The sequence below is a fragment of the Shewanella sp. 10N.286.52.A9 genome (assembly GCF_041468985.1).
GTDB classification, from domain to species: Bacteria; Pseudomonadota; Gammaproteobacteria; order Enterobacterales; family Shewanellaceae; genus Shewanella; species Shewanella japonica.
This window is the reverse complement of the sequence record NZ_JBFRJQ010000004.1, coordinates 290,600-348,270: the sequence shown is the minus strand read 5'-3', so window position 1 is coordinate 348,270 and position 57,671 is coordinate 290,600. Positions and strand designations below refer to the sequence as shown.

44 protein-coding genes (2 of these 44 running past the window's edge) are annotated in these 57,671 nt (G+C 39.6%); 28 read left to right on the top strand and 16 right to left on the bottom strand.

What is annotated here, in order from left to right; translation table 11 throughout:
- The 10 genes from tssG to AB4128_RS04010 all read left to right on the top strand — a co-directional run.
- Positions 1-575: the 3' portion of a type VI secretion system baseplate subunit TssG gene (gene tssG / locus AB4128_RS04055; RefSeq protein WP_282166108.1), read on the top strand. Its footprint begins 511 nt before the window's first position; the window shows 575 of its 1,086 coding nt (coding positions 512-1,086); its start codon lies off the left edge, out of view; its stop codon occupies positions 573-575.
- 19 nt (positions 576-594) lie between these two features.
- On the top strand, positions 595-3,201 hold the full coding sequence (tssH, locus tag AB4128_RS04050) for a type VI secretion system ATPase TssH (protein ID WP_372036951.1): 2,607 nt from the start codon (positions 595-597) through the stop codon (positions 3,199-3,201).
- Positions 3,202-3,579: 378 nt separating this feature from the next.
- Complete coding sequence (locus AB4128_RS04045) at positions 3,580-4,059, top strand: type VI secretion system tube protein Hcp (protein ID WP_055023372.1); 480 nt, start codon at positions 3,580-3,582, stop codon at positions 4,057-4,059.
- Between the two features lie 73 nt (positions 4,060-4,132).
- Positions 4,133-6,037: a type VI secretion system Vgr family protein gene (locus AB4128_RS04040; RefSeq protein ID WP_372036949.1), complete on the top strand. Its 1,905-nt coding sequence runs from the start codon at positions 4,133-4,135 to the stop codon at positions 6,035-6,037.
- Between the two features lie 2 nt (positions 6,038-6,039).
- Complete coding sequence (locus AB4128_RS04035; protein ID WP_192022870.1) at positions 6,040-6,393, top strand: hypothetical protein; 354 nt, start codon at positions 6,040-6,042, stop codon at positions 6,391-6,393.
- A gap of 49 nt (positions 6,394-6,442) precedes the next feature.
- Positions 6,443-6,733, top strand: a complete 291-nt coding sequence (locus tag AB4128_RS04030) for a PAAR domain-containing protein (protein ID WP_055023369.1) — start codon at positions 6,443-6,445, stop codon at positions 6,731-6,733.
- Positions 6,734-6,754: 21 nt separating this feature from the next.
- On the top strand, positions 6,755-7,858 hold the full coding sequence (locus AB4128_RS04025) for a hypothetical protein (RefSeq protein ID WP_211029033.1): 1,104 nt from the start codon (positions 6,755-6,757) through the stop codon (positions 7,856-7,858).
- Positions 7,855-8,829, top strand: coding sequence for a hypothetical protein (locus tag AB4128_RS04020; protein WP_372036946.1), 975 nt, complete (start codon positions 7,855-7,857; stop codon positions 8,827-8,829). The genes AB4128_RS04025 and AB4128_RS04020 overlap by 4 nt, the downstream gene beginning before the upstream one ends.
- Before the next feature lie 86 nt (positions 8,830-8,915).
- The gene (locus tag AB4128_RS04015) at positions 8,916-13,667 is read left to right on the top strand and encodes an RHS repeat-associated core domain-containing protein (RefSeq protein ID WP_372036944.1); all 4,752 of its coding nucleotides are present in this window, start codon (positions 8,916-8,918) and stop codon (positions 13,665-13,667) included.
- A gap of 2 nt (positions 13,668-13,669) precedes the next feature.
- Positions 13,670-14,851, top strand: a complete 1,182-nt coding sequence (locus tag AB4128_RS04010; protein WP_372036942.1) for an ADP-ribosylglycohydrolase family protein — start codon at positions 13,670-13,672, stop codon at positions 14,849-14,851.
- An 884-nt stretch (positions 14,852-15,735) separates the two neighbouring features.
- Here AB4128_RS04010 and AB4128_RS04005 read toward each other — a convergent pair.
- Positions 15,736-17,022 carry a citrate synthase gene (locus AB4128_RS04005; RefSeq protein WP_055023362.1) on the bottom strand — a complete coding sequence of 429 codons (1,287 nt, stop codon included), beginning with the start codon at positions 17,020-17,022 and terminating at the stop codon, positions 15,736-15,738.
- 416 nt (positions 17,023-17,438) lie between these two features.
- Between AB4128_RS04005 and sdhC the strand changes: the two genes are divergently transcribed.
- From sdhC to AB4128_RS03955, 10 genes are all read left to right on the top strand, one after another.
- On the top strand, positions 17,439-17,834 hold the full coding sequence (sdhC, locus tag AB4128_RS04000; RefSeq protein WP_065107843.1) for a succinate dehydrogenase, cytochrome b556 subunit: 396 nt from the start codon (positions 17,439-17,441) through the stop codon (positions 17,832-17,834).
- On the top strand, positions 17,828-18,175 hold the full coding sequence (gene sdhD / locus AB4128_RS03995) for a succinate dehydrogenase, hydrophobic membrane anchor protein (protein WP_055023360.1): 348 nt from the start codon (positions 17,828-17,830) through the stop codon (positions 18,173-18,175). The genes sdhC and sdhD overlap by 7 nt, the downstream gene beginning before the upstream one ends.
- The gene (gene sdhA / locus AB4128_RS03990) at positions 18,176-19,942 is read left to right on the top strand and encodes a succinate dehydrogenase flavoprotein subunit (RefSeq protein ID WP_055023359.1); all 1,767 of its coding nucleotides are present in this window, start codon (positions 18,176-18,178) and stop codon (positions 19,940-19,942) included. It begins immediately after the preceding gene.
- An 11-nt stretch (positions 19,943-19,953) separates the two neighbouring features.
- The gene (locus AB4128_RS03985) at positions 19,954-20,661 is read left to right on the top strand and encodes a succinate dehydrogenase iron-sulfur subunit (protein ID WP_055023358.1); all 708 of its coding nucleotides are present in this window, start codon (positions 19,954-19,956) and stop codon (positions 20,659-20,661) included.
- A gap of 210 nt (positions 20,662-20,871) precedes the next feature.
- Positions 20,872-23,694 carry a 2-oxoglutarate dehydrogenase E1 component gene (sucA, locus tag AB4128_RS03980; protein WP_055023357.1) on the top strand — a complete coding sequence of 941 codons (2,823 nt, stop codon included), beginning with the start codon at positions 20,872-20,874 and terminating at the stop codon, positions 23,692-23,694.
- 27 nt (positions 23,695-23,721) lie between these two features.
- The gene (gene odhB / locus AB4128_RS03975; RefSeq protein ID WP_372036938.1) at positions 23,722-24,909 is read left to right on the top strand and encodes a 2-oxoglutarate dehydrogenase complex dihydrolipoyllysine-residue succinyltransferase; all 1,188 of its coding nucleotides are present in this window, start codon (positions 23,722-23,724) and stop codon (positions 24,907-24,909) included.
- A 78-nt stretch (positions 24,910-24,987) separates the two neighbouring features.
- On the top strand, positions 24,988-26,154 hold the full coding sequence (sucC, locus tag AB4128_RS03970; RefSeq protein WP_065107845.1) for an ADP-forming succinate--CoA ligase subunit beta: 1,167 nt from the start codon (positions 24,988-24,990) through the stop codon (positions 26,152-26,154).
- Positions 26,154-27,026 carry a succinate--CoA ligase subunit alpha gene (gene sucD, locus AB4128_RS03965; protein WP_119968663.1) on the top strand — a complete coding sequence of 291 codons (873 nt, stop codon included), beginning with the start codon at positions 26,154-26,156 and terminating at the stop codon, positions 27,024-27,026. The genes sucC and sucD overlap by 1 nt, the downstream gene beginning before the upstream one ends.
- Before the next feature lie 219 nt (positions 27,027-27,245).
- Entirely contained in the window at positions 27,246-27,746 is a 501-nt protein-coding gene (locus tag AB4128_RS03960; RefSeq protein ID WP_055023353.1) for a GNAT family N-acetyltransferase, read from the top strand.
- 159 nt (positions 27,747-27,905) lie between these two features.
- Positions 27,906-28,826, top strand: coding sequence for a putative porin (locus AB4128_RS03955; protein WP_372036935.1), 921 nt, complete (start codon positions 27,906-27,908; stop codon positions 28,824-28,826).
- Positions 28,827-28,907: 81 nt separating this feature from the next.
- Here AB4128_RS03955 and fur read toward each other — a convergent pair whose 3' ends face one another.
- Entirely contained in the window at positions 28,908-29,339 is a 432-nt protein-coding gene (gene fur / locus AB4128_RS03950; protein WP_055023351.1) for a ferric iron uptake transcriptional regulator, read from the bottom strand.
- 324 nt (positions 29,340-29,663) lie between these two features.
- On the opposite strand from fur, the gene cobB reads away from it, so the two are divergent.
- Positions 29,664-30,422, top strand: a complete 759-nt coding sequence (gene cobB / locus AB4128_RS03945) for a Sir2 family NAD+-dependent deacetylase (RefSeq protein WP_055023350.1) — start codon at positions 29,664-29,666, stop codon at positions 30,420-30,422.
- Between the two features lie 36 nt (positions 30,423-30,458).
- A complete protein-coding gene (locus tag AB4128_RS03940; RefSeq protein ID WP_372036932.1) occupies positions 30,459-30,917 on the top strand; it encodes an AAA family ATPase in 459 nt (152 codons plus the stop codon).
- A 92-nt stretch (positions 30,918-31,009) separates the two neighbouring features.
- On the opposite strand, the gene AB4128_RS03935 is transcribed toward AB4128_RS03940, so the two are convergent.
- The 7 genes from AB4128_RS03935 to ggt form a co-directional block, all read right to left on the bottom strand.
- Complete coding sequence (locus tag AB4128_RS03935) at positions 31,010-33,079, bottom strand: bifunctional 2',3'-cyclic-nucleotide 2'-phosphodiesterase/3'-nucleotidase (RefSeq protein ID WP_372036930.1); 2,070 nt, start codon at positions 33,077-33,079, stop codon at positions 31,010-31,012.
- A 530-nt stretch (positions 33,080-33,609) separates the two neighbouring features.
- A complete protein-coding gene (locus AB4128_RS03930) occupies positions 33,610-35,664 on the bottom strand; it encodes a bifunctional 2',3'-cyclic-nucleotide 2'-phosphodiesterase/3'-nucleotidase (RefSeq protein ID WP_372036928.1) in 2,055 nt (684 codons plus the stop codon).
- Positions 35,665-35,957: 293 nt separating this feature from the next.
- Entirely contained in the window at positions 35,958-38,138 is a 2,181-nt protein-coding gene (locus tag AB4128_RS03925; RefSeq protein WP_055023346.1) for a M3 family metallopeptidase, read from the bottom strand.
- Positions 38,139-38,401: 263 nt separating this feature from the next.
- On the bottom strand, positions 38,402-38,797 hold the full coding sequence (locus AB4128_RS03920) for a phosphate ABC transporter substrate-binding protein (RefSeq protein WP_372036926.1): 396 nt from the start codon (positions 38,795-38,797) through the stop codon (positions 38,402-38,404).
- An 11-nt stretch (positions 38,798-38,808) separates the two neighbouring features.
- Positions 38,809-40,011, bottom strand: a complete 1,203-nt coding sequence (locus tag AB4128_RS03915) for a hypothetical protein (RefSeq protein ID WP_065107852.1) — start codon at positions 40,009-40,011, stop codon at positions 38,809-38,811.
- A gap of 68 nt (positions 40,012-40,079) precedes the next feature.
- A complete protein-coding gene (locus AB4128_RS03910) occupies positions 40,080-41,696 on the bottom strand; it encodes a methyl-accepting chemotaxis protein (protein ID WP_372036924.1) in 1,617 nt (538 codons plus the stop codon).
- A gap of 634 nt (positions 41,697-42,330) precedes the next feature.
- Entirely contained in the window at positions 42,331-44,085 is a 1,755-nt protein-coding gene (ggt, locus tag AB4128_RS03905; protein WP_372036922.1) for a gamma-glutamyltransferase, read from the bottom strand.
- An 89-nt stretch (positions 44,086-44,174) separates the two neighbouring features.
- On the opposite strand from ggt, the gene AB4128_RS03900 reads away from it, so the two are divergent.
- Together AB4128_RS03900 and AB4128_RS03895 are read left to right on the top strand one after the other, a co-directional pair.
- A complete protein-coding gene (locus AB4128_RS03900; RefSeq protein ID WP_372036920.1) occupies positions 44,175-45,371 on the top strand; it encodes a GNAT family N-acetyltransferase in 1,197 nt (398 codons plus the stop codon).
- Positions 45,372-45,526: 155 nt separating this feature from the next.
- Entirely contained in the window at positions 45,527-46,615 is a 1,089-nt protein-coding gene (locus AB4128_RS03895; RefSeq protein ID WP_372036918.1) for a GGDEF domain-containing protein, read from the top strand.
- A gap of 68 nt (positions 46,616-46,683) precedes the next feature.
- Here the strand turns inward: AB4128_RS03895 and AB4128_RS03890 are convergent, their stop codons facing one another.
- The 3 genes from AB4128_RS03890 to sbcB form a co-directional block, all read right to left on the bottom strand.
- Positions 46,684-47,307, bottom strand: a complete 624-nt coding sequence (locus AB4128_RS03890) for a LysE family translocator (protein WP_055023340.1) — start codon at positions 47,305-47,307, stop codon at positions 46,684-46,686.
- A gap of 197 nt (positions 47,308-47,504) precedes the next feature.
- Positions 47,505-48,395: a cytidine deaminase gene (cdd, locus tag AB4128_RS03885; protein ID WP_372036916.1), complete on the bottom strand. Its 891-nt coding sequence runs from the start codon at positions 48,393-48,395 to the stop codon at positions 47,505-47,507.
- Between the two features lie 53 nt (positions 48,396-48,448).
- On the bottom strand, positions 48,449-49,861 hold the full coding sequence (gene sbcB, locus AB4128_RS03880; RefSeq protein WP_372036914.1) for an exodeoxyribonuclease I: 1,413 nt from the start codon (positions 49,859-49,861) through the stop codon (positions 48,449-48,451).
- Between the two features lie 150 nt (positions 49,862-50,011).
- On the opposite strand from sbcB, the gene AB4128_RS03875 reads away from it, so the two are divergent.
- The 3 genes from AB4128_RS03875 (at position 50,012) to AB4128_RS03865 (ending at position 52,394) form a co-directional block, all read left to right on the top strand.
- Complete coding sequence (locus tag AB4128_RS03875) at positions 50,012-50,992, top strand: hypothetical protein (protein WP_372036912.1); 981 nt, start codon at positions 50,012-50,014, stop codon at positions 50,990-50,992.
- 98 nt (positions 50,993-51,090) lie between these two features.
- On the top strand, positions 51,091-51,909 hold the full coding sequence (gene rlmA / locus AB4128_RS03870; protein ID WP_119968651.1) for a 23S rRNA (guanine(745)-N(1))-methyltransferase: 819 nt from the start codon (positions 51,091-51,093) through the stop codon (positions 51,907-51,909).
- Between the two features lie 278 nt (positions 51,910-52,187).
- The gene (locus AB4128_RS03865) at positions 52,188-52,394 is read left to right on the top strand and encodes a cold-shock protein (RefSeq protein WP_012155714.1); all 207 of its coding nucleotides are present in this window, start codon (positions 52,188-52,190) and stop codon (positions 52,392-52,394) included.
- 566 nt (positions 52,395-52,960) lie between these two features.
- Here the strand turns inward: AB4128_RS03865 and AB4128_RS03860 are convergent.
- The 4 genes from AB4128_RS03860 to AB4128_RS03845 form a co-directional block, all read right to left on the bottom strand.
- The gene (locus tag AB4128_RS03860) at positions 52,961-53,863 is read right to left on the bottom strand and encodes an ABC transporter ATP-binding protein (protein ID WP_372036910.1); all 903 of its coding nucleotides are present in this window, start codon (positions 53,861-53,863) and stop codon (positions 52,961-52,963) included.
- Positions 53,860-54,693, bottom strand: coding sequence for an ABC transporter permease subunit (locus AB4128_RS03855; RefSeq protein WP_192022851.1), 834 nt, complete (start codon positions 54,691-54,693; stop codon positions 53,860-53,862). Before AB4128_RS03855 ends, AB4128_RS03860 begins: the two co-directional genes overlap by 4 nt.
- 113 nt (positions 54,694-54,806) lie before the next feature.
- Positions 54,807-55,466, bottom strand: coding sequence for a YceH family protein (locus tag AB4128_RS03850; RefSeq protein ID WP_055023333.1), 660 nt, complete (start codon positions 55,464-55,466; stop codon positions 54,807-54,809).
- Between the two features lie 78 nt (positions 55,467-55,544).
- Complete coding sequence (locus AB4128_RS03845) at positions 55,545-56,378, bottom strand: S1 RNA-binding domain-containing protein (RefSeq protein ID WP_065107864.1); 834 nt, start codon at positions 56,376-56,378, stop codon at positions 55,545-55,547.
- A 489-nt stretch (positions 56,379-56,867) separates the two neighbouring features.
- Here AB4128_RS03845 and speE point away from each other — a divergent pair, with 489 nt between their 5' ends.
- On the top strand, positions 56,868-57,671 hold the 5' portion of the coding sequence (gene speE, locus AB4128_RS03840) for a polyamine aminopropyltransferase (RefSeq protein WP_372036907.1). 75 nt of this gene lie beyond the right edge of the window; the window shows 804 of its 879 coding nt (coding positions 1-804); its start codon is at positions 56,868-56,870; its stop codon lies off the right edge, out of view.

Genomic DNA, 57,671 nt, shown 5'->3' with positions numbered 1-57,671 from the left:
CGCCAGATAGTGTGTCAGCTTTCAATAATCAAAAAGACAGTTTTACGCATGTGCTGAGTCTGCTTAGCGGTAAAAAGTCGTTGAACTGTTACTACGGTGGTTTTTTGAATAGAAAAACGCCGAGTGCTGAATCACTTAGAATCATGCTGAAAGACTTTACTGGTTGTGAAGTTGAGATAGCGTCATTTCAAGGTCGTTGGCAGCAGCTTTCAGCCAATGAACAAACCAAGTTATCTTCCAGAGCAATGCCAGAAGGTCAGTACGCGCGTTTAGGTGTAGATGCGAGTATTGGCAGTCGAGTTTGGGATATTAATTCCAGTATTAGTATTCAACTCACACCTAAAGACGGTCAAACCGTTAGTGCATTCATGCCTGGTGAGAAGTGTTATCAGCCGTTAAAAGATCTCGTATCAAGCTATTTAGGCCAAACGGCGAAATTTAAAATTTATCTCGATGTAAAACAACAAGATGCTCCAAAAGCTCAGCTTTCAAAAGCGGCCGTGCCGTTAGGGTTAGGTTGTGGTTTATTAAGCCGAACCGAACATGGGCAACAAACAAAACGCTTAATGATTTAATTAATAAAGGATTATCAATATGTCAGCGATGACTTTAAGTAAGTTAGTAGGGAAACTTAATCCAACGTGTCGCCAGTCTTTAGAGTCTGCGGCCAGTGTGTGTCACAGCCGAAGTCAATTTACGGTAGAAATTGAACATTGGTTACTTGCGCTGTTAGAGGCTGAGTCAGGTGATTTAGATATCATTATGGCCAGTTTTTCAATCCAAAAAGACCAATTAATTCATGAAGTAAGGCAAGGCCTTGAGAAATTTAAAACAGGTAATAGCGCAGCGCCAAGTTTATCGCCGCATATTGTTAGTCTACTGAGACAAACTTGGTTAAATACCAGTATTGAATTTAATGATAATGAAATCAGAACCGCTTATTTGATTTTCACATTATTGACCGATGACTCGTTAAACTCGTTAGTTTCTCGTTCAGCGAAACAGCTGTTCAAAATCGATTCAGCGCAATTAAAGCACGCATGGCCACAACTTGAGAGACAATCTACTGAGCATAAAGTATCAAGTAGTGATATTGAAGAGACTCAGGCAATGGAAAATGCACCCAGTAAAACGCCGAGTTTAGATCAGTTTACCCAAAATTTAACGCAGCAAGCTGAAGCAGGAAAAATTGATCCTATTCTAGGTAGAGATAACGAAATTCGTCAGATGATCGATATTTTAACCCGTCGTCGCCAAAATAACCCTATTTTAACTGGTGAAGCAGGTGTGGGTAAGACAGCGGTAGTTGAAGGGTTAGCGTTAAAAATAGCCCAAAAAGAAGTGCCATTAGCGTTACAAAATGTCCGTATTCATACTTTGGATTTAGCCCTGCTACAGGCTGGAGCGGGTGTTAAAGGTGAATTTGAAAATCGCTTAAAAGCACTGATTAACGAGGTTAAAAACTCGGTTAAACCCATCATTCTATTTATCGATGAAGCGCATACCATGATTGGTAGTGGAGGGCAGGCAGGCCAAAATGATGCTGCAAATCTTTTAAAACCAGCATTAGCTCGTGGTGAACTTCGTACAATTGCTGCTACAACATGGGCTGAATATAAGAAGTTTTTTGAAAAAGATGCAGCGTTAACTCGACGTTTTCAGGTGGTTAAAATTGAAGAGCCTGAACCAGAACAGGCTATTGCAATGATGCGAGGTTTGCTACCTGTTATGGAAAGTCACCATAAGATCTTGGTGTCAGATCAGGCGCTTTGTGCAGCTGTTAATTTATCACATCGTTACATTACCGGCAGGCAGTTACCCGATAAGGCGGTAAGTTTGTTAGACACGGCATGTGCGCGCGTTGCAATGAGTCAGGCTTCAACACCAGGCAGTGTTGAATCATTACAAAGACAAATTCAGCAACTTGAGACGCAAATTGATATTTTAACCCGTGAGCAGAAAACGGGTACCGATCATAAGAAAGTCATTAGCGAGTTAAATAAAGAGCAAAAAACGTTAGAGAAAGCACTTAAGCCTTTAATGAAGCAATGGGAAACCGAACTTAAAACCGTGGAAGCTATTGCAGAATTAGTGACCAAAATCCAAGAGGGAGAGGAAGATTCTGATCAGTTAGTTGCCGAACTCACGACGCTAAAACAACAATTAGCAAGCAACAAACAACCTATGGTGCATTGGCAAGTTGATGAGCAACTGGTTGCAGAAGTGATTTCTGACTGGACCGGGATCCCTGCTGGTAAAATGCAGGATGATGAAATTACCAATGTGCTCAATCTAAAGGACATTATGGCTAAACGAGTTATTGGTCAGGATCATGCCTTGGACTTGATTGCTAAGACAGTGCAAACGTCGCGAGCGCAGTTAGGTGATGAGAAACGCCCAATAGGGGTGTTCTTATTGACGGGCCCAAGTGGTGTAGGTAAAACAGAAACGGCATTAACTTTGGCAGAGCATGTTTATGGTAGTGAAGATAACGTGACTGTGATCAACATGTCTGAATTTAAAGAAGAACATAAAGTTTCTTTACTATTAGGTTCACCTCCTGGTTATGTGGGTTATGGCGAAGGTGGCGTGCTAACAGAGGCTGTTCGTCGTAAGCCTTATAGCGTTATTTTATTAGATGAAATGGAAAAAGCGCACCCTGGTGTACAGGATATTTTCTATCAAGTATTCGATAAAGGCATGATTAAAGATGGTGAAGGGCGAGATATTGATTTTAAAAATACAATTATCATCATGACTTCTAATGCTGGGACAGATACAACTATGTCTTTATTTGAAGATGAGCAAACGGCGCCTTCAATCAATGGTTTAAGAAAGGCTTTACAAGATGACTTGCTGACTTACTTTAAACCCGCATTTTTAGGACGAACCAATGTGGTTCCATATATTCCATTAACTCAAGACATGTTGAGTGAAATTACTAAATTACAGTTAGCGAGAGTTGGTCATCGCCTTGCGGGTCATTATCAGGCGAAATTTAGTTTTACCGATGACGTTGTAAGTAAGATCGTTTCGATGTGCCAAGATGCAGGTTCTGGAGCCAGAAATGTTCACAATATTTTACAAAACTCAATGTTACCTGAACTCTCAGTACAAATATTACAGAATATGGCGACCAATAAAAAAATAAATAATGTCAAAGTTAATGTAAGCAAGGAAGAATTTACCTATAAAGTATAAATTTAATTTTTTTAAAGTAAGAGATGACTTACAAAATATAATTATTAGGTATTAGTTAGCCAGTGTTAATAATAACAAATGATAAGGGTTTATATAAATCTTTATTGTGGTAGGTTCTTATAAGTGTCTGAATTAATATCTTTTAATTATTTTTGTAAATTATTAACTCTTGTTTTGTAAGGTCGATTGATTTAAAGAAAACCTTTGTTATAATCTTTTGGCTTTAAAAATATATATCTACTTTTATCAATGAATAATACTTTTGGGTGTTATTTGTTAGTAAGTGCATTTTTAATAAATTGAAATATTAAGTTTGTTATTAAACTTATATAAAACTGTCCATTAATGGATGACAATCACGCAAAAGGAGCATTAATAATGCAAGCGAACACGTATTTAGATTATGAAGGTATTAAAGGCGAAACTACTGCTGAAGAATTCAAAGACATGATTACTGTGTTATCAGTAGACTGGAATGTTAGCCGTGAAATTACTTCTTTTACTGGTACTGCAAAAGACCGTGAAGCGAGCTCTACACGTTTAGGTGATGTAACTATCACTAAATTACAAGATAATGCTTCTACTGATCTTTTCAAAGAAGCAACTATCGGTAAAGGTAAAAAAGCTATTTTCCATGTGACCAAGCAAGGTGACAAAATTGAAGAAATCATGCAAATCGAATTAACTGATGCAATGATCTCTAGCTACAGTGTTTCAGTTCATGGCGATCGTCCAGTAGAAACTATCACTATCAGTTACACTGAAATGATGATGGCAGTAACGCCTACTGATGATAAAAACAACATTACTGCAGCGCTACGTTACGGCTACAGCGGTGTTAAAGGTCAACAAATGTAATCCATTTGCGATCTTAATCTTGAGGGAACGTCAGTTTCCTCAAGATCTTAATTCTTAATGACTGAGGCAAGGAATGCTAAAGGCGACTCAAAAAAATAATATAATCAGTATCAGCACCCCATTAGGTAAAGACACGCTATACCTAACGCATCTTACTGCCACAGAAGCCATTTCTCAGTTATTTTCTATCAATGTGTCCATGTTTACCGTTGGGACACAAATTAGTTTAGATAGCCTTGTGGGCAAAAATGTTTGCATCACTTTACGCAACGCAGAAAGTGATGGAGCTGCTCGATATTTTCATGGTGTAGTCAGTCACTTAGAATCAGCAGGCATGCGAACTGCTGCTTCCGATATATCCCAAGATTATATTGATTATCAAGCTGTTATCGTGCCTAGAATGGCATTGATGAAAAAGCGCAGTAACTGCAGAATTTTTCAAAACATGTCAGTAATCGATATTATTAGTGACTTGTTTGGTCAACATAACGTTGCCTTCCAAAATAAAACCACGCGCACATACCCTAAATACGAATATTGTGTTCAGTACCTTGAATCTGATTTAGATTTTGTATGCCGTTTATTACAGCAAGAAGGTATTTTCTTCTTTTTTGAACACAGCGTGAGTGCACATACCTTAGTACTTGCCGATGATATTACAGCTTATAAACCTTGTGCAGAAGAGAAAGTACGTTGTTTTTCTGGTCATTTAGCAGAGTCACACGTTGCTCACTGGCAAGGCGGTATGAGTATGGTGAGTGGCGGCTTTATGCAAAAGGGTTATGATTACGAACAACCCAAATTATATCCGTCAGGCAGCCATGCCAATGCCAGTTTACCTGATCAAAGTACACTTGAAGTTTACGACTACCTTGGCGAGTCAGAGTTAAATAAACGTGCTCAACCATTTGCTAATAATCAATTAGAAGCATTACAAAAAGACATGAATAAATGCAGTGGTCAAGGCGACTGCCGCAGCTTTAGTGTAGGTAAATTTTTTAGTTTTAAGGATCACGAAAACAGCAGTTATAAAGGTAAGAGTTTTCTTATTACAGCCCTAAGGACATCTGCAACACAGCCTAACCAATCTGGCGCTGGTCAATCGGCTTCAATTGGTGTTTATCAAAATGATTTTGAATGTGTGCCTAAATCAACTCCGTATCGGCCAACACTTCAAATCAATAAACCGCTTATCAATGGAGTGCAAACTGCAGTCGTTACTGGAGAATCTGGTGATGAACAGCATATTGATAAATTTGGCCGAGTTAAGGTGCAATTTCATTGGGATAGAGATGGTGAATTTAATAGTAAAAGTTCATGCTGGATCCGTGTTGCCCAAAGTTGGGCTGGTAATAAATGGGGCGCTTTCTTCTTCCCAAGAGTAGGTCAAGAAGTCTTAGTTGAGTTTATTAATGGCGATCCTGATCAACCAATAATCAGTGGCGCAGTTTACAACGCGGATCTAATGCCACCCTATGCTTTACCGGCTAAAAAAACGCAGTCAGGGATTAAATCGCATAGCACTAAAGAGGGCGGCGCAGATAATTTTAATGAATTACGCTTTGATGATGAAAAAGGTAAAGAGCTGCTATTTTTACAAGCAGAAAAAGACCATCAATTAAATGTTAAGAACGATCAGAAAGATACTATAGGCAATGATAGATTTTTAGATATTGTTAATAATGACAGCGGCAAAATTGGTAATGATAGAACTACTGAAGTCGTCAATAACGATACACTTAAAGTCGGTAAAGACCGTAGCGATGATATTGGCAGTAACGACACGCTTAAAGTGGGCAAAGCGCTTAATATCGAAGCAGGGAAAGAAGTCGTGATTAAAACGGGTAGTGCCTCGATTAAAATGAGCAGTGATGGCTCGATTTCAATAGAAGGTACCAACATTCAAATTAAAGGTACTAATGTGAAAGTAAACGGTACCAGTATTGCGTTGAAAGCAGCGCAAATTAAGTTGAATTAACAATGCAAATTTCAAGTTACCCTGGCGTTGGATTAACGGGTGCGTTTTGTCGTGGCCACGAGTTGATTTGCCAATTTGGTTATCGGTATTTGATTTGCAAACCCGTTGATAAACCTCAAGACCCACTATTGGATATACCTGATAAGACCTATGTAACTAGTACAACCTATGGTGAACAATTCTTAACTAATCGTCATATGTGGCGTAATCATCAGGATGTAATTAGCCATATTTACAACTATTTGATGAATGACGAGTATGCATCAGGAAGGGCTGAGCAAATAAAATTAATCAAAGAAATAGCGGTAGCCTTAATGCAACAAGACTTGCTCGTTATACCGTTAGAAAGTGATTAATACCCTGCCGATAGCGCCAATGTAAGACTAACAATTCAAGGAAGATTTTATGGGAATGCCCGCAGCTACACTGACATCTATGCATGTATGCCCAAAAACTAACCCAGGCCCTGTCCCACATGTAGGCGGACCTGTCATTATGGGCTCAGGAAACGTGCTTATTGGTTCTATGCCTGCTGCTCGTAAAGGTGACAAGTTAATTTGTGTTGGCCCACCAGATACAATCAACGCAGGTTCAAGTTCGGTACTGATTAATGGAAAACCCGCAGCGAGACTCGGAGACAGTACTGCCCATGGAGGTAAGATTGTAGTAGGAAACCCTACTGTAATGATTGGATAGTATGAGCAAGGATTGCGTTGAATGAACTTGATTGAGAATTTTGAACTTCTCTTAGCACAACGACAAATATTAATGTCGTCGTTTCAGTGTGCCCCTAAAAATGTTGAAGATAACACCCGATCTTTATTAGTCACACTCAATATGATCCAGCAGCAAGCTCACGAAGAACATAATAGCGAAGCATTTCTCTGTGCTAATAGCGTCGTTGAAATAGTGACAGCGTTTGAAAATGATGTGTATTTCAGTACGGAAAATCAGTTGGTTGTTTTGCAACTACTGTTGCAAATTCATCTCAAACAAAGAACCCACGACCAAGCAAAAGTATTTGAATTATTATTAAATAACAATCAAATAGATTTAAATAAATACATCCCTAGTTTAGCACTAGTGGCTTGCCAGTTTGGTGTTGAAGGTTTGCAGTTCTCGATGGTTGGTAAAACGCCTGAACAAATTAACCAATATATTTTGTTTTGTATCTACCGAGGTAAACGACTAAAAAGTATTGCAGGTATTGCCTCACTAAATCTTACGCCGCTGAATGCACTATATGCAGAAATGTTGTTAGAAGAAATTTCTGAGCCATTAGCGCTATATAGCCGTTTTGTTGAAAATGAATATTGCCATAGCCCTTTGTTTGAAATATTTGTAACCTCTCTTGATGAGCAGGTTTTAACTCAAATTTTCAATTTAATGAGTCGTGATGAAAACCTCAGTGACAGAGTGATTCAGCTTATGGGTTTTTCAGGTTTTGGTAAATTTGTGCCATTTTTAGCAAAAGCAATGCAGCACCCCGCTAAGACATTAATTGCTTTTGATGCTTTAAGAACGCTTTTAGGCCCTGGACTTGACTCGTCAATTCCTTACCAAAGACAGTTTGAAGAAAACACACAAAGACGTGCTGAGTTTCTGCAATTTTATAGCGCTAAGTTACTTAATCGCTGGCAATTATATGCGCCAGATACACCTGGAGTTCGGCTACTCAATGGCGTGGAAGTTAGCCTAGAAACAGTCGATAAAATACTGCTTAAATCGAGCCCTGTTCATCAAAGGGTGGCTAAATTACATCAGCTTAGATTAACCGGTGAAGTGCGAACTTCGTCAATGACTATAAAGTTGGCCTCATGATTATTAATGTACTCGAATCAGAGTTAATCGTAGGTCAATGCGATAATCAAATGCAGTTGATTAATTTACCTTATACAGAAGGACTCAATTTCAATCTGCAATTACCAAACGGAACTCAATTAGTCTCAGGTATGCGCAGTGATCTAAGTGCGAAATGTAAATTAACACGCATTATCGAACTGCTAAGCAAGCTACCTATAACTGATGCCAGCGCATGGGCGCCGTATCAACACAATCCTGTTTTTTGGTTGTTACCGAATTTAGCACCTGAAATGTTAACTCAGTGGGTAAACGCATTACATCAAGCTTTTCCTCATTGTTTTGAACACCCAAATGGGCGCATTTTTCCTATGGGAAGTGCATCTTTACCTATTGCGTTTGAGGCGGCTAAGACGATGGGAAGCCGTGTTGACTCGATTGTCTTTATCGCAGTGGATAGTTTGTATTTTTATATGCCTGAACTTTATCGAACTGGACAATTGATTAATGCAGATATTGATGAAGGCATTAGGCCTTCTGAGGCCGCGATAATGACTAAGGTTCAAGTCTCCACTGCAGAAAAAACACCACTAGGGCTACATGTGACTGATGTATTTCAAGACGCTGCTACCCAGGTTCAATTAACACAGTCAATTAAGCGTTTATTTACTCAGCTTACAGAGCAAGATGAATCAAGTTTACTAAAACAATTATATTTCCCCGGTGATAATCAAATCACCCAAGATAGCTGGCTTAATGCCTATGAGCAGCTCGCGGGAAAAATAGATCAAGATACCCAAATTACTCAAACTAATTATTACACTGGGAATATTGGCGCCGCAGCGGGATTATATAATTTATTACACGTATTTAATCGCTATAAAGAACAAGGTTTGTCAGGAGTAAGCGTTCAGTTAGAGGTTTCTGAGGAACGTTACCTTGGCCTGTTAAGGTATGAGTGGCTAGGTTGCAGCGGTGAAGCAAATGGCTAATCAGAATCAAATGCAGCCTGTATGGCTGACAACGCATTTAGCTGTTTTTAACATTAGTCTCATGGATAGAGAAGGCGTTAGTACCAATGACGGTCAGTAATTTTTATTTTAATGGTTTCAATCGGCATATCGTTGTTGTTCCCAGCAGTGCATCAACACCTTCTGGTTTCCAGTTACAAACCTTTAGCCAAGCTAATGAGATTGAGCAGTTGGTCAATGAAATAAGTCCTCATTTGGTACGTGATAGAAATGCCTTAATGCAAGGGCGCGCATTAGTATTGCAAGCGGGCTTGAATACTTCGTTAAATCGAAAACAAATCGTCACCAAATTAAATGAAGCAATTTCACGTAACCTATTACGTGTTTATGTTGAAACGCCTAAAGCAAATATTCAAACTTCTACCGAAACGGCCTCACTCGGAAACAGCTCAAGTAAATCTAAAGCGCCTGTTTCAAGTAAAGGTAAGCAGACTGCTCAATCAACTGAGTCTGGCACCATTGCTAATACGACTCCAACTGAAGTACCAATTGATCAACAAGAATGCCGCAGTGATCCTGTGTCTATGTTATCTGGCGAGGAAATTTTACCGTTAACTGATTTTGAAATTAATGGCCTAATGCCGTTAACTTGGCGACGTTTATATCGCTCTAGTAAAGTTGATCGAAATGTTGGGCTTGGTTTTGGTTGGCGACATAACTTTAGCTTACAACTCAATCGCCAATATCAAGCTCCTCCCAAAGTGGGGCCGAAAAAGCCTGGTAAATACTGGTTTGAGCTCACTGATGAAGAAGGACGAGTACATGTTTTTGATGAAGTTAAACGCGGCCAAACCAGTATTCAAAGTACGACAGGTTGGTCGTTAGTTCATCAAGCTGATGGTCGACAGGTATTATTAAAACCAGATGACAGTCATTGGGCGTTTAAAAAGCGTCAAATAGACAATCAAGATGTGTGGTTACTAGAAACGATTAGTAATCACCAGGGCCAATATTTTCAGCTGTACTATGATAAGCAAGGCAAGCTTAATCAAATAACCACAGGGCCTAAACGCGGTGTTCTCCTTAGTTATAACGCCCAAGGTAACTTACTAAAAGTTGCTTCTTATATACTTAACGAGAAAGGTAATAAGCAGCAACACCCTGAACTCCTTGCAAGCTATCAATATGATGACCACCAAGCCTTAATTGCAGCTACTGACATGAATGGCCTAGTTGAACGGTACAGCTATCATAAACCTAGCCAAACTCAGGGGGCTGAAGCTTCAACCCGAAGTAATCACAAAACAACCTATTTATTAAAAGCCAGAACTCGAGCTTCAGGGTTTAGCCACCACTTTTTATGGGATGCTGAGGACGTAAACGCTAAATGCATAGAGCAGTGGGGTGATAATGAGATCTATCACTACCATTTTTCTTATGAGTCACATCCAAATGGCATGCGAAGTCGTTGTGTTGATTCTCTCGGAAATAAAGAAACATTCGTTCATAATTCTCAAGGTTTACTGATTGAACATCATAATGCTAATGGTGCGGTGACACGGCATCAATATGACAGTGTTGGGCGCAAAATAGCGACCATTGATGCAAACAATAATCAAACCCAAATCATATACAATACCTCAGGACAAATTGAAGCCATTATTCATGCTGATGGTGGTGTCACACAATTTGAATACAACCGTTTAGGTCAGTGTATTCTGACGCAAGATCCCATTGGCCGAACGTTTACAAAGCAGTTTGATGCAACAGGGCGCATTTTATCTGAAAGTCATTTTGATGGTCGTCAGCGGTATTTTCAATACAATGATTTTGGACAAGTAACTCAAAAAACAGAGCTTGATGGTGTTATACATCGATATCATTGGGATAGAGATGGCGAATTATTAGCAACACAAATTGGCGATGCTTTAACTCGCTATAGTCATGATCGCTTAGGACGAGTAAATGCAACAATTAACCCGCAAGGTTTAGTTACTGAGTACATTCGCGACCCCAATGGGCAAATAATTGAAGAAAAAGCATACCCTCAAGATAAGCCTGAACAGGCAATTATCACCCAATATCAGTTTGATCAAGCAGGTAGAAAAGTTAGTCAAAAATTATTGGTTGATGAAGCAGTTGTTGATGAAAACGTATCTGATTTAAATAATGCAAATCAGAGCGATATTGAAACGCTGCTTAGCTATGATGGATTAGCTCAACCGTGTCAACAAACTTTTGCAGATGGTAGCTGGCTTAAATTCTTCTATGATAAAGAGCGTAATTTAAACAAAATTGAGCGAAGTGATGGTGCTCAATATCGAATTGAATACACCCCGACAGAACAGCCAAAAAAATTAATCGGGTTTGATGGTCGCGAGCAAGTTTACCAATATGATGCCAATGATAAGTTAGTGGCAGTAAACGACAGTGACATTCGTTTTATTGAATTAAAGCGTGATGCACTAGGTCGTATTATTCAGCAAAGCAGTCATGTAAAACTTGATGCTAATGTTCATTCTGCTACGTTAAACACTCAAAATTTTTACCAATATGATGTCATTGGCAATATCACTCGCGCGCACAATCAGCATCGCACGCTAGAGCAAAAATATGACACTAAGGGTAGAGTCACTCAGGTCAATCAAGGTGCATGGCACTTATCTTATCAGTACGATGCTAAAGGTAATCGAAGTGGCTTAACCTTACCTGATGGAAGCCAAGTAAATTATCAATATAATCGTAATGGCCTGTTAGCGGATATTGGGGTTGTACTAACCGATAATCAGCAAACTATCGATATTGCTCAATATCAATATACAGATGCTGGCTTATTAGAGCACACAAGGTTAGGTAATCAACTCGAATCAACCCACACATATGATGCTTATTCAAGGCTTATTGAACAGCAGTGGCAACACGCTAAGTTTGCAGAAAGTGAAAGTGAAAGTGAAAGTGAAAGCGAGAGCGAAGCAACAACTTTGTTAAGTTCACCGCTATTTGAACATCGACACTATCATTATGATAATCAGCACCAGCTTAAAGCATCTGAAAGTCAATTAAATTGCAATGGCGTGCAGGATGAGAATGACTTAAATGTCGATTTAACCCAATTTGAATACAATAAAATTAGCCAGTTGGTTAGCCATTCGCGAGAGAGTGAAGCAAAAGCATTAAGCGCGAATGGTAAAAGCAGTATTGCCTCTAACGCCATTGCTGTAAAACATCATCACAAAGAACAGTATCATTGGGATGCATTTGGCAACCCGACTCAACATATTCGTCAACATGACGCTCAGGTATTAACCACTGAACAAAATCGTCCTGATAAATCCATTCAAGATGTGGTTGTTAACAATGACCGACTAATGAGTATGGCAGGAGTGGATTATCGTTATGATGCCAGTGGTAATCAAATCTCTCAAATTGGAACGGGCAATAAACAACAGCGCAGTTTTAATGGCTTAAACCAGTTAATCCAAATTAATGATAATGGCAAACTGACGCAATATGAATATGATGCATTAGGTAGACGCAGCGCAAAAGTGACCGAGCAAGGCCGTACTGATTTTATTTGGGATAATAACCAGTTAATTGGTGAATGCACGTTAGGTCAATATACCTGGTATATCTATCAACCCGATACCTTTACGCCGGTTGCTCTCATTAAAGCTGGGCAGGTTTATTATTACCATTTAGACCAACTGGACACGCCTATTGGTCTGACTGATGCTAATGCCCAAACAGTATGGCGTAATAAGTTAGATGTGTTTGGAAAAGCCTTTGATACTGTTGTTGAAAGCAATGTTGCAAGAGATGATGAGTTTGAAAATACGATAGTAAACCCTATCCGCTTTCAAGGTCAGTATTTCGATGACGAATCAGGCCTACATTACAACCGCTTTAGGTATTATAGCCCTGAGCAAGCAAGGTTTATTCATCAAGACCCAATCGGATTAGTAGGGGGATTAAACCACTACCAATATGCGCCGAATCATGTGAATTGGGTAGATCCGTTTGGGTTGATGTGTACTGAAGGTGAAGCTTCACTAAATCTTGTGTTAAACAATGCTGTCGATACAGGCTCTATAAATGAACAGCTTAAATTAGATCTTCTAGAAGCTGCTCAAATTGGCTTTTTGACACCAAAAGAAATCAAAGAAAGCTTAGCTAGTGGAAATGTAAAGTCATTATTTAACTTGTCTCCTAACAAGGTAGAGAATGAAGATACAAGTGCACAAATTGTAACTCAGAATCATGGACATAAAGTCCCAACAGTAGATGAATTGATTGATACTGAGCTTGATAGGGTAACCAGCTTAATAAATAAAGAAGGTGATGAGTTTAAAAATCATGTTTTAATGAATTACTATCTAGATCCAGATATGCAAGTATTGACCAGAGAGGAATTTTTAGCTATTTCGGTGTATAGCACTAATCTGTACGAGCCAATCAATAGTGGTTTGAGAGGTTTTTCTCCTGAAGATAAAGTGAAGTGGGCTAATTTAGTTGATAATGCAAATAGAGGTTTAGAAAAGCTAGCTGATAATCCAAAACTTAGGTTTGAAGGGCAAGTTATTCGTGGTGATGATTTCAGTGATGCACTTATTGAAGAATTGTTTCCAATTGGTGGTATTCACCATGAAAAAGGATTCAAAAGCTCATCCAGTAATTTGGAGAAACCTTTTGACGGTAATACGATTATCGCTATTAGATCTAAGACTGGTATTAAAATCGCAGAAAATGCAGCAGTAAAGCCTAACGAAGAAGAAGTTCTATTTAAATCGGGCACTAAGTTTAAAGTACAAAGTAGATCTTACGTTAATGGTAAATATCGAATTGAATTAGAAGAAGTATAGTTATGAAAAATAAAAAATATTACGATGACTCAGGCAAGTTAATAACATCTCAAATAATAATTGAAATGTTAGAAAGAGAAAAGAAAATACCCAACGATCTTCGCTTTCCATTTATGACAAATAAATTAAGTGGTTCAAGAGAGCCACATAAAACTCAGTGGATGTCGAATTATCACGTATATCGAATCGCGAAACCTAAACCTACGGATTTAGAATGTAAGAATTACTACCAAAGGATCGGCGTTGATAGTGATGATGATATTAATCGTTTTCGTGGGGCGTTAATTGGTTGTGCGATTGGTGATGCTCTGGGTACAACTGTTGAATTTAAAGCATCAGGAACATTTCAACCAATGACAGATATTGTTGGCGGCGGTCCTTTTAATTTGAAGGCGGGTGAGTGGACTGATGATACTAGTATGATGTATTGCTTAGCGCATAGTTTGGTTCGTACTAAAACTTGTGACTTCAAAGACCAAATGGATTTATATACTCGCTGGTGGCAAGACGGCGTTTTTAGTGTTAACGGCAAGTGCTTTGATATAGGTTTAACAGTTGTGTCGGCATTACAAAGATATGAAAAAACAGGAGAACCATTTTCTGGGGATACAGATCCAATGTCGGCGGGGAATGGCTCGTTAATGCGCTTAGCTCCTATACCAATCCGCTATTATGATAGTTTTATTGATGCTATTGAATATGGTGGATTAAGTTCTAAAACAACTCATGGTGCAACTGAAGCCGTGGATGCTTGTAGGTATTTTAGTGGCTTGATATGGGGGGCATTGCATGGAGTAAGCAAAAGCCAACTTTTAGATGGTATTTATAGTCCTATAGATGACTTTTGGGAGGCAAATCCTTTATGCCCATCAATGGTAGAATTATTAACGTCAGAAAATTATAAAATAAAGAAAGCTTCTGAGATAAGGGCTAGCGGTTATGTAATGCATACCCTTGAAGCTGTTTTATGGGCATTTTTTAATTCCGATTCATTCGAGTCTGGGGCTTTACTTGCAGTAAACCTAGGTGAAGATGCTGATACGACAGGTGCTGTTTTTGGTCAGCTAGCAGGAGCTTTTTACGGTGAACGTGTCATTGATTATAACTGGGTTAGTAAAATAAAAGAGCATCATGTTTTTTATTTAAAAGCTCAAGAGTTAAAAGAGTTGATAAATGCTGAATGAAATAATCTCGTTTAATAACTATATAGTTATTTACTTATCTAAGTTAGGCTGATTCAATTAGTTTGTGCTACTCATAGTTGAATGTTTAATCTGTAACTCTGACACCTATATATCAATACTAATCGTACTTAGATGCACAATGTTATTAAACAATGAATTAAATTCATCTAAATTATTTTCGCACTATAGCTGAGCAAGCATGTTTTACTATGGTGCGAAATTTACAATCTGGTTTATTCTTCTTTTTACAAATAGCTGTTATTGACCTTTAAAAGCACAAATACTTCGACGTTTTTCCTTAGCTATAGTGTCTCGTTATAATTTACTTTGTACACTTATAACTTTTTTGCATAAAAATGTGGCTTTGCAAGCATATTAAATTACTTTTCACCGTTTTAGTGCATGGTTTGATTGTGTGGGAATGGAGTGAAAGTCATAATCTATGACCTAATTGACTCTCTTTTATAACCTTTCGATGTCTACTTTCTCTTAATCGGCCAAATACCTCAATGAATATTTATGTGTTTTTGTATGGTTATCTTAGTTCATTTTTACGTATCGGGTTGTTATTGCTAGTGGCTTAAACTGAATAAAATCGGAAAAGAGCGATAACTTTAGTCAATGCACAAATGCTCATGATGAGTTAATGAGAAGGTAACTTGTTTATCGCTAACGCAGGCAAGGGCAATTAATTCACACGCTAATATCGAACTTATTTCAGTTAGTGATAGGTGTTTATTTGAATGTTTGTGAGCTATCGAGAGTACACGATGGCATCAAGTCTAATCAATATTTACTTGTTAAATCTTCTCATTCAGGTTTGCATGAATTTCAGGCAATAAAAAAGCGCCTTATAGGCGCTTTAGAAGTTAATTTAATACGAATTAACGCTTATCTAAACTAACAAAATCACGGTCTTCTGAGCCAGTGTATAACTGACGTGGACGACTGATCTTATGACCTGGTTGGTCAAGCATTTCTTTCCAATGAGCAATCCAACCAACTGTACGAGATAGTGCGAATAGCACTGTAAACATACTTGTTGGGATACCAATTGCTTTCATGATGATGCCTGAGTAGAAATCAACATTTGGATAAAGCTTCTTAGAAACGAAATACTCGTCTTCAAGTGCGATACGCTCAAGTTCCATTGCTACGTCAAGTAGTGGATCTTTAACGTTTAATTCAGCTAAAACTTCATGACAAGTTTCACGCATCACTTTCGCACGAGGGTCGAAGTTTTTATATACACGATGACCAAAGCCCATAAGACGGAAAGGATCCGCTTTGTCTTTTGCTCGTGCAATAAATTCAGGAATGCGGTCTACACTGCCAATTTCTTCAAGCATGTTTAAACAAGCTTCGTTAGCACCACCATGAGCTGGACCCCATAATGAAGCGATACCTGCCGCGATACATGCAAATGGGTTAGCACCTGATGAACCTGCTAAACGTACTGTAGACGTAGAGGCGTTTTGCTCGTGATCCGCATGTAAAACAAAGATTCTGTCCATTGCTTTTTCAACAACTGGATTGACTTTGTATTCTTCACATGGGACAGCGAACATCATCGATAAGAAGTTACCTGCGTAACTTAAATCGTTGCGTGGATAGACGAAAGGTTGGCCAATTGAATACTTGTAGCACATTGCTGCAATCGTTGGCATTTTAGAAACTAGGCGGAAAGCCGCAATTTCACGATGTTTTTCATCATTTACATCAAGAGAATCTTGGTAGAACGCAGATAATGCACCAGTAACGCCACAAAGCATTGCCATTGGATGTGCATCACGACGGAAGCCTCTAAAGAAAGAAGCTAATTGTTCATTAACCATTGTGTGGTTTTTTACCATTGCAACAAACTCTTCGTATTGAGTTTTGCTTGGTAATTCACCGTAAAGCAGTAAGTAACAAACGTCTAAATAGTTAGATTCAGTCGCTAGCTCATAAATTGGATAGCCACGGTGTGTTAGTACACCTTTTTCGCCATCAATGTATGTAATTGCAGACTCGCAAGAGGCTGTTGCTAGAAAACCAGGATCGAAGGTGAAATGACCTGTCTTTCCTAATTTACTGATATCGATTACATCAAAACCAGCAGTTCCCTGCTTAATTGGTAAATCGATTGAATCATTCCCCGGTAACTCTAATTTGGCTATATTGTCAGCCATACCCCGTTCTCCTTACTTCATTCTTTTCTGTGAGTGCGGCATGTTAAGCGGACATTACTTTACAGTGAATCGTGATCACATTTCAATTTAAATAAGCGTTTAAATTTATTAGACCATGGTATAAACCTTGCTAGACGCCTTGCCAGCTGTGGTTTGTTTGCAAAAAAAATGCAAAAAAACAAATTTTGCATAGTGTGACGTTTGTATTTGACAATGGGCTTGAGTATACTTGCCTGCGTCCACAAAGGGCGACAGACATCACATTTTTGAAAACATTTTTTACCTAGCTAAATTAGTGGTTTCTCAAATAGTTAAGTGTTTGATAGTAGTCTGTTATGTTTCAACATTTTGTTTACATATGTATGTTGGTGTTGCAAATAGAAGCAAAGCAAGATGAATAATAAAAATAATGCTCAATGGAGCTGAGTGAGCAGAACGTGAAAAAGCAAAGACCTGTCCATATAGACCTACAGACCATTCGCTTTCCTGCAACAGCGATTGCGTCAATTCTTCACCGTATTTCCGGTGTTATCATGCTGTTTGCTGTCGGTATTCTTATTTGGATGCTAAATGAATCTTTAGCATCTCCTGAGAGTTTCGCTGGCCTACAATCTCTTTTTGATAACTTGCTCGTTAAGTTTGTTATCTGGGGAATTCTTACTGCGTTGGGTTACCACTTAATCGTTGGCTTACGTCATCTGATTATGGATACCGGTCGTTGGGAAGAATTAGCCTCAGGCTTAGCTTCAGCAAAAATCGCCTTTGTACTTTCAGCGGCGTTTTCAATCATTGTGGGGATTTGGGTATGGTAACTAATGCAGCAAGCCTTGGACGCAGTGGTGTTCATGACTTTATTTTAATTCGTGCTAGTGCCGTAATTTTAACCTGTTATACCATTTTTATGGTGGGTTTCATTGCGTGTAGCGCCCCATTAACTTACGAAATCTGGCATGGCTTATTTAGCACTTTGCCGATGAAAGTATTCACTCTGCTAGCGTTAGTCGCTGTGCTTATTCATTCGTGGATTGGTATTTGGCAAGTGCTAACTGATTACGTTAAAAATGTATCAGTACGTGGATTACTTCAATTCGTATTTGTCGTAGCGGCTTTTTGTTATCTAGCTGCAGGCATCATTATAGTGTGGGGTGTTTAAGTGGCTATTCCAGTTCGCGAATTTGACGCAGTAGTGATCGGCGCTGGTGGCGCTGGCATGCGAGCGGCTTTACAAATTTCTAAAGAAGGTAAGAGCTGTGCGCTTTTATCTAAAGTATTCCCAACACGTTCTCATACGGTTTCTGCGCAAGGTGGTATCACAGTTGCGTTAGGTAACGCCCATGAAGATCACTGGGAACAGCACATGTACGATACCGTGAAAGGTTCTGATTTTATCGGTGACCAAGAAGCGATTGAGTTTATGTGTAAGACAGGTCCTGAGGCGGTTATCGAGCTTGAGCAAATGGGCCTTCCATTCTCACGTTTCGAAAACGGCACTATTTACCAGCGTCCATTTGGTGGCCAATCAAAGAACTTTGGTGGCGAACAAGCGGCACGTACTGCAGCGGCAGCTGACCGAACAGGTCATGCTTTGCTTCATTGTTTATACCAACAAAACGTGAAACACAAAACTGAAGTGTTTTCTGAATGGTATGCATTAGATTTAGTTAAAAACGATGACGGCGCAATTGTAGGTTGTACTGCAATTGAAATCGAAACTGGCGAAATTGTTTACTTCAAATCGAAGGCAACAATTTTAGCAACGGGTGGTGCAGGGCGTATTTACGCTTCTACTACTAATGCTCACATTAACACTGGTGACGGTGTTGGTATGGCAATGCGTGCTGGTGTTCAGATGCAAGACATGGAAATGTGGCAATTCCACCCAACGGGTATTGCTGGCGCAGGTGTGCTTGTAACTGAAGGTTGTCGTGGTGAAGGTGGTTATCTTTTAAATAAAGATGGCGAACGCTTCATGGAGCGTTATGCTCCTAACGCTAAAGATTTAGCATCTCGTGACGTCGTTGCTCGCTCAATGATGACTGAGATCCGTGAAGGTCGTGGATTAGATGGACCATTAGGCCCGCACTGTTTACTTAAACTTGATCACTTAGGTAAAGAAACATTAGAAGCGCGTCTTCCTGGTGTTTGTGAACTTTCTCGTACGTTTGCGCATATTGATCCAGCAGATGGCCCAATCCCTGTATTGCCAACATGTCACTACATGATGGGTGGTCTACCCGCTAAAGTTAGTGGCCAAGTTGTTCGCCAAAACGAAGATGGTTCAGAGCAAGATATCGTAGGCTTATTTGCAGTTGGTGAGATTGCTTGTGTATCAGTACATGGTGCAAACCGCTTAGGTGGTAACTCACTGCTTGATTTAGTGGTATTTGGTCGTGCTGCAGGTCAGCATTTAGGTAAAGCGTTAGATGAGACTGCTGATCCTAAAGCACCTTCAGAAGAGCAAATTGCTGCTTCTCTTGATCGTCTTAATCGCTGGGAAAGCAATAAAGAAGGTGAAGATCCTGCAGTAATCCGTAAAGACTTACAGTTATGTATGCAGCTTAACTTCTCTGTATTTAGAAGTGGCGATGCAATGGCTGAAGGCCTTAAAGAGCTTAAGAAGATCCGTGAACGTTTAGCTAACGCCAAGTTATCTGATAATTCTTCAGAATTTAATACTCAACGTATCGAGTGTTTAGAGTTAGATAACTTAATGGCTACAGCGATTGCAACTGCTTATGCTGCTAACTTCCGTACAGAAAGCCGTGGTGCGCATTCTCGTGAAGATTTCTTAGACCGTGATGACGATAATTGGTTATGTCACAGTGTCTTTGATCCTGTCACTGAACAAATGACTAAGCGTGAAGTCAACATGGAGCCTAAGCTTCGTGATGCATTCCCGCCTATCAAGCGTACTTACTAGGAGAAGCCACGATGAAATTGGAATTTGCAGTTTATCGCTACAATCCTGATGTAGATACTAAGCCTTATATGAAAGATTACAGCTTAGAAGTGGAAGAAGGTACCGATATGATGGTACTGGATGCACTGATGAAGCTGAAAGAGTCAGACCCTGAGTTATCATTTAGACGCTCATGCCGTGAAGGTGTTTGTGGTAGTGATGGCGTGAACATGAATGGTAAAAATGGTTTAGCGTGTATTACGCCTGTTTCTACATTTAAGGGTAAGAAAATTGAAATCCGTCCTTTACCAGGCATGCCTGTAGTGCGTGATTTAATTGTTGACCTGACTCAGTTCTACACTCAGTACGAAAAAATTAAGCCGTTTCTTATCAATGATGAGAAAACGCCGGCTCGTGAACATTTACAATCACCTGAAGAGCGCGCTCATTTAGATGGTTTGTACGAATGTATCATGTGTGCTTGTTGTTCTACTGCTTGTCCATCGTTCTGGTGGAACCCGGATAAATTTATCGGTCCAAGTGGTTTATTGCATGCTTACCGCTTCTTGATTGATAGTCGTGATACGGCAACTGAAGAACGTCTAGCTGGTTTAGATGATGCTTACAGTGTGTTCCGTTGTCATGGCATCATGAACTGTGTTGATGTTTGTCCTAAAGGATTAAACCCAACTAAAGCAATTGGGCATATTAAGTCAATGCTATTGAAGCGAGCAGTATAAATGCACAGTTTAGAGCTAGGTTTACAGTTTAATTAGCTCTCATTGAGAGTCATCTTCATCTTTGGAGATGACTCTATTGTGTGTATTAGGAAGTCCTTTGTATTTAACTGATTAAAATTATATAGTTAGATACGATTCGATTGCGGTGCAATAGGTATCGTAATTATGATTATGTCGAAGCACGTGTATCAAGTTTTGTAAGGAAAAGTAATGCACCAAGGCATCATGAAAGCTTGGCTCGAATCGTCACATTTAAGTGGCTCTAATTCGACCTACGTAGAAGAGATGTATGAAGCCTATCAAGAAGATCCAAGTTCAGTTTCTGAAGACTGGCAAGTTGTTTTTGATAATCTCCCTGCGGTAAATGGTACTTCTCAAGATATACCTGAAACTGCACACTCTAAAGTACGTGATTATTTCCGCAGTTTAGCATTAGAAGGTCGAGCCAAAGGCGCCAGCCGTGTAACCGACCCTGAATTAGATGCTAAACAAGTTAAAGTTCTCCAGTTAATCAATGCTCACCGTTTTCGTGGTCACCAAAATGCCAATCTCGATCCATTAGGGTTATGGCAGCGTGAGTCAGTATCTGAATTAGATCCAGCGTTTCATGGTCTAGATGCTGAAGATATGCAACGTGAATTCAATACAGGTTCATTTGCATACGGTAGCGACACATTAAAATTAGCCGACATCGTGAAAGCACTTAAGAGCACTTACTGTGGCTCGATTGGTGCTGAGTACATGCATATTACTGATACGGATGAAAAGCGTTGGATTCAACAACGTCTTGAACCATCTTTAGGTAAAGCTAATTACGACATCAGCACCAAAAAACGTATCTTAGAAGGCCTAAATGCTGCTGAAGGTATGGAAAAATACCTTGGCGCAAAATTTCCAGGCGCAAAACGTTTTTCTCTTGAAGGTGGTGATGCATTAGTACCAATGATGCGCGAAATTTTATACCGCGCAGGTGAAGCTGGAACGAAAGAAATCGTAGTTGGTATGGCTCACCGTGGTCGTTTAAACGTACTTGTAAATGTACTAGGCAAACGTCCTGCAGAACTATTTGATGAATTCGCTGGTAAACACGATGAAGTTCAAGGCTCTGGTGACGTTAAGTATCACCAAGGTTTCTCATCAGATTTTGAAACACCAGGTGGTAATGTTCATTTAGCCTTAGCGTTTAACCCATCTCACCTTGAGATTGTTAATCCTGTTGTTATTGGCTCTGTTCGTGCTCGTCAGGACAGACGTGGTTGTAAAGATGGCTTACAAGTTATGCCAATTACTATTCATGGTGATTCAGCAATAACAGGCCAAGGTATTGTTCAAGAGACATTCAATATGTCTCAAGCTCGTGGCTTTAAGGTTGGCGGTTCGATTCGTATCGTTATTAACAACCAAGTTGGCTTTACCACTTCTAACCATGAAGATGTGCGTTCTACAGAGTACTGTACTGATATCGCTAAAATGGTGCAGGCACCCATTTTCCACGTCAATGCTGACGATCCAGAGGCTGTTGCCTTTATTTCTCAGTTAGCAGTGGATTACCGTAACGAATTCAAACGTGACGTTGTCATTGACTTAGTTTGTTACCGTCGACATGGTCACAACGAAGCTGATGAGCCAAGTGCAACGCAGCCGTTGATGTATGCAAAAATCAAAAAACATCCTACGCCACGTAAGATTTATGCCGATCGATTAATCGAAGAAAGCAGTATTTCAGCGGATGACGTAACAGGTTTAGTTAATACGTATCGTGATTCACTGGATGCCGGTGATTGTGTTGTTAAAGAATGGCGACCTATGACATTACATACTGTTGACTGGACGCCATACCTTAACCGTGAGTGGGACGAAAGCTACCAAGCGTCAATGGAACTTGAGCGTTTAAATAATTTAGCGCAAAAGATCGTTGATATCCCAGAAAGCCACAAATTACAGTCTCGTGTCGCTAAGATTTACAAAGACCGCGTATCTATGGCCGATGGTGAAAAACCAGTTGATTGGGGTTTTGCTGAGACGTTGGCTTATGCGTCTATTTTGGAAGATAAAAAACGAGTTCGTATTACAGGTCAAGATTCTGGCCGTGGTACTTTCTTCCATCGTCATGCGGTTCTTCATAATCAAAATGACGGTACCACTTATTTGCCATTACGTAATGTGGCTGATGAGCAAGGTGAAATTGATATTACTGACTCAGTATTATCAGAAGCATCAGTACTGGCATTTGAATACGGTTACGCAACAGCTGAGCCAGGTGGTCTGACTATTTGGGAAGCACAGTTTGGTGACTTTGTTAACTGTGCCCAAGTGGTCATCGATCAGTTCTTATCATCTGGTGAGCAGAAGTGGGGCCGTTTATGTGGTCTAACTATGTTGCTACCTCATGGTTATGAAGGCCAAGGTCCTGAGCATTCATCTGCACGTCTAGAACGTTTCTTACAACTTTGTGCAAACCATAATATGCAAGTGTGTGTTCCTTCTACGCCTGCACAGGTTTATCACATGTTGCGTCGTCAAGTTGTACGTCCTATGCGTCGTCCACTTGTTGTTATGTCGCCTAAATCATTATTGCGTCACCCATTAGCTGTTTCAACATTAGATGAATTAGCTAACGGAAGTTTCCAAAGTGTCATTGGTGAACTTGATGCATTAGATGCAAGCAAAGTAGAACGCGTTGTCTTCTGTAGCGGTAAAGTGTATTTCGAGTTACTCGACAAGCGTCGTAAGCAAGAAATTACCAATATTGCTATTTTACGTGTGGAACAACTGTACCCGTTCCCACAAGAAGAAATGCAAGCAGCACTTGCTGATTATCAGCATGTTAAAGATTTTGTATGGTGTCAGGAAGAACCTCAGAACCAAGGTGCTTGGTATTGTAGCCAACATCATTTCTGGGCAGCGATTCCAGCTGGAGCTCAATTAACTTATGCGGGCCGTGAAGCATCTGCTGCGCCAGCTTGTGGTTATCCTGCGCTTCATGCTCGCCAGCAAGAAGAATTAATCAATAGCGCATTAAAACTGTCGTAATAAAATTTATAAAAAGGAAAGCTTTCCATGAGTATCGAAATTAAGGTACCCGTTTTGCCAGAATCAGTTGCTGATGCAACTATCGCGACATGGCATGTGCAGCCTGGAGAACAGGTTTCTCGTGACCAAAATCTAGTTGATATTGAAACTGATAAAGTCGTACTTGAAGTTGTTGCGCCAGAAGATGGTTCTATTAGCGAATTATTATTCCAAGAGGGCGATACTGTCCTTGGTGAACAAGTTATTGCTAACTTTGTTGCTGGTGCAGTTTCTGGTCAAGAAGTGACTAAAGCTGAAGCGGAAGCAGCATCTCCTGCTGTTGAATCTGATGAATCAAACGATGCACTAAGCCCGTCAGTGCGCCGTCTAATTGCTGAGCACAATGTTGATGCTAGCCAATTGAAAGGTTCTGGCGTTGGCGGACGTATTACTAAAGAAGACGTTGAATCATTTGTTAAGTCTGCTCCAGCAGCGAAACCAGCAGCTGCATCAGCACCTGTTGCGCCGCTTGAAGGTCGCAGCCAAAAACGTGTACCTATGACACGTTTACGTAAAACAATTGCTAACCGTCTGCTTGAAGCGAAAAATTCAACGGCAATGCTAACAACGTTTAACGAAGTTAACATGCAGCCAATTATGGACATTCGTAAGCAATATCAAGAAATCTTTGAAAAGCGCCATGGAATCCGTTTAGGTTTTATGTCTTTCTACGTTAAGGCTGTAACTGAAGCCCTTAAGCGTTTCCCAGAAGTCAATGCTTCTATCGATGGTGACGAAATTGTTTACCACAACTACTTTGATGTGAGCATTGCAGTATCAACTCCACGTGGTTTGGTTACACCAGTATTACGTGACACTGACACAATGAGCCTTGCTGAAATTGAGAAGAACGTCCGCGAATTAGCGATTAAAGGCCGTGATGGTAAATTATCAGTAGATGATATGACCGGCGGTAACTTTACTGTAACTAATGGCGGTGTATTTGGCTCATTAATGTCAACACCTATTCTAAACCTTCCACAAAGTGCAATCTTAGGCATGCATGCTATTAAAGATCGCCCAATGGCAGTGAACGGTGAGGTTGTTATTCAACCTATGATGTACCTAGCACTATCTTACGACCATCGTATTGTTGATGGGCGTGAGTCAGTTGGATTCTTGGTTGCTATTAAAGATTTCCTTGAAGACCCAACTCGTCTATTGCTTGACCTTTAAGAGTCAACTAGACAATACCCTCGTAGCTGGCTCATACGAGCCAGTAGGATTTTTTAAGAAGTATATGGATAGATCATCATGAATTTGCATGAGTATCAGGCAAAATCCTTATTTGCCGAATATGGTTTACCAGTTTCTGAAGGCTTCGCTTGCGATACAGCCCAAGAAGCGGTAGAAGCTGCTGGTCACATTGGCGGTGATATGTGGGTTGTTAAGTGTCAAGTACACGCTGGCGGCCGTGGTAAAGCAGGTGGCGTTAAAGTTACCGGCGATAAAGAAGAAATCAGAGCATTTGCTGAAAACTGGTTAGGTAAGAACTTAGTCACTTACCAAACTGACGAAAAAGGTCAGCCAGTTGCTAAAATCTTAGTAGAAAGCTGTACTGATATTGCAAACGAATTATACCTTGGTGCTGTAGTTGACCGTGCAACACGTCGTGTTGTTTTCATGGCATCAACTGAAGGTGGTGTTGAGATTGAAACTGTTGCTGAAGAAACGCCTGAGTTAATTCACAAAGCAATCATCGATCCACTAGCGGGCCCACAACCATACCAAGCACGTGATCTTGGCTTCAAGTTAGGTTTAAACCCAACTCAAATGAAGCAGTTCACTAAAGTGTTCATGGGCTTAGCTAAAATGTTCGAAGACCATGATTTCGCTTTACTTGAAATCAACCCACTTGTTATCACTGACGAAGGCAACATTCACTGTCTTGATGGCAAAATTGGTATCGATGGTAATGCATTGTTCCGTCAACCTAAAATCCGTGAAATGCACGATCCATCACAAGATGATGCTCGTGAAGCACACGCAGCTAAGTTTGAACTTAACTACGTTGCACTAGACGGTAATGTTGGTTGTATGGTTAATGGTGCAGGCCTAGCAATGGGTACTATGGACATCGTAAACCTACACGGCGGCAAGCCAGCTAACTTCTTAGACGTGGGCGGTGGAGCAACCAAAGAACGTGTTGCTGAAGCATTTAAAATCATTCTTTCTGATTCAAATGTTAAAGCCGTTCTAGTGAACATCTTTGGTGGTATCGTTCGTTGTGACATGATCGCAGAAGGTATTATCGGCGCTGTTAAAGAAGTGGGTGTTGAAGTACCAGTTGTTGTTCGTCTTGAAGGTACTAACGCTGAATTAGGTCGTGAAGTTTTAGCTAACTCAGATCTTGATATCATTGCAGCTACCAGTTTAACTGACGCAGCTGAGCAAGTTGTTAAAGCTGCGGAGGGCAAATAATGTCTGTATTAATTAACAAAGATACTAAAGTTATCTGTCAAGGTTTCACTGGCGGTCAAGGTACTTTCCATTCTGAGCAAGCAATTGCTTACGGTACTAAAATGGTTGGCGGCGTTTCTCCAGGAAAAGGGGGTCAAGTTCATTTAGATCTGCCAGTCTTTAACACTGTTAAAGATGCTGTAGCTGAAACAGGCGCAACTGCTACTGTAATTTATGTACCAGCTCCTTTCTGTAAAGATGCTATCTTTGAAGCAATTGACGGTGGCATCGAGCTAATCGTTTGTATCACTGAAGGTATCCCTACGTTAGATATGCTTCAAGTTAAAGTTAAACTTGAAGAAACTGGCGTTCGCATGATCGGTCCTAACTGTCCAGGTGTTATCACTCCTGGTGAATGTAAGATTGGTATCATGCCAGGTCACATCCACAAGCCTGGTAAAGTCGGTATTGTTTCACGCTCTGGTACCTTGACGTACGAAGCGGTTAAGCAAACTACAGACGAAGGTTTCGGCCAATCAACTTGTGTTGGTATTGGTGGTGACCCAATTCCTGGTACTAACTTCATCGACGTATTGGAAATGTTCCAAAACGATCCACAAACTGAAGCAATCGTAATGATTGGTGAAATTGGTGGTACTGCTGAAGAAGAAGCGGCTGAATACATCAAAGCTAACGTTACTAAACCTGTTGTTTCTTACATTGCTGGTGTGACTGCACCAGAAGGTAAGCGTATGGGTCATGCTGGCGCAATTATCGCTGGTGGTAAAGGTACTGCAGAAGATAAATTTGCTGCACTAGAAGCTGCTGGCGTAAGCACAGTTCGCTCTTTAGCTGATATCGGTAAAGCGTTACGTACTAAAACTGGCTGGTAAATACTAGCAAGTGATATAAAAGGCGCTTCGGCGCCTTTTTTGTTGGGCAACAAACGGTTGATGATGAAATATTATTCATTTTATCATGTGGTTATTGATAAATCGTCAAATCTTGATAAGGTTATTTTACTAAAGTTAAACATGTAGTTAGCCCACAACAATTCAGAATAATAAAGGTTAAGGATAATCGTGTCTCATATAACGCCCGTGATCCCCGCAGTGATTGCAGAAACAGATCGTCTACTCATTCGTCCATTTAATCAGCACGATATAGAAGCTATTTTATTAATGAATAGTAACCCTGATGTGCTGACTTACATCCCACAATCGCCCTTAAAAAGCCTATTAGAGGCTGAACAAGTTTTCAAAGAAGTAATACAAGCAGACTATAACGATAAAGGTTTTGGACGCTGGGCGGTGTATCATAAAGAAGATAAAAAAGTGATTGGTTTTTGTGGGCCTAAATACATTCCCGAATACGATAAAGTGGAACTGGGTTATCGCTTTCTTCCAGAATATTGGGGGCAGGGAATTGGTACAGAAGCAGCAAAAGCGGTAATGGATACCCTTAAGCCAATGTTTGATATTGATGAAGTTATTGCGCTCATCTTACATGGAAATGTAGGCTCTGAAAAAGTAGCAGTAAACAATGGCATGTCGTTGTATGAACAAAACATATACAAAGGCCATAAGGTACAGGTATATCAAAGAATGTTATAAATTATTAACCTATCCGATTGAAATTTAATTTATATTTCGTTAGTTTAGAGTCTTCTAAGTAAAGGTAGATATTATTATTTCTATCTTTGCCTTAGAAGTATCCCCAAAAAAACTCTATGGAAAGAGTCGATCGCAACATTGCGATGTAGGAATAAAGATATGGATATTATCTTCTATGGCTCTTTCTTGTTATTTAAACAAGGAACAAATATGATTCAAAAAGGTTTATATTTAGCCATTCTCACCGCATTTTCTTCTTTATCTACATTAGTGATGGCAGATGATGATTACCAACATGACGGCACTGTGACATATTTTGATCAAACAGAATCAAGTTCAGACGGAACCTTTAAACTCGATTACCGCTATTATTTCTCGTCGATAAATGACAATAAAACCCCTTACTTGCTATCAGGCTATCTTGGTCAGGTGTCAAATATAGGCGGGTTTTACTCAGGAGTAGGAAATGATTTTGACCAATACAATATTTCTGGTGAATATGTGTTTGATTCAAAATGGTTTATCAAAGCACAATATTCTAATTTTGAAGCCGACTCTAGTTTCGAAAATGATAATTATGGTGTAACGCTTGGGTACTATTTCAATCCATCTAGTTCTTTTTATATTGAGTATATTCGTAGTACAGGGGGCTATGATATCAGTGAATCATCATCTTTTAGAAAGTCTGATACTGAGCAAGATAGTATTACTTTAGGTGCTGATACTTACGTTCAATTTGATTGGACTGAAGGTTTGTATTTAAGTGGTCGATATACTTACAGTGATTACACCGTAGATTCAGTGTTTAACGATCCTGACATTAGTGATAGTGGTGGTTCCTATAGCGATAGTAATTCAACCGCTTTAGTGGAAGCGGATTGGTATGTCACTAATTCTTGGTCTGTAGGCGCTTCATATTTTTATGATTTTGATGAAAGTGAGTATGACAGCTGGTTATTAAGCACCGATTATTATTTACCTATAACTGACACAATTGCTGCGGTGTTTACTGCAGCTAAAGAGCTGGATTCTGATATTGATGGTTTCTCTTATAGTATTGGAGTGAATGGGCGATTTTAGTCTAGCCATTTTAGCGATAAAAAAAGCCAGCTTAATGCTGGCTTTTTATTTGTTAAAGTCAATTAACTAAAACAATAAATGCTATTCGTCTGCGTGGTCACAGGTATCATTTGTGCAGTGACCATAGAGATATAAGCTATGGTGAGTCAGTTTGATATTGTGGCGCATAGCGATTTCGTCCTGACGACGCTCAATAACTTCATCAGAGAACTCAATAACTTTGTCACATGTTAAGCAAACAAGGTGATCATGATGCTTTTGAGTCGACATTTCAAAAACTGCTTTGCCGCTTTCAAAATGATGACGGTTTAAAATACCTGCATCGTCAAATTGGTTTAATACACGGTAGACAGTCGCTAAGCCAATTTCTTCACCAACATCGAGCAATTTTTTGTATAAATCTTCAGCACTGATATGTTGATTTTCAGGGGCTTGCATTAATTCTAGGATTTTAACTCGTGGCAGTGTAATTTTTAAACCTGCTTTTTTGAGTGCTTGATTTCCATCTGTCATTGCTAATCTCTTGATTGCAGAACCTAAAGGTTCATCCGTGGATAGTTAAGTTTATTATATGTGTTGAAATCAGAAACTGGAACCTTTGTTGAAGGTTAATCGACAATATAACTAGATTTTTCTGTTATCTACTAAATAAGCTGCTCATTTTAGTTAAAAAATACACAATACTCTTACTTATACTAAGGGATTATTGTGAGTTTGCAGCATTTATATCACTATAGGGTTAGTATTTTACTCATGATTAGCAATATAAAATTTACAGTGATCTTTTGCTAAGCTAGTGATTGAGTTGCTTCATATTATAACAATAAGGAAATCAATATGTATCGGCAGATTGTAGTCTTAACTGGCGCAGGTATTTCAGCTGAGTCGGGGATAAAAACCTTCCGAGATCAAGATGGGTTGTGGGAGCAACATCATATTGAAGATGTCGCCACACCGGAAGGCTATGCTCGAGATATTGATTTAGTGGAACGCTTTTATAATAGCCGTTGGGATAACCTTAACAGTGATGAAATTACGGTCAATCCAGCCCATGTTGCTTTAGCAAAACTTGAAGCGGAGTTTTCTGGCAAGCTACTTGTTATTACACAAAATGTGGATGATTTGCATGAGCGTGCTGGCTCTAAACGTTTATTACATATGCATGGAGAATTAAACAAAGGCCGTTGCCCTCAATCACAGCAAACGTTCGTGTTACGCGAACCATTTAGTGAAGATAATTGTTGCACTTGTTGTATTCCAGCTAAACGTTTACGTCCTCATATCGTATGGTTTGGTGAAATGCCATTTGGCATGGACAGAATCCATGATGCACTGGACAACTGTGACTTATTCATTGCAATAGGTACTTCTGGTACTGTTTATCCTGCAGCAGGTTTTGTCGATAGTGCTAATCATCATGGCGCACAAACCGTTGAGGTTAATCTGGCGAAGCCAGATCGACACAGTCAGTTTCAATATCATTTGACTGGAAAAGCAGGGGATATTGTGCCGCAATTAGTAGAAACTATTTTAGCAGGCGAAGTTGTGGGTAACCCATCATTCAATGAACAATTAGCCAATGCTTTATCGGCTTAAGTATTTATACGTATGTCACTTTCGAAATAAGAATTAATGAATCAAACCAATATAAAGTTAGCCATTATCATGCGAGGTTTACCTGGTAGTGGTAAGTCATACTGGGTGAATGAATTTTTAACAAAGCAGGGTATTGATACCGCATTACATGTTAAACAATATGGATATTTTTCAACGGATAAATACTTTGAGCAAGAAGGTCAGTATCGATTTAATCCTAAGTTTTTAAGCCAATATCATCAGGCTAATTTAACGGCATTTATCAATGCGTTGGCAAGCAATGAACCATTAGTTATATGTGATAATACCAATGTGGCAAAATGGGAATATATGGCTTACGAGGCTGCTGCTAAAGCCCTAGGATATCAAGTTCGTGTTGTAGTTATCGGTGATCCTAAAGATAGTCAGCATCAAGCTTTGTGTGCTCAAAGAAATACACATAAAGTGCCACTGAACCATATCAAAACAATGGCGAGGTTGTTTGAACTTGATTAAGTTCTAATGAGAAAAAAGGCGCATTATGCGCCTTTTTATTTAGCAGAAGTAATTAACTTTACAGAGAATTACGTTAATAAACTGATTCTTATTTAGTTAGATACAGGCGTTTGCAAATCAATATTGTAAATTGCAAACCCAAACTCATCAGTTAAGTCAGTTCGTTTTGTCATTGGGCGCACTTGATAGTCTTCGACAAACTTATCGGCGGTTGCACTGTCTTGAGTTTCAAAGCGAATATCAAGTGTAGTAGCTGAGTCGATAGTAACAAAGTCCCAATTATTATCCGCACTTGGGTCAACTTCGCCATGAGTCTCTGATTCTTCAGAAATATATTGAGCTAACGCCTCGCGGTTAGTATCTGGTAGCTCCATTACAACAAATTCAGCACCCGTACCTGCAAATTTACCACCAAATGCTCGGTAGTTATTCGAAGCAATAATAAATTCTTTACTTGCTAGTTCATCCCCTGTAAATGTCGTGCCATCAGCGTCTGTATAGCTTAAATCAACAATACGACTTGCATCAGCATTAACTACTGCGCAATCACCGTCAAATTTATTAGGCTGAGTCACATCTATCTTATAGTTAACGCCGTCGATAACATCATAGTTATATGTTCTATGAGTATCCCAATTAATTAAGTTTTGAGCTGCAGTTGAAGTAGGATCAATTTGATTAAATTGATTCGCACTGCACTCAAGCCAATCTTTAACTTCAGCGCCTGTTACTTTAACTGCGACCATGGTATTTGGATAAAGATAAAGATCTGCAGCATTCTTATAAGTTAAATCCCCAGCTGGGACTTGCACATAACTGTCAGCATCTGAAGTTGTACTGTGACGCCCACCGGCTTTAAACGGTGCAGATGCTGATAAAACTGGAATGCCTTTTAGAGCATCAACCTTTGAGGCGGCTTCAGCTACAGCGTCAATTTGGGCATTTGATACGATTTGAACGGTTGGATCATCTTGAACAAGCGAGAGGAAGCTGTACATGTCGGTAGATGATTTACCGATTGGCGCATTCACATAATCAAGGGTGGCGTTATGTTCAATTTCTACCATAGCGTGTATATCTGCATCAGGCTCAACAGCGAATTCTTCTGTGGTATCAGTCGCTTTTATAAAAATTGGCCGAGCATCAGATTGGCTGTTGACTACAGTCCAAGCACCATCTTCTTGGGTTAGCGTTAAATCGACTACACCTAAATTATCTCCCCAGCGGCCAGGCATGACCGCTGCAACTCCATTAATGGTACCTTTGTCTAAATCAACATTTTGAACGTCAGCAAACTGAGAGCTTGGAAATACAGAGTGACTGTGGCCAAACATGATGGCATCAATACCCTCAACAGTGGTTAATGCCCACGTTGCATTTTCTGCATTCATGTCACTTGGGTTTTCTGATGAGCCAATACCTGAATGTGGAATCGCGATAATAACGTCTGCTCCAGCGGCCTTCATTTGAGGTACGTAACGCTCTGCTGATTCAACGATGCCGCGTGCAATTACTTTGCCGTCAAGGTTTTGTTTGTCCCAAATTTTGATTTGTGGCGGAACGAATCCAATGTAACCAATTTGAATCGTATGTTCGTCACCATTTTTATCAACGACAAGTTGATCTTTAATGATGAAGGGTTCAAACAATGGTTCACCTGCTTTAACGTCTCTGAAGCAATCATCAACTTCACAATAGACGTTGGCACTGATATAAGGAAAGTTTGATTCTGCTGTGGCTTGATCTAAAAAATCTAAACCGTAGTTAAATTCATGATTACCAATGTTACCCACTTCATAATTTAAAGTATTCATTGCTTTATAAGCTGGGTGAGTATCGGCTAATTGGTTAGTCGATTTAAATTCATGAGCAATATAATCGCCCATAGGGCTGCCTTGAAGTAAATCACCATTATCTACTAACACACTATTACTGACTTCAGCACGTGCTTCATGAATTAGTGCTGCAGTGCGGGCTAAACCAATAGTTTTATCGGTTTGACCACTATAGTAATTATAATCCATGATATTGGCATGGATATCGCTGGTTTCCATGATACGCAAATCAACTTCAATGGTTTTAACATCGTCATCTGATGAGCTACAACCAGTAATACCTAATACACCCGCAATAACAACTGCTAAAAGCTTTTTGTTCAACATAATAGTCTCTCTTTTAAACGCTTTTTTCTGACCCCGGAGCTTATTATTCTTTTGCTCCATATTGTTGTGAGCAATTTACAGAGATGAAATGTAAATTAATCAATAAAGATTGTATTCAAAATAAATCACTGTGTTGTGATCTAGGAACGATAATGTAAAGATAAGTTATTTAAGCTGCAGTTGTGTTAAAGGTTGAAGTTTATGGTAGTTATTTAGCGTTTTCTCAGTGTTTTAAACTTGAGTGTTCACTTAATTACCTTGCTAATCGCAATTGGTGTTAAATAAGAGGGCGTGTTTGAGTGATGAAGTAATGGAAAAGGGTTGATGACAATGCTCCTGATGTATAGGAGCATGTCGTCAGCTTGTGGGTTTATCTTGGAAATTTTATTATCGCGCCTTGCTTAAATACTACATAGGCACTCAAAAATCGTTTGTATGGACATTTAGTTTAAATTATTGATGATTAAACAGGTTTTTATAGTTTTTTTTGCCAGCATGTCATCAAGTATTATTGACATATTACTGACGCATTAATTTAAGTCGATACTATAAATCGCGAAACCAGAAACTATACTATCAGCTTCAAGTTTGGTCATAGGTCGCTGCTGGTTCTGTTTTATAAATGTATCTGCTAAAGGGGAGTCTTGCGTTTCAAAGCGAATATCAAGCTTAGTGCTTGATTCAATTGTTTTGAATTGCCAGTTGTTATTAGCGCTAGGATCCACTTCACCATTGAGCTCTGATAATTGTGTAATGTATTGAGTTAAGGCTTCTCTGTTGGTATCTGGTAGTTCCATCGCGATATAATCAGTGCCAGTACCGGCAAATTTATTACCAAATGCTCGAAAGTTATTGGTCGCAATAAGAAAGCTCTTATTTGCAAACTCTTTGCCTTTAAACATAGTGCCAGAATCATCTGTGTAACTTAACTCAACAATTCGATTTGCATCAGCATTGACCATAGCGCAATCACCATCAAATTTATTAGGCTGAGTCACATCAATTTTGTAGTTAACGCCATCAATGACATCAAAGTTATATGTTCGATGAGTTTCCCAATTAATTAAACTTTGGCTTGCTGCGGAATTTGGATCAATTTGATTGAACTGATTTGCACTGCACTCTAACCAATCTTTAACTTGTTTACCTGTTACTTTTACCGCAACTAAGGTATTGGGGTAAAGGTATAAGTCGGCAGCATTTTTGTACGACAATTCACCCGCTGCCACTTGTACATAACTGTCAGCATCTGAACTTGTACGATGACGACCGCCGGCTTTAAATGGCGCAGCTGCGGATAAAACAGGAAGGTGTTTTAATGTATCAATTTTTGCTGCGGCTCTAGTGACTGCATCTATTTGAGCATTCGACACAATTTGCACAGTAGGATCGTCTTGCACTAAGGATAGGAAGCTATACATATCCGCAGATGATTTGCCTATTGGGGCATTAACATAGTCGAGTGTGGCTTGATGGTCTGAAGCAACCTTTGTATGGATCTCTTTGTCTGGATTGACAGAGAACCCTGCTACTTTATCGGTCTCTTTTATAAAAATAGGGCGAGCCTGTGACAAGCTGTTGGATACTCGCCATTTACCTTCCTCTTGGCGTAATGTTAAATCGATAATACCTAAATTATCTCCCCAACGGCCTGGCATCACAGCGGCGACACCATTAATCGTGCCTGTTTCAATATTGACTTTAGCGACATCAGAAAACTGTGCACTTGGGAAAACAGAGTGGCTGTGGCCAAACATGATGGCATCAATGCCAGGAACGGTGGTTAATGCCCAAGTGGCGTTTTCAGCATTCATGTCACCTGGGTTTTCTGATGAGCCAATGCCTGAGTGTGGAATCGCGATAATGACGTCTGCGCCTTGAGCTTTCATTTTAGGTACGTAACGCTCTGCTGATTCGACAATGCCTTTAGCAATAACTTTGCCGTCTAAATTTTGTTTATCCCATACTTTAATTTGTGGTGGCACAAAACCTATGTAGCCTATTTTGATGGTGTGCTTAGCGCCCTGATTATCAATAACTTCTTGTTCTGTAATGATATAAGGCTTAAATAAAGGTTCACCAGCTTTGACGTCTCTAAAGCAATTATCAATCTCACAATAAACATTGGCGCTTATGTATGGAAAGTTGGCTGCTGCTGTTGCTTGATCTAAAAAGTCTAAACCATAGTTAAACTCATGATTACCTATATTACCCACAGCATAGTCGAGAGTATTCATGGCTTTATAAGCTGGGTGAGTATCGATTAGTTGATTATTTGCTTGGAAAGTATGTGCAATATAATCCCCCATAGGGCTGCCTTGGAGTAAGTCACCGTTATCGACTAACACACTGTTTTTAACTTCAAGGCGTGCTTGTTTTATCAGGGAAGCGGTTCTTGCTAAGCCAATGGTGTTATCGACTCGGCTTGTATAATAATTGTAATCCATGATATTGGCATGGAGATCACTGGTTTCCATGATGCGCAATTCGACTTCTACAGCTGATTTAATTTCATCAGATGAGTTGCATCCACCCAGCGTTAGTGAACTGGCGATAACAATGGCTAAACAGGTTTTATTTAACATAGTTCTTCTCTTACTTGACCCCAGAGCATGCTTTTAGTGCTCTTATTATGTTGATTAATCACATTTTTGTACTCTTTTTAATCGCTAGGAATTATATACAAAGTTAATTACAGAATGATAATTTAGCCAAAATAAAATTAACTATGTCGATTGAACGAACAAACCTCTATTTCATTAGGTTATCACTCTTATTTTTAAAGCATTTCAGGATTTAATGTTGCTGGCAGGGTTAAAAGGAAAATAATTAAGACAATAAAAAAGGCGCCGAAGCGCCTTTTAAAGGTTGAGATAAATTACTTATCTTCTAATAAGCCACGGCTTCTTAACAATGGCTCAATACCCGCATCTTTACCACGGAATTGACGGTAAAGTTGCATAGGATCGGCGCTACCACCTTTAGACAGAATATTATCTCTGAAGGCTTGTGCCGTTGCTGGGTCGAAAATACCATTTTCTTTAAACGCTTCAAATGCATCTGCGCCTAAGATATCTGACCAAAGGTAACTGTAGTAACCCGCTGAGTAGCCGCCCGCGAAAATGTGCGAGAAATACGTACTACGGTAACGTGGAGCAATTTCTTTAATCAGCCCCATATTGGCTAATGATTCAGCTTCAAATTTTGCTGCATCACGTACAGTGTTATCAGTTAATGTGTGCCAATCTAAATCCAGTTTTGTTGCTGCCATATATTCAACTGTCGCAAAACCTTGGTTAAATTTACTTGCTGCTTGGATTTTTTTGACTAATTCTTGCGGGATAACTTCGCCTGTTTGATAGTGTTTAGCAAATTGCGCTAATACTTCAGGTTGGGTCATCCAGTTTTCCATGACTTGTGATGGAAATTCAACATAGTCACGTGGTACTGATGTACCAGCTTGTGAGCGATATTCTACGTCAGACAAAATCCCGTGTAGTGCATGGCCGAACTCGTGGAATAAGGTGCTTGCTTCGTCAAACGTCAGCAGTGCTGGCTCATCACCCGTTGGGCGAGGGTAGTTCAGTACGTTTACAATGATAGGCTTTGATTCAACGCCATTCATGTTGTATTGCTGGCGGTATGAGTTCATCCAAGCGCCACCACGTTTACTGTCACGTACGTAGTAATCACCCATAAATACAGCTAAGAATGAACCATCTTTATCATAGACTTCCCATGTTCTAACATCTGGGTGATATTTTGGTAAATCGGTACGTTCTTTCACTGTGATGCCGAATAGACGGTTGGCTGTATAAAATACGCCATCTAAGGTTGCTTCAAGTGAGAAATATGGACGCGTTTGTTGTTCATTGAAACTGTATTTAGCTACACGGATTTGATCTGAGTAATACCACCAATCCCACGCTTCTAATTTGAAGTCGCCACCTTGTGAGTCAATTAGCTTTTGCATTTCGACAACTTCAGCATTTGCTTGAGCAAGCGCTGCAGGCCAAACTTTGTCTAATAATCCATATACATTTTCAGGTGTTTTAGCTGTGCGCTCTTCTAGTACAAAATCAGCGTGGGTTTTGTAACCCATTAATTCAGCTTTTTCTGCACGTAATGAAGCAATTTTCGCTAAGGTTTTTTTGTTGTCATTCGCGTTGTCGTTATTAGCGCGTTCGATATAACCTTTAAATATTGTTTCACGCAGCTCACGGTTTTCTGCATAGGTTAAAAATGGCGTGATAGAAGGGCGTTGCGTTGTGAAAACCCATTTACCATCATGGCCACGTTTAGTGGCTGTCGCAGCAGCACTATCAATAATATCTTGTGGTAAACCTGCTAAATCAGCCTTGTTATCAATAACTAGCTCAAAAGCATTGGTTTCAGCTAATAAGTTATCGCCAAACTCAAGATTAAGCTTACCAATTTGCTCGTTTAGTGAACGTAATGTGGCTTTGTCTTCAGCTGATAAGTTAGCACCGCCACGGGTAAAACGTTTGTAGGTGTCTTCAAGCAATTTAGCTTTAGCTGTATTGAGGTTTAAGCTGTCTTTTTGTAAATAAACGGCTTTAACACGCTTAAACAACTCATCATTTAATAAAATGTCATCGCTTGCTGCTGATAGCATTGGTGACACTTCTTTTGAAATTTCTTGAATCGCTGGGTTTGTATGCGCACCAGTAAGGTTATAGAAAACACTAGCAACTTTTGTTACTAATTCACCTGAGAACTCCATTGCTTCGATGGTATTTTCAAATGTTGGTTTTTCTGGATTCGCAACAATAGCGGCTATTTCAGCTTTTTGAGCGGCGATACCTGCCTTAAAGCCCGGTAAGTAATGTTCATCTTTTATTTTATCGAAATCAGGGATTTCCATAAAAGTACCGTATGGTTTAAAGAATGGGTTGTTAGCATTTTGCTCGATGATGTTGCTAGCCACGACATTTGGTGCTTGTGTCGTGTTGGTTTGTACATTGTCATTGGCACAAGCACTTAACATGACTGTGAGTGCCATAGCTGAAACAAGCGGTTTGAGGGTTAGTCCCTTCATAGTTATTTCCCTGTTTGCATAAGAATGGTTAAAAATGAGCTTTTAATCGAAAGGTCGGTTTAAGCTTCTGTTTATCATTATTACATTATGATTTGTGACTAGTTTATCAAGTTTTGGTCGCAATCTTGTTTTAGTTTGTAACAAAAAATAAAGGGACCTGATGTTTATCAGATCCCTCTAGCATTTCAATTGAAGGGGGGAGTATGAAATGCTTAAAACACAATCACTAAAACTTAATTTAAGACTATGCTGTTAAGTCGTTTTTATGGCTTTAAAATCACTTTCACACTGCCATCGACATCAGCTTCATCAATGTAGCCAATCGCATTAGGGTTTGAAGCTACTGCTGATTTCATCCCCGCGGCATCATTTACTGTTGCTGGTGGGTTTCCTTTACCAGTAAATACCTGCTTTGACCAGAATGCTTTCAGTTGTGAATCAGATTTGCCTGTGACAGCACCATGAAACTCTGAACGTGTTGCATTACCTTCAGCAAGTTCATAAACCACTGCAGATTTTGAGCCTTTACCTAAAAATAATTTTTTAGCATCTGATGCGCTAATATCTGCCGCACCAGGTGCACCAATGACGACAACCGCTGCTTGAGCTGACATAACTGAACACACGCTAAGCGCTAAAATAGATAGGATTTTTTTCATTTTATCGCTCCTTAAAATACAACGTCGAACTGAACTGTGTACACTGTAGTGTCATCAAACTCTTGGGCTATGTTGGTATCAAAACCGCCAGAGGTGTCACCGAAGTCAGTGGCATGGGTTACGTCAAACTTAAGGGCTAAGTTATCCATTGCATCCCAACGAACACCTGCACTGTATGCTGTGCGCTCGCCGTTAAAAATTGCAGCGTGAACAGGATTAGTTCGAACGTCATTATCTTTAGTTTCGTAATAAGATGCAGTCACATAAGGTGTAAATGCATTGATACGGTAACCTAAAGTGACATAACCTGCGTCAGAATCTGGGTACTCTTCATCAGTTTCGATACGAGTCCATTCAGCAATGGCTAAGAAAGAGCCATTGTCATAGCTTCCGCCTAGACCAACGAATGTACCAGTAGCATCATTAATGTCTAGAATATCAACTGTAACGTCAATAGAAATTGGTAAACCTGTTGAAGGGTCTGTTCCACCGTCTACTGACATTTGTCGTGTAACTGTTCCATCAAGGGTTGCTTGACCGTAGACCGCCCGCAAAGTCCATGTTAAATCAGTCCAGTTAACATTGGCACCGAAAATATTTCCGATATCAATACCTGAGTCTTCAGACTGACCACCAAAAGCTTGAATTGTTAATGTCGAGTCATCAAACTCAATATCATAACTTGCATCACCGCCGGTGTATGATGTGAAAGGAACCGCATCATAAACTTCTGAAGGTGGACGTACGAATGGCTGTGCGTAACCCACGTCTAAGTAATCAGAGTACATAAATAAAGGTACACGAAGTTTACCAGCACGAGCCTGAAGGCCATTTTCAAAACGGTGTGAGATATAAGCCCACTCAGCTTCTACTTCCCAATCGTTGCTGCCTTTCATCATAAGCTGCATTACGGCTTGAGTTTGATCTGTAATGGCAAAGGTACCTTGAAGACCAAATTTACTGCCGTCATCGAAGTTAGCAGAGGTAGTCGCACCTGCATAACCAGTGTTATTGTCAGAGCTGATATATGCACCAGTCATGAAGCCATTGAAGCTAAAACGTTCTGTTAAGCTTGCATTTTGGCTTGCTTGAAGTGATTGCACTTGTTGTTCAAGCTTGGCAATTTTCTCTTCACTTGTTTCTTCAGCTGCGACATAGGCAGGAAGCATTGCAACAGAAATAGCTAAGGGTAGCGCTTTCAAGTTGAATTTCATGGTGTAACTCCTGTTCATCTTTATCATTACTCAAGATAAATCTCGTTTATCTTAAAATATTGTTATTGTTAGACTTTAAATTGACCTGTTATGTTTTGAAGCTGTTTACTAACACCTTCAATGTCATAACTGATCCCGCCCATTTCATCCGTGGTCATTTTTACTTTAGCGGCATTGGTTTCAATATCAGCGACATACTGCTGGATAAGCTCTGAAGTGTTATGTTGTTCTTCAGTGGCGGCAGCAATCTGTTCGTTAACGACGGTAATCGCACTCACTTTATTGGTGATACTGATTAATGCATCTCCGGCTAATGAAGTGGTTTTGACACCTTCTTCAGCGGTTTCAATTCCACGTTGCATTGCATCAACTGCTTGAGTTGAAGTAGAGCGAAGCTCTTGCAATACTTGTTGAATTTCTTGCGTTGACGCTTGTGTTCGAGAGGCAAGGGTTCTTACTTCATCGGCCACTACGGCAAAGCCTCTTCCTTGTTCACCTGCTCGAGCTGCTTCAATTGCTGCATTCAAGGCAAGTAAATTGGTTTGATCTGCAATACCACGAATGGTATCGAGAATATCGTTGACGTTACTGGTGAACGCCTCAAGTTGATTTACTACAACAGCAGTCGTTTGTACTTCTTCTGCTAATTTATTAATGGTAGTGATGGCTTGAGACACAACCTCTTGACCTTGTTTAGCTTCATCATTTGCGTTGTCAGCTTCAGATGCAGCATTAGCGGCATACTCAGCAATATGCGCAACACTGATGAACATTTCACGCATGGCATTAGAGATTTGTTCAACGGACTCATTTTGCTCGATAACGGTGTTTTCACTGTTTTTACAGCTTTCTAATAACGTATGAGATACTGCACTTAAACTGTCTGTAGTTTGTTTAGTGTCAGCAATTGAGACTTGTAATTTCGATACAAACTGGTTGAACCAATGTACGAGCGTCGCGATTTCATCTTTACCGTTATATTCAATCCGAGAACGAAGATCGCCTTCACCTTCTGATATATTCTGTAATGAGTGGGTGACGTCCTGAATGGTGACAATGATTGAGCGATTCACTAGTACGCCAACGACCACCAAAAATAGAGAAGCGATAATACCGATAATCAACATCAATGATGCCGCATTATCTGAACTTGCTAAGGTCGTGCTAATACTCGTTGTGAAAGCATCTGAGTAATCTTGCTGTTTTTTAGCAAAAACCGCTGTTAGGGATTCAAATCGCTTGGCATTTTCTGAAGCCTGGTTTGTGATCTTGTTAAAGTCGACATCATCTTTTAAAAATTCAGCAACTAAGGTTTTGGCATTGTCATGATAAGTGGCCAAATCGCGTTGCATATTATTGGCATCATTAGCTTCAAGAGGTAATAAACCCTTAATAGTATTTAGGTTACTATTAATTTGTTTAACCATATTTTCAGCAGTGATTAATGATTCTTCTTCACCAGTTGTTACTGCGGATTGAATATTCTGATTTAATTGCAATAACAAGCCATCGTTAATAGTGGCTAAATTTAATACTGGGTAAAGTTGTGATTGAAGTCCATTTAAACGTTCAGCATTTTGTTGCACGCTTTGATTGTTAATTACAAGTGAAATAACAAACGAAGAAATTGCAACGACTGTTAATAAAGCGATCCGGTGCTTTATTTTTAAGCTGTTTAACTTCATCAAGTTGAATCCTGCTGTTTTTTAATATTATTGAGTTATTTTTAGCGCATCATAATATGAATTTTATGCTAAAAAAATAGTCTATTTCAGTTAATTGATGTAACCATATGAGCATAAATAGTTATATCTATCAATATCAGTCAGTTAAGCTTGCTACCTGTATGAAATAAATTTTATTTGATAAAAGTTTTAACATTTCAGGCATTAATTAAATTCTTTCTATCTTGTTTGGGTTGTCAATATTTTGCCTTTGTCAAAATATTGACGGGTTAAATATCGCTTACAACCTGCGTTGTTAATTAAACGCATCAACAGTTGGGTGCTTGTTAATTTTAATTAATAACCGCATAACAGGTCTGTTCCTGCAATAACAATATCGGCATAAAGATAAAAAACTTTAATTGAAATAAATTTGAAATAACAAAAATCTAATCTTGATGTTGCTGTTTTGTTATTCATGCGGGTTGTAATGATAGCTATTCTTATTTAGGGAAGGGGATCTAAACAATAAAAATGAGCAAGGGAGCAGGTTTATTTTGGAAAGGGAGTGAGTGTTTATTTTATCTTGTTTAAATTTAAGCTGTATCTACTCATCGCTTTTCGATACAGCACATTGTTATTATTTACGTTATTACTAATAACCTAGGGTTTCAGAACCGGCACGTCTAGGATCTGATGCTCCATAAACGCCTTTTTCAGTTACCACTATTGATTGGGTACTGCCCATGGCACTGCTGGGCTTGATCGTATGGCCTTTAGCTTCAAGCAGTGAAATTGTATCTTTGTTTAAACTGGTTTCTACACCAATATAATCAGGAAGCCATTGATGATGGATTCTTGGGGCAGCAGTCGCTTCTGCGACATTAAGCTTATGATCAATCACGTTCATAATGAGTTGTAATGTCGTCGTGATGATTCTTGAGCCGCCTGGGCTACCTGTCACTAAGAAAGGCTTGCCTTCTTTCATCACAATGGTTGGGCTCATTGAACTCAATGGTCGCTTGTTTCCTTGAACCGAATTAGCTTCGCCGCCAATTAAACCAAAGGCGTTTGGCGTACCTGGCTTTGCAGAAAAATCGTCCATTTCATTATTGAGTAAAATCCCAGTGCCGTCTGCAACTAGTCCAGAACCATAACTAAAGTTCAACGTGTAGGTATTCGACACTGCATTTCCCCATTTATCCACAACAGAGTAATGAGTGGTTTGGTTACTCTCATAGGGAGCTATATTACCTGGCTTTATCTCAGCACTTGGAGTGGCTTTGTTGTAAGCTATTTTTTTAACCAATGAGTCAGCGTATTTTTGATCCGTCAACGCCTTCAAAGGGACAGGGTTAAAATCAGGATCACCTAAATACTCACTTCTATCGGCATATGCATGTTTCATACTTTCTACCATCAGGTGCAATGTTTGAGCCGTATTGTGGCCTAATTCATTGATAGGGTAGTTCTCAAGCATGTTCAGCATTTGAATGATATGAATTCCGCCAGAGGAAGGAGGTGGCATGGAGACAATCTCGTATCCACGATATTCTCCGCGAATTGGCTCACGTTCAACAACTTGATAGTTTTTTAAATCTTCCAAGGTCATAATACCGTTGGCTTGCTTAATTGAGGCAACGATTTTTTCTGCAGTTTCACCTTCATAAAACCCTTTACTGCCGTGAGTTGCGATTAAAGACAGTGAATGTGCGAGATCGGTTTGTACTAAGGTATCGTTTACTGCAAAGCTGTCGCCGTTCTTTTTATAGAAGATTTTGGCTGAACTGGGCCATTGAGAAATTCGGCGCTTAAGTCCATCAAGGGAATTAGCAAGATCTGGATTAACACTAATACCTTCTTTTGCTAACTTTATAGCTGGCGCAATCACCTCACTTAACTTCATAGTGCCATACTTTTCGAGCGCTAACTCAAAACCCATGACCGTTCCTGGGACACCGACAGCAAGACCATGTTCACGGCTTAATTTAGGGTTTGGCTTACCTTTTTCATCTAGAAATATATCTTTGTGCGCTTTTGAAGGCGCGGTTTCTCGATAATCGATAGCAATTGTTTTATTCGTTTCAGCGAGGTGGACTAACATAAAGCCGCCTCCGCCAATATTGCCAGCACGAGGAAGGGTGACTGCAAGAGCAAAACCCACAGCAACTGCGGCATCTACAGCATTACCACCTTGTTTCAAAATATCTACGCCAATTCGTGTGGCTAATGATTCTTGGCTGGCGACCATGCCGTGTTCGGCCCAAATCGGCTGTGCTGTCGCAGCGCGACTGTAAATTGACTGTTCGTTGGCAGCTTGTACAGTACTTGCGGATAGTGAAGTAAAACCAAGTAGTAACGCAATAGAAGTAGAAACAACGATAGGCTTTATCTGAGAAAAAACGCTCATTTTCAGTCCTTTGTAAGTATAATCATATGTTGCAATGTGCCATAAGTATGATCTAATACACAATATCTAAAACGGTATTCTGAGGAAATATGTCTGAAACTGGCTTAATTAGTGATTCATTAGCAGAGGACTCAGCACTGACAGCTCTTGATGATATTCACATTAGCTTTTACGATTCAGTTGAAGCTATTGGTAGGCAAGATTGGCTGCTGATGTTTCGTGATGATAACCCTTTTACTCAGTTTGATTACTTATTGGCTCTTGAACAAAGTCAATGTGTTTGCCCACTTACTGGTTGGACACCAAAACATATTTTGGTTCAGACAGGCGATAAGGTAGTGGCTATTTTACCTTGCTATGAGAAGACCCATTCTTGGGGAGAGTATGTGTTTGATTGGGCTTGGGCTGAAGCATATGAGAGAAACGGATTACAATACTATCCCAAATTAGTCGCGGCTATACCGTTTACTCCTGTAACAGGTCAGCGTTTCGGGATAATGGAAGGGGCCAGTAAATCAGTTAGACATTATCTTATAAGCTGTATTCTCAACTTCCTTAATCGCAGTATAGAACAGGATTTTTCGTCTTGGCACTGTTTGTTCTTACCTAAAGATGATTTTAACTTTGCCAGTCAACAGTCTATTGCAAGGCTTGCTACACAGTTTCATTGGGGTAACCGAGGTTATCAGAATTTCGATGATTATCTTAGACAGTTAGTCTCACGTAAGCGTAAAACCATTGTTAAAGAACGTCGTATGGTTTCTGAGTATCATTTTGAATTTATTACAGGCGAACAAGCATCTTCAGCTCAGTGGGAACACTTTATTGAGTGTTATCAGCAAACCTATTTAAAACGATCTGGTCATACAGGTTATTTATCCAGCGATTTTTTTGAGCAGCTAGCAGACACTATGGGTAATCAAATTCGCTTACTTATCATTTCTGATCCGCTGCAAACAATGGTGGCTTCGGCGTTATATTTTGTTTCTAAAACTCATTTATACGGGCGTTATTGGGGCTGCTTACAGGAGGTTGACGGTCTGCATTTTGAAGCCTGTTATTATCAAGGGATAGAGTATGCCATCAAACATGGATTAACGACGTTTGATGCTGGGGCACAAGGGGAGCATAAGGTTGCTAGAGGTTTTGAGCCTATAGAAACCTATTCGAATCACAATGTCGCACATGCCGAGTTTAGTCATGCTATTAATCACTATTGCCAGCAAGAGCAACTTCACATTAAGCAGTACATGGCGCAAATGAGCGCAAAACTCCCATATAAATAAAATTCAGAAAGCATTACAACGACTTAGAGGAGTTAAGTGATCTTCATTTAACAATCGACAATTGAATTAGGTACTCTGTTAACTGATATTCTGGATAGAACTAAAAATATAAATTGTGCTAAAGTTTACATGTCGTTAACTTATTTGTTACCCCCATGAATTTAAAATCAATTATTAATCTGGGCACGAATCAACAGTCATTTTCATCAGCTAACCGAATAAGAACTATGAATATCATAGGGTTAATTACGGTTGCTATCTCATTTTTATATTCGCTTAACTATATTTTGTTTCTTGATAATCCTTCTGTTGGTTTTATCAACCTTGGATTTACGTTTGCGTACTTCGTCACTAATGTACTTACCGCCAAACAGCACCCTAAAATCGCTAAAATTTGGTTTTTTAGCGTATTGATGCTGCATCTACTTGTGTGTACCAATGTTTATGTAACTAATGCGAGTGGTTTTCACCTGTATTACTTCCTTGTGCCAACTGGGGCTTTTTTGTTGTTTGAATTAAGAGAGCGACTTGAGCAGGTGACATTAAGTGCACTGGCAATGGTGTTATTTTTCTATTGTGAAAATACCGTAAACGAAGCGCCATTAATTGAACTGTCTGCTCAAGTTAACCATATGCTTTATCAATCCGTGGTATTTTTTACGATGCTGGAAGTGATTGTTGTCTTATATATTTTTGCTAAACAGATTGATAAAAACGAAAAGCAACTGACATTGCAAGCAAGTACTGACTCTTTGACACGATTGGCAAATCGACACTCCTTTTTTACCGAGGGTAAAACATTGCTCGATCAAGCTGTGGCGCATCAACTCCCATTCACTTTGGTGCTAATCGACTTAGACTTGTTTAAGACGATTAACGATAAACACGGTCATCTCGTTGGTGATAAGTGTTTAATTGAAGTGACTAAAACGATTAAAGCCTTGTGCCGTGAACAAGATTTATGTGCGCGGATTGGCGGGGAAGAATTTGTTATTGCTATGCCAAATACCCATTTGCATGATGCTAACAAAGTGGCCGAGCGAATGCGTGAACACATTGCTGAGTGTAAAATTCCGTTAACCGATTCCCAAAACCTTCAGTGCACAGCGAGCTTTGGTATCGCAGAAAAAACAGCATCTGCGAAAGAACTTAAAGACTTACTGATGAGAGCCGATAAAGCGCTGTATATGGCGAAAGAAAACGGCAGAAACTGTGTTAAACCCTATTACGACAAAGCGGCGTAATCAATTACATTATCGGTTTATTTTTATCTATACTTCTTTCGTTTAGCGATATTCAGTGTATTTAACCTTTAGCCAAGTGCTAGCCAAAAACCGACGCCAATCATTAAACTGCCGGCAATACGGTTCATCAGTTTAATGTTATCGCCCCGAGATAAAAACATTCTTAAACTCTTACCGCCACTGGCATAAGCGAGCATTGATACGCTTTCTGTCAGCATAATAATCGCAAGTAGCCAAAACAACTGAGGTGCGACAGCTTTATCAACACTGATGAAGGGAGGTAAAAGTGAAATCATAAATGCCCAACCTTTGGGATTGGCTATTGCTGTGACAAACCCTTGGGAAATTAGCGCAATATTACTAATCGATTTGTCTGTTTGCTGCCCCTCAATGATGGCCATTTTGCCTTTCGAACGCCACATATTAACGCCAATATACGCAAGATAAGCGCCGCCAAGCCATTTTAAAATGGCAAAGGCATCTGGGTAATTAAGCATGACGCTGGCAACGCCCATAACCGCAGCAATAGCAACTAAAGCAACACCCACTAATTCACCTGCCATCATCCACAGGGTTCTTCTAACACCAATACTCATGCCAAGTGTCATTGCTAATGTCATACACATTCCTGGCGTAATAGAAACAAAAAAGAATGTTGGAATAAATACAGCAAGTATTGCTAAATCAGGCATGGGCTAGAGTTCTTAAATCAATTCTTATATGAGAAGAGCAAGAGTGTAAGGCTTTACAGCTTTTGTGCAAACAAAAAAGTGAATACGTGCCTTCGAGGTGCTAAATAATGATTGGTAACAAAAAGCCTTTCTTAATATCGAAACTAAGAAAGGCTAATTCAGTGTAATTTCAATTAACGTGCAGCAAAATGATCTGGCTAGCTTGGGTCTACAACGATATGCTCAAGCTCAATTGCGGCAACAGCTTGCAGTGTATCCATAGTGGCATTAGCTAAACTGATTTTACCGGCAGATGATTCTATCAATACCACTCGATTAATATCGCTGTAGTCTCTGTTGTGGCGAATTAAGTTTGATAACGCCATTTGCATTGGCATCATTGACGGATTAAATGCCGCGTTTTCTGCGTACCGGCCGCAGTATGTTTTACCGTCTTTTGTTTCAATAACCACCGCTGCGTAGTTTTGCGTATAGGGGGCATAACTTAAACCTGCTTGGTCGACAGCTTCGATGATCATTGGGTCATCTGACTGTAAACTAAATTCGATATGACTTTTTGATAACAGTGGCTTAGTGACTTGTAGGTCTTTTGGCCCAAATGCATATGGTAGATAGTGTGCTAATTGCTGTGGCTGCTGACCAGGTAAGTGGATGTTAATATCGATACCGCTGACTAATTCATTGATGAACTGACGACAATGGCCACAAGGACTGAAGTTGACGACGATATCAACAATTTTTTGTTCGCCGTTTAGCCAGGCGTGGCTGATTGCACTTTGTTCGGCATGTACCGTGTGAAATAGCGCTTCAGAAGATAATTCAAAATTAGCCCCCATGTATATGTCGCCGCTTTCAGCTTTAGCGATTGCACCAACATAAAACTCGCTGATGCTTGGTTTGGCAAGTGCTGCAGCGATTGGCAGTAAACTTAATAGAAGTTCTTCCTCTGCCATTTGACTGATATTGACAAGTTCCGTCAGTTGATTCGCATCGATGTGCCCACAAAAATCATCATTAAGTAATGGGATAAGCGCTGTTGCCAGTGGTTTGGGCAGTTGGGTGATGCTATCAATGAAACGATTTTGCATGACCAATTCCTTTTATTAATACAATAAGTACAAAGTAAGTTAATGATAAAAGCTTAAAGAGATTGCAGATATAAACATAGGGCTTTTAATAACTTTTGTTTGTGTTCATTCTCGCTGGTTTCTTCTAATAAGTTTTCGAGGTTTATCACATAATCAGCATCAGAAAGGCGTTGCTGACAGAACTCTCGCCATTGCATTGATTCATCATGGCTCAATGTTTCAGGGTAATTACGGGCTCGATAACGAAACAACATTTGACTGAGCCTAGGATCGTCAAAGTCGAGATTAAGAGCGGCGAGGTTTTCGGCTTTGGTATTGCGGATCATTTCCATTTTGGCTTTATCAGCGTGACTAAAAAAGCCTCCGCTATAGAGCATTAAATCAGGATCGGTAACAGCAGGGTGAGCATTTACATCAAACACAGCTTGCATTTTATCGCGAAGCTCAGGGTGTTGTTTGAATAATTTATATTGGCTGCGGGCAAAGTCCATATCAAATTGATGCCTTTGTGCTACGGCTTCTGATAGTAGTTTAGGAGTTCCAATAAACGGACACTTGTTTAAATGTATTTGCTTTAGTGGAATTGGCAGCTCATCTGGGGCTAATTCACTTCGAGGTGTATACATACGTTCGACGATTTCTGCCACAGTTAAGTCAATGAGCGGGCTTAAATCCATTGCCAAATTAATGCAAATCATCGCGTTCTTGTTCGTTGGATGAGGTGCTACAGGCGCAATTAAAGTGATGCAACCATTGGCAGCGCTAATCTTTGAACTCACATGAACAAGCGGCTGCATGAAGTCGCCTTGGATTAATTCTGCGACTTTTTTCTTATTTCGAAGCTCAAAATAGTAATCGTATAATTTAGGCTGCTTTTCTTTGATGAGTTTCGCAATTGCAATCGTTGCATAGACATCGCTCATAGCATCATGAGCTTGTTCATGGCTCAATCCATTAGCTTGGGTTAAATGCTCCAATTTAAAACTAGGTGAACCATCTTCTTTAAGCGGCCAATTAATACCTTCTGGACGGAATGCATAACAGGCTCTAACTAAATCGATAATGTCCCAGCGCGAGTTACCGTTTTGCCACTCACGTGCATAAGGGTCAATAAAGTTACGATAAAAACCATAACGGCTGACTTCATCATCAAATCGTAATGAGTTATACCCAACAACACAGGTATTTGGTTGAGTGAAAATGGCATTAATGCGCCCCATAAACTCAGTTTCAACCATGCCTTTTTGATTCGCAAGTTGTGGCGTTATCCCTGTCACTAAAATGGCTTCAGGTGAGGGCAGGTAATCAGTTGATTGCTTGCAATAAAAGTTTTCTGGCTCGCCAATGATATTAAGATCTAAATCAGTTCGAATACCGGCAAATTGCGAAGGACGGTCTTTTGCTGGACTCACCCCAAATGTTTCATAATCGTGCCAAAAAAGGGTAGGTTGAAAAGCGCTTGCCATAATATAGAGTTATCCTATTTTTCGATTGCAAATATCTTAACACTGTTAATTACTAATGTTTACAGGGGGCGTTAGTGATTGAACGCTTTTTAAGTAGGTGACGTAAGTCCGTTTGATGGTTACAATTTATATAACGTCATCGGAGTCTCTATGTACAACCATCTATTCAGCCAACCAATACAATATGAAATAAAGCCAAATCAATCTCTTTTGGTCTCTTTGGCTGATGATGTCAGTGATTTTGTGTTGCTTCCTGCGCTGAGTCAGCCTTTGGCAGAAATTATTATTAGTGAGTTACCCTCTCATACAAATGAGCAGGGGGCTAGCATCATTCTCACTTGCCAGCCTTTTTTTACAGTCAGTCGTGTTGAAAGCTTGAATGACAAAGATACTCATGGCCAAGACAGACTTGATAAAGAGCAACTTGATCAAGGGAAAGTTAATAAAGCGAGTGAGGCAACAGCGTCAGCAGGTTATTCGCTAAATTCTGTTCCTGACACAAGCCCCAGCTCTGACACTATTTCTCATCAATGTGATGTCAGTAAACATCTCGGTAAAGTTACAAGATCATTAGGTCAAGGTTGCCGCTTGTATGCCAGAGTCGGTATAGCGCCACGAATATCTGCCGCCATGCTAAGAAAAGGCGTTACATTAACGTTTTCTTTTATTCATTCTGATGAAGGAGTCGTCATTGAATATGAACAATCGGTGTGTGAAGCGATTACACTAGAGAAAGATTTACGCCTTAATCAAGAACCCAAAGAATTGATCATGGCTAAAGCGATTTTAGCGAGAAACTTTGATTATGAAGAACCTCCAGCAACTATCGCTTTGAATATTAGTGAAATTGAACAAGTACGTGCTGATATTAGCCACTATTTATCTGAAGAAAGAAATAAAGTTCACGCCATTATCGCAGCGCAATTGTTAAAGCTTGATAATCTACTTAATCATAAACAACAATGGCTATTACGGACGTATAGTCAATCACAGCAGCGAACTAATTACGCATCAGCAGCAAATGAATTGTCCAAAGATGTTGAAGATTTACAACGTAAATTAGAGTGTTTTGCGTTACTTGCTCCTGCGGATGTGAGTTTGATGGTTGATAAGTTAACCGAAGATAACTGACTTTTGGGTGCTCATTGCGTACCATTGTCATTTTTAGTGTCATGTTAAACGTTGCTCTTGTTGAGTAACCGTTATTTCAATTCCTTGTTGAGTAAAAAATGCAATATATTTGTCCTTTGTGCCGCACGGTGCTTACCCTAAATGCCAAATCATGGTCTTGTGAAAACCGTCATCAATTTGATTGTGCAAAAGAAGGTTATGTTAATTTATTGCCTGTACAGAAAAAGAACTCAAAAGACCCTGGCGACAATAAAACGATGATGTTTGCCCGTCGTGAGTTTTTAAATAAAGGCTACTACCAAAAACTAAGTGATAGGGTAAATGAGCTTGCGATTGAATACGCAGCTAATGCTGAAAATATATTAGATATAGGTTGTGGAGAAGGGTACTACAGTCATCGGCTATTTGAAGCCATGGCGCACACAAGGGAAGTAGATTGTGTACTGCAAGGGCTGGATATTTCTAAGTCTGCAATTAAGTATGCCGCCAAACGCTACCCTGATTTACATTTTTGTGTAGCCAGTGCCTATGAAATGCCTTTTGAAGACGGGTTATTTGATTTAGCTATGAGAATTTATGCGCCTTCTAAACTGGATGAGTTACAAAGAGTGATCAAAAAAGGCGGCATTTTAATTACGGTTTCGCCTGGTCCTATGCACCATTTCGCGATGAAAAAAATCATCTACAGTGAACCTAAACCCCATGATGAGCCAAAAGCTGAGCTTGAAGGTTTTACTTGTCTGCATAACGAAAGGCTTTGCTATCAATTGGATTTATCAGACCCTGTTGATATTGAACATTTTTTAAACATGACCCCTTATGCTTGGAAGTTGACGCAAGAACAAAAGACCCAAATTGCAGATCAAGGACTTAGCTGTGAGTTAGACTTTAGTATTGAAATTCATCAACGTAATTGATTTGTCATTTAAATTTGCTATTTTACTTTTTGAATCTGATATTTAGTTGGAAACAGCTATCGAATTCATGAATTTTGGGCATGGTAATAACTAATTGAATTAAAATGCTGATGTTAGTTGACATACCCGCAAAAAGGTTCATAATCTATCGGGCTTGAAGGTTGGGCTTAGTTTATGTGTTTCAATACGACCAGTTTCGTCCTGTGAACATAAGTAAAACCGGCATTTTCAGCTCTACCGCCGTTAAGGCTTTAATTTATATATACAGGATTTATATCATGTCTCAAGTTACTGGTGTTGTTAAGTGGTTCAACTCTGACAAAGGTTTCGGATTTATCGAGCAAGAGTCTGGCCCAGACGTATTCGTTCACTTCCGTGCTATCAACTCAGACGGTTTCAAAACTCTTGACGAAGGTCAAAAAGTTCAGTTCACTGTTACTCAAGGTCAAAAAGGCCCACAAGCTGAGAACGTAACTGTAGTTTAATTATTCCTAGCTTCGGCTAGTATAATTAAATAAAACTGTAGTCTATGACTGCAGTTTTTTTTTGCCTGAAAAAAATATAACGGGTCATCTTCATCAGGCTTTTTGTCGCTAGACCTTTTATTAATTTATCGATGGCTTTATCGATGACTTTAAAAGCATTGTTATAAACTCCTTAATACTCTTCCTATCCGTCTTTAGCAGCATTGATATAACACAGGCTATCGCATTCTATAATACGCCGTTCATCATTGTTTATGAGTCTATGTGGCCTTGTATGGCCAGTATTTAAGTTAGCTAACGCCTTTGGTCATGTTACTTGGCTAACACCGCCAAAAGCTGAGCTTATGATGCAAGTTTTGTTGCTGATTGTTGTACTGTAATCATTGTCAGTTCAGTTATTAGTCGCGTTTCAGAATTAGCGTTTCGGCCGTTATTAGTGTTTACCCAGTGTTGCCGTGTAGGTGACACAAAAAAGCCCAGTAGTGATTACCAGGCTTTTTAAATATGAATGGTCATAAACAGTCATTGTGCTTATTGGCTCTAAAACAACAAGCTGACTAGTTAATTTAACTTGAGAATAAGGTTTCCTCTAAGCTTCTTCCTTTCATCATGGCCTTATATTGCCAGTTGTTGTCAACAAATAGAGCCAAAAGTGACATTTCAAGGCCTAAACTCGTATCAATATGATGCTCAATGATAAGTTGCTCATCATTATTCATTTTGACATTAAGAATATTGGGTAACGCTCTGACCTTATCAGCCAATTGCTCAATGTCAGCGTTTAGCATCGTAAGGGTTAAGAAGGCGGTTTCTGCATCCGCTTTCATAGAAACCGATTGTTGAAGCTCTCCTTGTTCGAGGTACAACACTTGATCACATAATTTTTCAAGTTCTTCAAGGTTATGAGAACTGATGACAAAGGTCGTTTTAGGTGCTAAATCCTTAACGATTTGGCGGATTTTTTTGGCATTAGCGGGATCTAAGCCAGCAGTAGGCTCATCCAGTAAAACTAACTTCGGGGAGCCAATTAATGCTTGGGCGATTGACACACGTTTACTCATACCATGGCTTAAGCTTTTTGGTAGCATTAAAGCGGCAGATGACAAATCAACAAGCTCTAAGACTCTCAACGCTTCTTGCTTGGCGTCTTGACGAGTAAATCCCTGTAACTTCGCGAAAAAGGTGAGCTGCGATACGACGGTAAAATTCGGGTCTAATGCGGCATCTTGTGGCAAGGCCGATACCAGGTTTTGTAACTGCGGGCTACCCGGTTTTTCACCTAAAATCGTTATCTTGCCTTCAGATGGGTGAAGGTAACCACAAAGTAAGCTAAATAGCGTTGTTTTACCTGCTCCATTCGGGCCGACTAGCGCAATTGGTGCTCCGGTGTCTAAGGACAAGTTAATCTTGTTTAGTGCCGTTTTTGTGCCGTATTGTTTGCTGACACCTTCACATGTAATTAGCTTCATAATGCACTCCGTTGCATGTAAATACGCCCAGCAATAAGAATTGCGACAGCTTGAATAAGAGGTATTGGTGCGTACATTAATGATTGCAATCCTTGAGTATCAATCATGAGAGATAGCTGAGAGCCTGGAAGTGCCCAGCTTAAGAAAGACAAGGCTGGTAATTGGCTATTAATAATTGCGATCAGAATAAAGCTGACAAGGCCTAAAATAATAGCGTAGATACTAGCTTGTCTTGCGCTACTGGCATACCAAGACAAAACGGCCATAACGGCTGTATAGGGTAGCAGAGCAATAAAGACATTGATAAATACTGACACTGCGCTGACTAAAGCGTCCATAAATAAGCCTGTATCACGGCTTAGAATCAATACTATCGTCGCTAGGATGGTAAGTAATAGCAAACAGCTTTGGATTAGCATTTGTCCAAGAAATCGGCCAAAGAAGATACTGTCACGACTGACACGTAAACTTAAAAAACGGAATGAGCCTCGTTGCTTATCTGAGCTGAATTGATCGGCACTAATGAAAATACTGAACATTGGAAAGACATATAAGGCAATACACCAAAACACAGCAAACTCAGCGACTTTCCAACTAAATAATTGATTAAGTGCATCTGGGCCATAAATATGTTGCACCAGTTCTTTAAAACCAGGCTCTAGCATATAAACTGAGGCGCTTTGAACTGGATATAATAATATTATCGTCCAAAGTAATGAAAAAGCGATAAGCGCTGCAATACCTTTGGTATTGGTAAATCGTTTGCTAACTTCATAACTGGCAATTAGCCAGGTTTGACGCAAAGACGATGAACTGGGTGTTGAGTCCATTTACACATTTCCTTGAGAAAGAGATAAAAGAAAAGCCATCATACGCTATGGCTCATGCTTTAGAGATTAATTATTGTTAAGCCAATGTTACTTTGTACTTTTTACTCATTAGCTTAATCAAGTAGTTGTTCAAGTTCGGATAAACGCTTTGTCAAATCGGCGACCTGTTCTTCTAAAGTGGTTACTCGCTCTTGCAGTATTTGGTTCGTAGACGTTTTTGCTGCTGGCGCTGTGTTGACTTCAAATTGCGTTGTCCCTTGCTCTAGATAATGCTTATCAGAGAAGAGTTGAGCATAGCGGCTATCTCGGCGATTGGCTTCACGAGGAAGTTGCACAACTAAAGGTTCATCTCGTGAGGCTAAAGAGTGAAGGGCGCTTTCAACTTGTTGTGGGCTCTCAAAATCAAATAGTCGATTACAACGAGTTTTGAGCTCCCCTGGCGTTTGTGGGCCACGTAGCAATAACACGATGATGACGGCTAATTGTTCTGCAGAAAACTGTAAGTCACTAAATTCAGTATTACAAAAGCGATGCTTATATTTAACGACTCTACTGCCAAAGCCTGTTTGTTCACTGATAAGACGTTTTTTAGTGAGGCTATCGATGATGTCTTGAGTTTCTTGCTCTGACAAGCTCATTACAGGTTCACGGCTACTTTTTTGATTGCATGCCATGGTCAAACTATTGATTGAAAGCGGGTACTGTTCTGGGGTAGTAATTTCTTTTTCTAATAAACAGCCGATGACTCGGGCTTCTTGATTGCTAAGTTCCATAAATTACTCCAAATAAAAAAGCATGGTTTGTTATAACAGAACCATGCTTTTTATCAAATAATTCAGCAGTGTTGCAGACTATTTGAGCAATCTGATGCCATCATCCTCGATACTGATTTGGCCCGCTTTGAATAAACCGCCGATACTGCGCTTGAATGCTTTTTTACTCATTGCCATCTGATCATAAATTATCGCTGAATCGGTTTTGTCATTGAGCGGTAAAAAGCCACCTGCGCGATGCAATTTATTAATAATCGTTTCAGCATTTCTATCAAGGTTTTGCTTATCAGCTTTCTGTAAAATTAAATCAACTTTGCCATCAGCACGTACTTGTTTGATATAACCTTTGATAGATTGACCAAAACTTAGACGTTGGAATACTTCATTTTGAAATAACACGCCCCAATGAGCGTTATTAATGATGGCTTTGAAACCTAAATCGGTGGTGCCACCAATAATAAGGTCGACTTGTTGACCAACGGTGTATTCAGCCGGGGTTTTATCTAAAAACTTATCCACTTTAGACGACGCCATAATACGTTCATCAACATGATTGGCATGGACATACACTAAATAAGATTTACCTTCTTCTATGCTACGGTGCTGTTCACCAAAAGGCAGAAGTAAATCTTTTTCTAGTCCCCAATCCAAAAAGGCACCATAAGGTCCTGTTGCAATTGCTTCTAGGTAAGCAAATTCGCCTACTTGAGCATAAGGTTTCTGGGTTGTTGCAATAACAATGTCTTCAGAATCTAGATACAGAAAGACATCTACCATGTCGCCGACTTGACAGTCTTTAGGCACAAATTTGTTTGGTAGTAGTACTTGTCCTAACTCTTGGGCATTTACATATACACCAAAACTAACTTGTTTAACGACTTCTAAAGAATAACGCTTTCCGATTTGTATCATTGTTGACTCTATTTGACTTAAAGATAATGTAAAAACACGCTAATTATATACTCAATATGCAAGGCATGTAACTTGGGTTAGCCAACTAAACAAATATAATCAGTAACAGGCGTGCAATTCGTTAAATAAATGCAGTTGTTCATAAAGAAAAAAGATTGCGAAATGACTGGTTTTTAACAAAAAAAACATATGTCAAAGCGATGATAGAAATATTGAATTAAATTTATACTAAAATAGGTTTTTCTTACTTGCATTATACTGGTTTGCAGGGTTTAATTGCGCCGCTTTTTTGTTTGAGCTCAATGAGTGTTTTAGAGTTTGAAAAAGTCGGGTTTAGCTTGACGGATTAACTGTTATGGCTACCAAAGAATCGAACCTCATGGATAGAGACTCAATCAGCACCGTGGCTGAATTGAGTCGACATTGTTATTTTTACTTAAATCTACGTTGTTAATGTCTGGATATTAGCGACAACGTTGGACAATATACATGCTAAACAAATCAAATATTTATTACGAAACATTACATCCGACTTATGGCCAATACTTTGAAGTTGAACACGTTCTTTTTGAACAGAAAACGGAACAGTGGCATTTAAGTATTTTTGAAAATAAACACTTTGGCCGTGTAATGGCGTTAAACGGTGCAATTCAGACTACCGAAAAAGACGAATTTGTTTACCATGAAATGATGACTCATGTGCCTATTATTGCTCATGGTGATGCTAAAAAGGTGCTGATTATTGGTGGCGGCGATGGTGGTATGCTGCGCCAAGTGCTGAAGCATAAACACGTTGAGCAGGTTACTATGGTAGAAATCGATGCTAACGTAGTCGAAATGTGTAAAACCTATTTCCCACAACATTCTCAGGGCGCATTTGATGACGATCGAGTATCGTTAGTGATTGATGATGGAATGCATTTTATCGAGCAATGTCAGCAGCAATTTGATGTAATTATTTCAGATTGCACCGATCCTATTGGCCCTGGCGAAGTATTATTTAGCTCTGCATTTTATGAAAACTGTAAAAGATGCCTCACTGAAAAAGGGATTTTTGTTGCTCAAAATGGGGTTGCATTTATGCAACCAGAAGAATTACAAGACACAGTAAGGCGGTTAAGTCCTTATGTAAAAGATTGCTGGTTTTACAATGCTGCCGTACCTACTTATATTGGTGGCACAATGGCGTTTGCTTGGGCAACTGATGATGTATCGGCCAGAGAACTTGACTTGACTAGCCTCAAGCAACGTTTTGAAAAGGCGAACATTAGCACTCAGTATTATACGCCAGCT

What these genes read in the sequence shown, in the direction of transcription:
- tssH (WP_372036951.1), top strand. Translation starts at nt 595, where the DNA reads ATGTCAGCGATGACTTTAAGTAAGTTAGTAGGGAAACTTAATCCAACG.
- AB4128_RS04045 (WP_055023372.1), top strand. Translation starts at nt 3,580, where the DNA reads ATGCAAGCGAACACGTATTTAGATTATGAAGGTATTAAAGGCGAAACT.
- AB4128_RS04040 (WP_372036949.1), top strand. Translation starts at nt 4,133, where the DNA reads ATGCTAAAGGCGACTCAAAAAAATAATATAATCAGTATCAGCACCCCA.
- AB4128_RS04035 (WP_192022870.1), top strand. Translation starts at nt 6,040, where the DNA reads ATGCAAATTTCAAGTTACCCTGGCGTTGGATTAACGGGTGCGTTTTGT.
- AB4128_RS04030 (WP_055023369.1), top strand. Translation starts at nt 6,443, where the DNA reads ATGGGAATGCCCGCAGCTACACTGACATCTATGCATGTATGCCCAAAA.
- AB4128_RS04025 (WP_211029033.1), top strand. Translation starts at nt 6,755, where the DNA reads ATGAACTTGATTGAGAATTTTGAACTTCTCTTAGCACAACGACAAATA.
- AB4128_RS04020 (WP_372036946.1), top strand. Translation starts at nt 7,855, where the DNA reads ATGATTATTAATGTACTCGAATCAGAGTTAATCGTAGGTCAATGCGAT.
- AB4128_RS04015 (WP_372036944.1), top strand. Translation starts at nt 8,916, where the DNA reads ATGACGGTCAGTAATTTTTATTTTAATGGTTTCAATCGGCATATCGTT.
- AB4128_RS04010 (WP_372036942.1), top strand. Translation starts at nt 13,670, where the DNA reads ATGAAAAATAAAAAATATTACGATGACTCAGGCAAGTTAATAACATCT.
- AB4128_RS04005 (WP_055023362.1), bottom strand. Translation starts at nt 17,022, where the DNA reads ATGGCTGACAATATAGCCAAATTAGAGTTACCGGGGAATGATTCAATC.
- sdhC (WP_065107843.1), top strand. Translation starts at nt 17,439, where the DNA reads ATGGAGCTGAGTGAGCAGAACGTGAAAAAGCAAAGACCTGTCCATATA.
- sdhD (WP_055023360.1), top strand. Translation starts at nt 17,828, where the DNA reads ATGGTAACTAATGCAGCAAGCCTTGGACGCAGTGGTGTTCATGACTTT.
- AB4128_RS03985 (WP_055023358.1), top strand. Translation starts at nt 19,954, where the DNA reads ATGAAATTGGAATTTGCAGTTTATCGCTACAATCCTGATGTAGATACT.
- sucA (WP_055023357.1), top strand. Translation starts at nt 20,872, where the DNA reads ATGCACCAAGGCATCATGAAAGCTTGGCTCGAATCGTCACATTTAAGT.
- odhB (WP_372036938.1), top strand. Translation starts at nt 23,722, where the DNA reads ATGAGTATCGAAATTAAGGTACCCGTTTTGCCAGAATCAGTTGCTGAT.
- sucC (WP_065107845.1), top strand. Translation starts at nt 24,988, where the DNA reads ATGAATTTGCATGAGTATCAGGCAAAATCCTTATTTGCCGAATATGGT.
- sucD (WP_119968663.1), top strand. Translation starts at nt 26,154, where the DNA reads ATGTCTGTATTAATTAACAAAGATACTAAAGTTATCTGTCAAGGTTTC.
- AB4128_RS03955 (WP_372036935.1), top strand. Translation starts at nt 27,906, where the DNA reads ATGGATATTATCTTCTATGGCTCTTTCTTGTTATTTAAACAAGGAACA.
- fur (WP_055023351.1), bottom strand. Translation starts at nt 29,339, where the DNA reads ATGACAGATGGAAATCAAGCACTCAAAAAAGCAGGTTTAAAAATTACA.
- cobB (WP_055023350.1), top strand. Translation starts at nt 29,664, where the DNA reads ATGTATCGGCAGATTGTAGTCTTAACTGGCGCAGGTATTTCAGCTGAG.
- AB4128_RS03940 (WP_372036932.1), top strand. Translation starts at nt 30,459, where the DNA reads ATGAATCAAACCAATATAAAGTTAGCCATTATCATGCGAGGTTTACCT.
- AB4128_RS03935 (WP_372036930.1), bottom strand. Translation starts at nt 33,079, where the DNA reads ATGTTGAACAAAAAGCTTTTAGCAGTTGTTATTGCGGGTGTATTAGGT.
- AB4128_RS03930 (WP_372036928.1), bottom strand. Translation starts at nt 35,664, where the DNA reads ATGTTAAATAAAACCTGTTTAGCCATTGTTATCGCCAGTTCACTAACG.
- AB4128_RS03925 (WP_055023346.1), bottom strand. Translation starts at nt 38,138, where the DNA reads ATGAAGGGACTAACCCTCAAACCGCTTGTTTCAGCTATGGCACTCACA.
- AB4128_RS03920 (WP_372036926.1), bottom strand. Translation starts at nt 38,797, where the DNA reads ATGAAAAAAATCCTATCTATTTTAGCGCTTAGCGTGTGTTCAGTTATG.
- AB4128_RS03915 (WP_065107852.1), bottom strand. Translation starts at nt 40,011, where the DNA reads ATGAAATTCAACTTGAAAGCGCTACCCTTAGCTATTTCTGTTGCAATG.
- AB4128_RS03910 (WP_372036924.1), bottom strand. Translation starts at nt 41,696, where the DNA reads ATGAAGTTAAACAGCTTAAAAATAAAGCACCGGATCGCTTTATTAACA.
- ggt (WP_372036922.1), bottom strand. Translation starts at nt 44,085, where the DNA reads ATGAGCGTTTTTTCTCAGATAAAGCCTATCGTTGTTTCTACTTCTATT.
- AB4128_RS03900 (WP_372036920.1), top strand. Translation starts at nt 44,175, where the DNA reads ATGTCTGAAACTGGCTTAATTAGTGATTCATTAGCAGAGGACTCAGCA.
- AB4128_RS03895 (WP_372036918.1), top strand. Translation starts at nt 45,527, where the DNA reads ATGAATTTAAAATCAATTATTAATCTGGGCACGAATCAACAGTCATTT.
- AB4128_RS03890 (WP_055023340.1), bottom strand. Translation starts at nt 47,307, where the DNA reads ATGCCTGATTTAGCAATACTTGCTGTATTTATTCCAACATTCTTTTTT.
- cdd (WP_372036916.1), bottom strand. Translation starts at nt 48,395, where the DNA reads ATGCAAAATCGTTTCATTGATAGCATCACCCAACTGCCCAAACCACTG.
- sbcB (WP_372036914.1), bottom strand. Translation starts at nt 49,861, where the DNA reads ATGGCAAGCGCTTTTCAACCTACCCTTTTTTGGCACGATTATGAAACA.
- AB4128_RS03875 (WP_372036912.1), top strand. Translation starts at nt 50,012, where the DNA reads ATGTACAACCATCTATTCAGCCAACCAATACAATATGAAATAAAGCCA.
- rlmA (WP_119968651.1), top strand. Translation starts at nt 51,091, where the DNA reads ATGCAATATATTTGTCCTTTGTGCCGCACGGTGCTTACCCTAAATGCC.
- AB4128_RS03865 (WP_012155714.1), top strand. Translation starts at nt 52,188, where the DNA reads ATGTCTCAAGTTACTGGTGTTGTTAAGTGGTTCAACTCTGACAAAGGT.
- AB4128_RS03860 (WP_372036910.1), bottom strand. Translation starts at nt 53,863, where the DNA reads ATGAAGCTAATTACATGTGAAGGTGTCAGCAAACAATACGGCACAAAA.
- AB4128_RS03855 (WP_192022851.1), bottom strand. Translation starts at nt 54,693, where the DNA reads ATGGACTCAACACCCAGTTCATCGTCTTTGCGTCAAACCTGGCTAATT.
- AB4128_RS03850 (WP_055023333.1), bottom strand. Translation starts at nt 55,466, where the DNA reads ATGGAACTTAGCAATCAAGAAGCCCGAGTCATCGGCTGTTTATTAGAA.
- AB4128_RS03845 (WP_065107864.1), bottom strand. Translation starts at nt 56,378, where the DNA reads ATGATACAAATCGGAAAGCGTTATTCTTTAGAAGTCGTTAAACAAGTT.